The organism is Rhodopirellula sp. MGV, from assembly GCF_002251265.1.
Taxonomy (GTDB): Bacteria; Planctomycetota; Planctomycetia; order Pirellulales; family Pirellulaceae; genus Stieleria; species Stieleria baltica_A.
Window position 1 is genome coordinate 1 of the sequence record NZ_NPDI01000056.1, and the last position, 44,565, is coordinate 44,565.

Sequence of the window (44,565 nt, forward strand, 5' to 3'; positions counted from 1 at the left end):
TGGTTTTCTCCCCCTCCCCATCGATCGCATTTCGTCCGATGATGTCAGGGTTCCGTCCACTCCGCCCAACACTGATTCCACTCGGCATGTTAGACCTGTTTGACAAAATCGAAGAAGCGGCCCAAGCAATCACTGCCGTGTTCCCCGAACCACCCAAGGTGGCGATCATTTTGGGAACCGGGCTCGGCAACCTCGTCGAACAAATCGATGTGAAAGCTTCGATCGACTACGGCGATATTCCACACTTCCTTAAATCCACCGCGACCAGCCACCGTGGTCGCCTGGTATGTGGTTACTTAGCCGGCGTCCCGATCGTTGCGATGGAAGGACGCCACCACATGTACGAAGGCTATCCGCTGAAGCTGATCACGCTTCCCGTTCGCGTCTTCAAACGGTTGGGCGCAGAGCTGTTGATCGTCAGCAACGCTTGTGGCGGTTTGAACCCGTATTACAACTCGGGCGACATCATGGTGATCGACGACCAAATCAACTTGATGGGCGATAATCCGTTGATCGGAATTAACGACGATCGTCTCGGCCCCCGCTTTCCCGACATGTCGGCTCCTTATGATCCGGCCTGGATCGACCGCACGATCGCGATCGGTCGCCGCGCCGATATCCACCTGCATCGTGGCGTATTCGTCGCCGTCGCTGGCCCCAACCTCGAAACTCGCGCCGAGTACCGCTTCCTTCGCACGATCGGTGCGGACGTCGTTGGAATGAGCACGGTGCCGGAAACGATTGTTGCCAACCACTGCGGACTAAAGACGCTGGGGCTGAGCGTGATCACCGACATGTGCCTACCCGATTCGCTGAAAGAAGCCAACGTGGAAGAAATCATTGCGATCGCCAATGACGCGGCACCGCGGTTGCAGCGGATCGTCTCGGACGTCGTCCAAGAGGCTGGCCAAACGAGGATCGCATGAGCGAACGAACCGAGCACCACAATCAACTCGCTCAAGCCGTCGCATTTGTTCAGCATCGTTGTCCCGACTTCGCGACGTCGCCAAACGCTGACCTGACCGGCATCGTACTGGGAAGCGGCTTGGGCGCGCTGGCAGACAAGATCGAATCCACCGTGGCAATTCCGTTTGCGGAAATTCCCGGATTCGGAAAGTCCACTGCCAGTGGTCACCGCGGACAATTGATCCTCGGAAATCTGGATGGCTCAGCGGTTGTCGCCATGGCCGGTCGACTTCATCGATACGAAGGCTGGTCCAATGAACAGGTCGCCTTCCCGATCGAAGTGATGGTGGCTCTCGGGATCAAACGCTTTATCGCAAGCAACGCGGCCGGCGGTGTTAATCCCAAATTATCAGTCGGTGATGTCGTCATCATCACAGATCACATCGATTGGCTGCATGACCGACAGCAAAAAGCATTGGCCAATCGCAGAACCAATTCGGACGCTGGGCAAGAGTTTCTTGGACGAGCACCACAACCTTACTCGTCCGAACTAGCCGAGATCGCACTGGCCGCGTCACGCGAACACGCGTTTTGTGCCGTCAAAGGAACCTATTTGGCAACGCTTGGACCGACCTATGAAACTCGGGCCGAGTACCGAATGATGCGGAAAATTGGTGCTGATGTGGTGGGCATGAGCACAGTGCCGGAGGTTTTGGTCGCGGCAAAAGCAGGAATTCCTGTACTTGCCCTATCAATTGTCAGCAATGTAGCGGATCCAGATCGGGCGATTGTGGCCGATCACAGCGAAGTATTGCAGGCAGGGGACGCGGCAGCGGTTAAACTGGAGCACATTGTTCGCAGAGTGACCCATGCCGCACGTACCAAAACCATCAGGCCCAAGGCCGCCGATTAGCTCCGTTCTGGATTCGGAAACCGAAATCAAGAGCGATACCGAAGCCGTTTTTGATAGCGAGTCGCGTGACTTGTTGTCATCGGAAGGCTTGCGCTTTTCGATGCAACGATTGACCGACGCTGAGCTGCGGACCGCGATTCACTCGATCCCGACGAACGATCGCGATGAGAAACTCGCGAGAATCGAAATCGACGACGCCACCGGCCAGCACGCCGCACTGATGCGTTTGGATCACCCGATCAAATTGCGTATCAACGGGTCGCTCGGTGACTATGCGTTCGCACATCACCGTCAAGTCGTCGTCAAAGTGTTCGGCAATGTTGGTCACGGTGTCGGCGAAGGCATGGCCAGCGGATCGGTTCGAATCCGCGGAAACGCTGGCCATGGTGCCGGCACCGCGATGACCGGCGGTACTTTGGCCGTTTATGGTTCTGCCGGTGACCGCGCCGGAGCGGCGATGCGTGGCGGTGGGCTGTTTGTCCGCGGCAATGCAGGGAACGAAGTCGGACTGGGCGCGATCGGCGGTACGATTGTGATCGGTGGTGATGCGGGCGAAAACATCGGCGACCCGCTCAGTGATGTCGCGGTCTTTATCCGCGGCAATGCGGCCAGCCTTGCCGAAGGTGTCACACAAACGAAACTGCGTAAAAAACAAGAAGTCCAACTTGGACTGCTGTTGATCAGCGCCGGAATCCGTGGCGACGCATCCGATTTCCAACGCATCATCCCCATTGCAAAACTGGACGCCGAACGTTCCGCTCGCGGCGAAGTCGTCCCCAACTGGCGGTAACGCCATCAACTACGTCGAGGATACCAATGGGCGCGGATCGCTTTGCCGGGCTTCATCTTTTGCCACCCAAATGCACCGAAGTTTGGACCAGCAGCCACCTGGCATCGCCCAAACGAGTGATTCGTCGTGTCGATGATACGAACGTTTCGATTGCCTTGCCGCTGTTCTGGTATGACCCGCCCTGGATCGATCTGCCACCGATCATCGCCGCCAGGCTTGCGGCATCGGTCGCAAACATGGATGTCACCGTTTCAGCATTGCACCGTGACCTCACTGACGACGACGATCAAACGGGCGAATTGTTCCAACCGATCGAAGGCGATGATCCGCTGACGGCTTCGGCACCGCCCCGCTATCTGCCACGGATGACGCCCTACCGAATCGAACGCTACGGGTTCGTCTCGCAAGATTTCGATCATGCCCAAGTGATCGACGTCAGACTGTCGCCATCACGTGACAGCTCGGGACGTTTTGCATATTCGCCCGGCCAAATGCAACGCTGGGAACGATCCCCCGCTGACTCACCGATCTCCGGCGGTGGCTATGTCGCCGCATCGACCTTCCCTGCGGACATTATCACTGTCGAACAGGCGAAAACAAAACTCGAACAGCTCCGCCGGCTTGCGCCAACTGCAGCCGTGTTTATTTCGATCACGTCGTATCGCTTGGAAGAAGAGCTATCCGCCGCCATTGCCGCGCATCCCGATGGGCTGATCCTTCGACTGGACGAAACCGAATTCGAAGGCCTTCAACTAGCCGGAATCGTCTCCGGAACTCGTGAATTCTTGCGTCGAAAAAAACTCAGCCATCTTCCGCTGTGGGTCGTCCCCGGTGAAATCACCGTCGATGACGTTTCGAAATTGATCGCGTTGGGGGCCAGCGCAGTTGCGATTGATTCATGGTGTGCGCCGCTACTTGATGTGATCCAAGAAGAACTCCAACACGCCCATTCGTACGAACCCGTGCTCCGCGAAATCCCGACTATGGTTTCGCATCACTTGTGGAGCGACATCGACCGTGTTGTCGGTTTGTGCTCGTCAATCGACCTCGACAAACCGACCCAAGAACGCCTTGGGACATACCACGCGAAATGGGCCAAAGCTTGTAATGCGACGATGCTTGCATAGTCTCTTTGATCCCGTTTCGACGCTTCGTTGGACTTGGCGAAAAGCCCCCACGTCATAAGAGCTACAATAAAGCAAACCGGCGGCGTCCCCATCAACTCGCGCCCCTCCCCAACGCTCAATCAGGTATTCCAAATGTGGAAATCGATCCGGCGGCATTCCGTCGTCACTGGCGTCGTCTTGACCACCTGCTTTGCCGCCAACAGCCCCGCTGACGCGCAGGAACTTGTGGTACCAAATGTGGAAGCCCGCGACGAACCTGCTGACCACGAACTTCATCCACCATCAGTCGTTTCGCCACCGTCGTTGCAATTCGAGGGCAACCGGCCGAGCAACTTGTTTCGAGACTACCAGCCTGATTTCGAAGGCCCCCCGAACAACACGCGGCGTCCTCAACAAACCATCCAGCGCCGGATGCCCGAACCGCAACACATGCCCGACGCCGTCCGCGAGGCGATCGAACGGTCTCGCCAAGGGTCTGAACGTCAACGGGAACAGGTCGAACGCTTGGCGATGGAAGTCCGCGAACTAGAGGTCCGTCGCGAAGAACTGCGCCGTGAAATCGAACGCCTCGAACGCGAACGAATCCACCTCAACGAAACCCGCGTGCACGAACAGCATGTGCGAGCCGAGCGTGAGCGAGAAATGCACGCCGAGCGTGAACGAGAAATGCATGCCGAGCGTGAACGGGAAATGCATGCCGAGCGTGAACGAGAAATGCACGCCGAGCGTGAACGGGAAATGCATGCCGAGCGCGAACGGGAAATGAGAGCTGAGCATGAACGACAGCAGCAAGCCGAGCGAGAACAACAGGACAACGAACGACGCTTGCATTCCGCGTTCGAAGCCTTAGAAATCGCGGGCAAGCTTCCCAGCGATGTCGTACTCGAGGTGCTAACCAAAACTGTCGGCGAGATCAAACATCCCGAGGTCCGACAGCGAGTCCGACAAGCAATTCTTAGGATCGCCGTCGAATCAGGCGACGTTGATCGTGCGACCGACCAACTGCGAAGTCTGCTCATCGAACCTTAAACGAAAGGCCTCATTTTGTGAGCGGCCATCGCGCCGACGTCACAATGCCCTGCACGTCTGACAATTCGATCACGCGGCTGACGTTCAACAGATCAGGCGCGTCGCGGTTAGAGCGAGGCAAGTCAACGCTCCCAAAATAAGCGACCTCTTCCGACATCAGCGATGCATAGGCGGCCAACACCGCCGCATCTCCCTCACCACTTAACGTGATTGAACCGGTATGTAGCGAGGGGAATTGCCGTAGAGCTTCGACGCCTCGGCAAAGATCATAGATTTGCATCCCCGCCAATGTCTGCCCCAACAGCATGTACCTCCGTCGCAAATGCGTCCGCGACTTCACGACCTCCGTCGCCCGTGTCGGCCCGACATCACGCGGCATCAAAAACGCTTGGTTACACGAGCAGGATTCGTCGATGATCGAAGCGACCAATGACGGATCCGGGATGACGTTCGTGAACTGCTCTGGAAACAAATGGGCAAGTGCGGGAGCATACGCTCGATAGCTTGCTTGATCTAACACGACCACTTCGGTAGGCGCCATTCGATCTTTTGCCCTGCAAATCGTCAGTGCTGTCAAGCGATACGGTGACTGAGTGGTGTATTCGAACACGTGACAATCGGCACCGGCTTTCGGGCCTGTCACGTCCTCGATCTCAAGTGCCTCGTGATCAGTGGGCCAACCGTGGAACGTCATCGCGTGAAGCTTGTCGATGATCAACCGGATCTCTTCCGGTGACTCAAACGGCGTGCCTGGATCGACCGTTTTCGTAAAGCTCTCTTGGATCGTGGTGACATGCTCGTCTTCGGGAATCGTATCGAAGACCTTCAAGTCTCGCTGCGGAAACATCGCGGTTGCGGCGTCTTCGATCAAGTCCTCCGTTCCGCGAAGGTGTCGATTCATAAACCGAAACTCTCCCATCCGCAACTCTTGCGTGTCCTGGTGCGGGCCTTGCGTCAGATGCAACCCAAGTTGCTCATCAGCATCGTACAACTGGTAGATTTTTCGCACGTTGCGATGCAGGTCGATCACGCCATCAAGTGGAAAAATACTGTCGCGGTCACTGTTGCTGATCAACAAGGGCCGGGGTGCAATCAATGCCGCAACCTTGTCAAAGTCCCAACGGAATCGATTCACCATGTACATGCAATCGCAATGACCTTCGACGCAACCGTCGACGACATGATTCTTCAGATTCGTGATTCCGGCCACAGGCACAGCCGCACGAATTCGATCGTCGATCGCGGCTACCCACCAGGAATACGCCCCACCACCGCTGCGGCCACTGATGCCGATCCGATTCACGTCGACTTCTTGACGTCGTTCCAAATAATCGAGAGCTCGCACACCATTAAAGGCCTCCACACCGGCAGGCGTATAGCCGCGGTTATTCCACCACCACATTCCTTCGCGATACGTTCCGTGGTGAATGCCTTCGATTTCCCCAAGCTGGATGGTGTCGATTACCAAGCAAACAAAACCGTTCCTCGCATACCAAGCACCATGGTGTTGGTAGTGCGTTTTGTTGCCAAGACTCACGCCGTTTTCGACAACCCGCCCATGCCCACAGACATACAAGATTGCCGGCAACGGTTTCGACTGCGTGGCTGGTCGATAAAAGTTGGCCGTCACGTAGAGCCCTGGCAACGATTGAAAGTACACATTCTCGACAATCACTCCCTCGGACTCATGACTGCCCGTGATCGTTGCCTTGAGGTTGCCGCGGGGCGGAAACGGGTTCAACCCAAGCATCTCCAGCAGTTCGCCTTTCAGCTTGTCACGAGCGTTTGTCCAGTCCTCCAGCGCTTCTATACCGGCCAACGACTTTTGGCTCAGCAACTCTGACTCGCGGTGAAAGTACTCTGCGACCAATGCATCTCCGTCAGACGTCTCTTCCTGCGACTGCAGTGTTCCCTTTTCCTGCGACTGGAGGGGCCCAGCTCGAAAGCAAAACACGCCAAGAAAGATTGCGAAAATCAAGACGACAAACGGCGGGCGATCAATACGGCAAGCCATGGCGGGACCTAGTCACAATAGAATGTTGGGCGGGTGGCAGCGTCGCAGAATACGCATCATGATAAACTGTCCCTCGCACCCCGGTTGCCTCGCTGCCTTCCTAACCTCCTGTTGATTTTCGAGTGTCACCTTTTACTCAGCGAGAGTAACGTTCTCTGCCGCTGGTTTTGCGGAACAGAACACGACAGAGGGACAGGGTAACTCTGAATATCAACAGGCCGCTAATACCTCTCCCCGCCTCGAATGGTTCGATTCAATTTCATCATGCCAAACATTAATCGACTGCTTGCTGTCGCGTTGCTCGTCTTCGCCCCCCACTGCGGACTCCGCCTGGCAAATGCGGAAACGCTGGCTTACTTCGGCACCTACACTTTGGGCGGCTCAACGAGTGAAGGAATCTATGTTTGCTCGATTGATGAACAGACAGGCGAGCTATCGTCACCACGCCTAGCGGCCAAAGCGTTGAACCCATCCTTTGTCGCGATCTCCCCAAACGGAAAATCGTTGTACGCCGCATCCGAAGCTTGGTCGGCGACGGATGCCGGTCCCGCGAAAACGGTCGGAGTCATCGCGTTTTCCATCAAAGCGGACGGCACACTCGAAAAGTTATCGGAAGCCGCGACAGGCGGTCTTGGCGCTTGCCATGTTTCCGTTGACCCGACCGGGCAATGCGTTGGCGTCGCCAACTACACGGGCGGAAGCTGTGCCTTGTTCAAAATCAATCCAGACGGATCACTCGTCTCGCCCGGCGATTTCCATCAGCATCACGGAAGCAGCGTCAATTCCAGTCGTCAAGAATCGCCACACGCACACTCCATCAATTTCAACGCAACAGGAACTCAAGCGATCGTCGCGGATCTCGGCACCGATCAGCTTCTTGAGTATGACGTGAACTTGGGATCGGCCGTGATGTCGCCTTCGAAACAAACCGCGTTGGAACTGCCACCGAGCGGTGGCCCGCGGCACTTTAATTTCGCACCTTCGGGCAAGCTCGCGCTCACCAACCTCGAACTGACTTCCCAAGTCGCGTTGCTGGGGTACTCGGCTGAGAAGAAAACGCTTTCACTCGGCACCGTGATTTCCACGCTGCCTGCCGGTGCAAGTGCCAAAGGAAACTCAACCGCCGAATGTTTGTTTCACCCCAACGGCCAGTTCGCCTACGTTTCCAACCGCGGGCACAACTCATTGGCCGTCATTCGTGTCGATGCGGAAAATCAATCGATCGAGTTGCTTGAAAACGTTTCCAGCGGCGGCGAAATTCCGCGTGGATTTGGGATCACGCCTGATGGGAGATTTCTGGTCGTTGCAAACCAACAAACGGGAAACGTGATCTCACTGCGAATTGACCCTAAGTCGGGATCGTTGACGCCAACCGGAAGTGAAATCAACATCGGTGCCCCGGTCAACGTGCGTTTTCTCCAACGAAACTAGACTCGTCCATCACCCACCTTCAACCAACCCTCAATGGTGACACGTATCATGCCTCGTCTCCTATTCTTTGCACTTCTATCGATGTCGCTCCTGTCGACGAACGTTTTTGCCCAACGTCTAAAATCACCCGAGGTCAATGCCAACGGCACGATCACGTTTCGCGCGGATTTCAGCGACGCACAATCGGTCGAAGTCCAGTTCAATCGAGTTGCAGAAGACTTGGCGAAAGTGATCCTGGAAAAAAACGACGCCGGTAAATGGGAAGGCACGTCGAAGCCGATGGAACCTGGGATCTACGAATACACGATGCAAGTTGACGGCATCAAGCAACTCGATATTCGCAACCGCTGGGTCAAGAAGTGGTACACGCTCGAAAACTTGGTCGAAGTCCCCGGCCAACCACCCTTGGTAACCGAACGCCAACCCGGGCCACACGGTACCCGGCACTTACATGTTTATCATTCGCCCGTGACCGAGTCCCTGCGTGACGTCGTTGTTTATACGCCGCCAGGGTACTCAGAAAACCCCGAGGGCAGTTACCCTGTGCTGTTTCTGCTGCACGGTTTCGGTGATGACCAAACCGCTTGGACAGAAATTGGACGTGCTCATGCGATTGCCGACAACTTGATCGCAAGCGGTAAAGCACGGCCGATGTTAATCGTCATGCCATACGGGCATCCCGTTGAACTGCCGCACGGAAACCGAACTCGCGAACAAGGCAGTCAATACAATGTGGATAACAATCGCCTGATGCAGCGCGATCTGGACGAGGTCCTGATGCCGTGGGTCGCGAAAAACTATCGTGTGATTGATCGGCTAGATGCTCGCGCCATCGCCGGACTTTCGATGGGTGGCGGACACTCGATTCGCACGGCATTGGGTACAAACGATTTCGCCTACGTCGGTGCCTTCAGTGCGGCCGCCCCTGGCGTTGATGCACTCAGCGAAATCGCGGTCGACTTGGACCAATTCAAGAAGCAAACCCGTCTGTTCTGGATCGCGTGCGGCAACGAAGATTTTTTGTTGCAGCAAAATCACCGCTTCATCAAACAGCTTGAAGAAGAATCGGTCGATCACCAATACGTTGAAGGCGAAGGCGGACACAATTGGGACGTTTGGCGAGATGACTATTTACCGACGTTTCTGCCGATGCTATTCCAAGGCGACGTAGACTCGGGCAAGTAATTGCCATCAAGCAATGAGGAAGTGATTGAGGGAATGGACATTGAATCGCTGCCCATCGATGATTGCTTGGGCGATTTAGTTTCGGCTTTAACCGCCAGCAAACCGGTTATTCTGCGCGCCCCACCTGGCGCTGGCAAAACGACCGGCGTACCACCAGCGATTCTCGATTCCGAACTCGGCGATCTTGGCCAAGTCCTGATGCTCCAGCCGCGGCGTCTGGCCGCGCGCGCCGCGGCGATTCGGCTCAGCCGGCTCGTCGGTGAAAAGCCAGGCCAAACGTACGGGTACCACGTCCGTTTCGATCGCAAGGTCTCGTCATCGACCAAATTTGTCTCGATGACCTCGGGAATTCTGTTTCGACAACTCTCGTCCGACCCGCTCCTCGAAAACGTCGGATGTGTCATCATCGACGAATTCCACGAGCGTTCCATCGAAGTCGACTTGGTGCTGGGAATGCTTCAGCGGATCCGATCCACCCTCCGGCCAGAGCTCCGCTTGGTTGTGATGAGCGCGACATTGGATACCGAACCGATTGAAAAATTAATCCCGGATGCCACGATCATTCAAAGTGACGGACGCGCGTTTGATGTCGATATTCGCTACGACAAATCGTTAACGCCTGTCCGGCAAACGGCCAGGGATTTGGCCGATAAGGTGTCGCAGGTTTTGCCCACCGCAGTGCGTGAAAGCGATGGCGACATCCTGGTCTTTTTGCCTGGCATCGGCGAAATCGTCCATACGGCGACCCAAATCGAATCGCTCGCAAAAAAACACTCGATCGATATCTTTCCACTTTACGGTGACTTGCCGGCCGAACGCCAAGACGACGTGCTGACCCCATCGGAACGCCGCAAAATTGTCTTGGCGACCAACGTTGCCGAAACCTCAATCACCATCCCTGGGGTCAAGTGTGTCATCGATACAGGGCTGGCACGCCAAGCGGAATTTGATCCCAGCATCGGGCTGTCCAAGCTACAGATGCGTCCGATTTCAAAAGCGTCTGCGGACCAACGTGCGGGACGCGCCGGCCGTACCGCACCGGGAATCTGTTTTCGACTTTGGCCGCAAGCGTCACATCGCAGCCGCTTGGACCACACCCCTCCCGAAGTCTTGCGGTCCGATTTGTCGACCGCGATCTTGCATTTGACTGGCTGGGGTGAGCGTAACCCGTTCGACTTTCCCTGGGTCACGATGCCAACCGAAGATTCGGTACAGCTCGCCCATCGTCAGTTGCATTTGCTCGGCGCGATCGATGACGACAACCGTCTGACTTCGCTCGGCCAGCAACTGATTGCGTTGCCCGTCCACCCACGGCTCGGTCGACTGATCCTTTCCGCTGTCGAACAAGACTGTGTCGAACACGCTGCAATTGCCGCCGCATTGCTCTCGGAACGTGATCCGTTTCGGCGTCAAACGGGGCGTTCAAGTCGCGAATCAGAAATCGAAAGCGACTTGATCGATCGCGTCTTGCGGTTGGAACGCTTCTTCAAAGGCGTCCCCGACGACCAGATCAAACGCGTGTCAGCACACCATGTCGAAAACGTCGCCCGCCAGCTCTGTAAGTTAGTCCCCGAGGACCTCGCCATCGATCCAGCGGCTTCCCAGCGTACCTTCGAAGAACGCGTGTCCCGCACACTGCTTGCCGCGTTTCCCGACCGGCTCGCCCGACGCCGAAATCCTGGTTCACCCAAAGGCGTGATGGTCGGTTCACGCGGTGTGCAACTGGACCGCGATAGCGCCGTACGCACCAGCGAGTTTTTCCTGTGCCTCAACGTTGACGGCCGCGGCGCCGACGCGAACGTGCGCATGGCGTCAGCGATCGAACAAGCATGGCTGCCCAATGAATGGGTTGATGAACGGCAAGAGAAATTCTTTCACCCGTCAATGAAGGCCGTCGTCGCACGACAACGCAGCTACATTCTTGACTTGATGATCAATGAGAATCCCGCGACAGCGATTGCTGATGAAGAATCAGCAGCGTTGTTGTACCAGCAAGCACACGTGCGGCTGGGGGACGTTTTGCCAGACGATCAAGCACTCGCCGGATACCTTGCCCGCTGGAGATTCCTGGATCAGTATCGCGACGAAACCCTCGGCCCCGATTCACTGCCCATCACGTCAGAAGACGCACTCGATCAAGTGCTGACGCAGCTTTGTCAAAGCAGCTTGTCGTTCAAAGACTTGCAAAAGGCGCCGTGGCTGGACCATCTACGTGGCCTGCTAAGCTACCAACAACAACAGTGGCTGGACGCCCAAGCTCCCGAAGCGATCGAAGTCCCGAGCGGAAATCGAATTCGACTCACCTACGAACTCGGCAAGCGGCCCATCTTGGCCGTTCGCATCCAAGAGATCTTCGGTTGGAAAACGACACCGAAATTGGCAGGCGGATCGACGACAATCCAACTGCACCTGCTCGGCCCCAACTATCGTCCACAGCAGATCACCGATGACTTGGAGAGCTTCTGGAAGTCCACTTATCACGAAGTCAAAAAGGAACTGAAGCGTCGCTACCCAAAACATTTCTGGCCCGATGACCCAGCCTCCGCATCGGCAACACGTAATGGGCTGAAGCCGCGATAAAAAAGCATCCTATTTTGCTATTGGTACGATTACGCAAATGGCATAAACTTTTCGCGTAGTCGAAATCAGATGTTCTTTTTGAGCCCCAACTGGTCCAGGACGACAACGATGCATGCAGCCTCACCACCGGCAAGAATTGTATCGAACGACGCGGACGCGGGCCCGCAATCGCACATGAAGTCACGTCTTGCCGAACTGGCTCGCCGTGTCGACCAACAAGGCAAACGTGTCGCCGCTGCCAGCGGCTATGCGAAACGGTATTCGATCGCACGAGGCGATCAAAACGGATTGCAGGATGCGATCCGATCGGATGGATCCGTTTGACCAGGATGTCGCTCTTATTGCTCCCCAGCGGTCCGCTTGGACCGCTGGGGATGCGATTCTTTTTACAGGGTCAACCTGAACCCTGAATGTTCACCGGCTGTCTTGCCGATGAAATGAAACTCGCGAGTCAAAAAACGGTCGCGTAGAATCGATTGCTTGGTGCGTTCAGACTGCTGTGCAAACAGACGTCGTGTCGCTAAAACTATTGCCAGACGCAATCACCATTCAATCAAGAAACGCCCGGGTGGTGGAATTGGCAGACACAGGGGATTTAAAATCCCCCGGCCATATACGGCTGTGCGGGTTCGAGTCCCGCCTCGGGCATTCTTTCTTTAAGACACGCTACGGAATCCAAACCTTCGTTTCGCTGTTGTCGCGTCGCCATGCTCCCCATGTTGTTCGTTCGAACGGAAGGTCACTGAGTGGCAACAACTTGCTGGTTTGCGCGTACAGCTCTCCATTAAGCTCCACCACCATTCGGTTATAGATATCCAAACCGCCAATGTTCATCGCGATGGAGTTGTCACTTTCGTCGGTGACCACACGGACACAATTTGCGAGGTCGCAATAAGTCACGGTCACCGGTTGGTCATCCAACATCATGTTGATGATGTGGTTCTCTGGCGCCGCCATCGGTTTGATTAGCAAGGCACACTCAACGCCCTCGACCTTGACGCCGATCACTTCGTCGCTGTCTTCAAGGTTCGCTTCGCTAGCGTCGACGAGGTGGGGATCTTTCAACCCATCGATGCTGATCAAGGCTTGCAGCGGAGGATGTTTTTCATTCCCCTCCATTGCCTGATCGATCTCCCGTTGTTCTGCCAGCTCCTGTGCACGCTGGGCTTTCGAAACGGGGCGCAACGCCAAATGACGTTGAGGCGAGAACGTATTGATCTGGTAGGCGCAGTAGGCCAGCGGAATCGAAGCGCAAATGATGACGCTAGCCAATACGCCACCGAGTATGTTTTTTCGAGTCGAGTTTGAAAGGAAGGAGCGGGGACGTGACATAGAAAATGAAAATCTCTTGGTGCAAAACGAGTCTCCACAACAGTGCTCGCTTATCGTTAACTAACACAGGATACGAGCGTGGCGACCGGCATTCCGATGAATTAAACAATCCAAATGCCGATTCATCCGGCGATCCCACAAGGTGCACCAATAGCCCGCTATCGCGACTTAATGCGCCTTCGCGTTCGCGTAATGCATGTCCAAATACATCCATTCCTGTGGGGGTTTTCGCGGCAACGTCGTCGATATCGCGAACGTGAAACGGGCGACTTCGATGCACCACCAGCCTCGACAATGCTGACCGCTACTGGGAACGGATCGAAGCATGATTACGGACCCTCTCATGGCCGTGCAGCTCACGAAAGCTAAGATATTGGGTCCTCGATTTCCCCCTTACGCTACTCAGTCAGGTCCTATGAAACTGGATTTCAAACATACAAGCTCGCTGTTGTCCGCAGCGTTGCTCTCGTTAGGGCTCTCCAGCGCGACGCCCCCGACTTCCCTTTACGCCCAAGAAATCTCTGACACCTGGAAATTCAGCCTCGAACGCCCTGCGGGTGATTGGACCGATACCGACTTCGCCGCAGAGGGTTGGAAAGACGCTCAAGCCGGCTTGGGTTCGCGCGGTACCCCCGGCGCTCGTCTTGGAATGGAATGGACGACCAACGATGTTTGGTTGCGCAAAACCTTCACCCTTGAAAGCGTTCCGGCCAGACCTGCGATCCTGATTCACCATGATGAAGAGGCCGAGATTTATATCAACGGCGAATTGGCCGTTAAAGTTGACGGTTACACAACCAAGTACGAACTGGTCACGATCCCGGAATCCAAACGCAGTTTGCTGAAGACCGGCGAGAACCTTCTTGCGGTTCACTGCCACCAAGAGCGTGGCGGACAATACATCGACGCGCACGTGGTAGACGCTGAGAATGTTCCCGAACTGCCTCCGCCACCTCGCGTCACGAAACCCTACGAATCGGACCTGATCACCAAATGGGGTGAAGCACTGACAGCCGATGACGCCTGGACCGAGTACCCGCGCCCCCAAATGGAACGTGCGTCATGGACGTGCCTGAACGGGAACTGGGACTATGCGATCACCGAAGCCGACCAAAACGACGTGCCAAGCGATTGGCAAGGCGAGATCTTGGTTCCATTCTGCTTGGAATCCAAACTTGGCGGTGTCCACCGACTGCTTCACGAAAGCGAGGCCCTCTGGTATCACCGCACGTTCAACGTCGAATCGGTCAGCGACCAACGCACCTTGCTGAACTTTGAAGCGGTCGACTATCGCTGTGAAGTATTCGTCAACGGAAAATCTGTTGGAACTCACATCGGTGGCAACACGCCCTTCGCCCTGGACGCATCCGACGCGATCAAAGTCGGTGAAAACGAACTGGTCGTCCGTGTCGAAGACGACACCGAGGCATGGCAATTGCGTGGCAAGCAAGTCCTAAACGCAAACGGCATTTGGTACACGCAAGTTTCGGGGATCTGGCAAACCGTTTGGCTGGAACAGGTCGCGCAAAACTACATCGAAGAACTGGAAATCAGCACCGATGCCGACAAAGGCACCATCACGGTGGAACCAGAACTGGTCGGTAGCGGCGCAATCAAAGTCGTTGTGAAAGATGGCGACAAAGTTGTTAACGAAGCGTCGGGCAACGGCAGCCTCACACTGCAAATCGCCAACGCAAAACTGTGGTCTCCCAACTCGCCACATTTGTATGGCCTGGAAGTCCACTTGCTCGATGCCAGTGGCAACGTTGTTGACCAAGTCAATTCTTACGCCGGAATTCGTAGCGTCGGCAAAACCAAAGACGAGGACGGCAATTGGCGATTCACCCTCAACGGCGATGTGATCTTTCACTGGGGACCACTCGACCAAGGCTGGTGGCCAGACGGATTGCTGACGCCGCCTTCCGACGAAGCGATGTTGTTTGACATCGAATGGCTCAAGAACGCTGGGTTCAACATGATCCGTAAGCACATCAAGGTCGAACCGCGACGCTATTACTATCACTGCGATCGACTGGGCATGATGGTTTGGCAGGACCAAGTTAGCGGTGGTCAGAATTGGCCCGCATGGACTCGACTGCAACCGAACCCCGTCGATGGTGAATGGCCGGATGAACATCACCAACAGTACATGGATGAACTGGAATGGATGATCGACTCGCTCGAAAACCACCCCTCAATCGTTTGCTGGGTTCCATTCAACGAAGCTTGGGGCCAACACCGCACTGTCGAAGTCGGCAAGTGGACGGCCAAACGCGACCCAAGCCGTTTGGTCAATATTGCGAGCGGCGGCAACTTCTGGCCCGCCGGTGACATCGTCGACGCGCATGCCTATCCGCACCCGAACTTCCCCTACAACCAAGGCCAAAACGGTCGCTTCGATGACTTCATCAAAGTCATGGGCGAATTCGGCGGACACGGCTACGCTGTACGTGATCACCTCTGGGAAGAAAATCGCGGCAACTGGGGTTACGGCGGATTGCCGGAGTCCAAAGAAGAATACGAGGAACGCTACGCGACCTCGCTGGAAAAACTGAATGAGCTTCGCAAAGGCGGCATCGCAGCGGGCGTCTACACCCAAACGACCGACGTCGAAGGCGAAATCAACGGCTTGATGACTTACGATCGAAAGGTCATCAAAATCCCAGCGGAAAGCCTCAACAAGATGCACCAAGTATTGTTTAACAACTAACAAGTTGTCGAATCAATGAATCTTTCGAAATGGCCGGTCGTGAAAGCGACCGGCCATTTTTTTGCGCTATGAGCATCTGCCGCGGGATTCCTCAGCCGCAACGTGATCGCCTGCGATAGGGTGCCGCTTGGTGTTTGGGTTTGTTTTGGCAGGCGGGAGCCTGCGAAACATTTGCGTGCGAGGCAGAGCCTCCGCACGAGTCACGTTGGCGAGTTCACGTTGTCGGGGACGGCACCCACCACTCGCGGTACAATCGCGATTCCTCGTCTCGATCGCGATGCGGTGTTGCCATTGCGATCGGTGATCCTCCGCCCCACACCGGAATCTCAAATGAAAACCTCTCTCGCCAAACCGTTGTTATCAATCGTTGCGGCAACTGTCGGATGCTTTGCGTTTTCCACCAACGCTGCGGTTTCGCAAGACAGCTTTAACGTCAACGTTGAAGTGGACGCGGCTGAAACGATCGGGGAACTCAAACCGATCTGGCGGTTCTTTGGCGCTGACGAACCGAACTATGCAACGATGAAAGACGGCCAAACGTTGCTCGAAGACCTTGGCGAGCTTCGTCCGCAACAAGTCTATTTCCGAGCCCACAACCTGCTGACAACCGGCGATGGGACTCCAGCCCTGAAATGGGGTTCGACTGATATTTATCGCGAAAATGAAAACGGAGATCCGATCTACAACTGGCGTATCGTTGACGGAATCTTCGATTCGTACCTCAAGCGTGGCGTTCGGCCATACGCACAAATCGGCTTCATGCCTCAAGCCCTTTCGACGCATCCCGAACCGTATCGACACCATTGGCGTCCCGGCATGCCGTACCAACAGGTCTACACCGGCTGGAGCTATCCGCCAAAGGACTACGACAAATGGGGCGAACTGGTTTACCAATGGGTCAACCACTGTGTCGAACGCTACGGACGGGAGGAAGTCGAAACCTGGTATTGGCAGACGTGGAACGAGGCCAACATCGGATACTTCCGCGGTACCGATGAAGAGTTTCGCAAGCTCCATGACTATGCGATCGCCGGCGTACGACGCGCCCTTCCAAACGCGCGTGTTGGCGGCCCCGACTCGGCTGGCGACGGTGGAAACTGGACGCGAAAATTCCTCGACCACTGCTTGCACGGAACCAATTACGCGACGGGGGAAAAAGGCACGCCCATCGACTTTGTTTCCTTCCATGCCAAGGGAGCCCCGCGGTTCATCGACGGTCACATCCAGATGGGAATCGCCAACCAACTCCGCACGATTGACGACGGATTTCGCATCGTCGCTTCCTTCCCCGAACTCAAATCGACTCCGATTGTGATCGGCGAATCCGACCCCGAAGCTGCGCCGCCTGCCAAGGCCCAATGTTTTCATACCGAAATGGCACCGTCTACTCGAGCTACACGGCGGCGAGCTTCGCGCGCAAACATGACCTCGCCGATCGCCATGGCGTGAACCTGGAAGGCGCCCTGTCATGGTCCTTTACCTTTGAAGACCAACCGTACTTCGCAGGCTTTCGACAGATGGCAAGCAACGGATTGCCACTGCCCGTCTTCAACGTCATGCGAATGTTCAGCCGGATGGGCGAGCAACGCGTCGCAGCATCCAGCGACCATGCGATCCCCCTGGATAAGATCCTGAAAGACGGCGTGCGTGGCGAACCCGATGTCGGCGTACTGGCGAGCAAAAGCGATCAAACAAACCAGCTGACCATGATGGTATGGCACTACCACGATGACGACGTTGCCGGTTCCGACGCGAACGTGTCGCTTCGGTTGGCGGGGTTACCCACCAACGTCACGACGGCGAACCTCAAACATTTCCGCGTCGATCGTTCTCACAGCAACGTGTACACCAGATGGTTGACCATGGGTTCGCCCGTCGCACCGAACACGATCGAGTATCGGCAGCTGCAACAAGCATCTCAATTGACCGAAGTCGCGACTGCCCCCAAGCAAATCGAACTGAGCGACGGCAATGCAGAGCTGGAATTCACACTGCCACGCCAAGGCGTTTCGCTGATCGTTCTCAACTGGTAACGCAAACGGGCGATGGCAACACGAAAGAAGCCGACCGTGGGATCCATGGTCGGCTTCTGAATTATTGTCGGCTTTTGTTTTTTGAGTTCGTCAGGTCGTCGCTTAAGCGAAATGATCGACCGTGGTGACGACTGCGGCGCTCGGGCGGGCCGAAATCGTTCGCCAATGATCGGGAGCCCAACGGCTGTATTCGATGAACATCGCGATCACCGCAATCAACATGAACAACATGCTCATCACCAGCATGACGGTGTAAACGCTCGGCGGCTGCTTGGCGTTATCATTCGATGGAAGTGTCGACACGGTCACCCTCCAGGATAAATCCTTCGCTGTAGTCTTTCATGATTTCGGCAACGGCGCGATCGGGTTCAGTTTTTACCACTCGCAGCCGTCCGATGTAACGATCATCACGGGTCACGTCCAGTTGATGTCCGGCGCGAATGCCGTCGTCTTGTCCGATCGAAACTTCGACCAACCCCTTGTTGCGGGTCACGACCAAAACGTTTCCGTTGCGATCCGGTGGGGCACCGTCAAGCGGAGCTTTGGGGTCGATGCCCATATGATCCGCTACTTCACGGAAGCGGGTCAGCTCAGCAGCCAAGTTCTTGTTACGTTCGTCCAACTCCATTCGCACGCCTTGTGCTTCGCTGAGCTTGTCTTGCAAGACCAGCGTTTGTGCGAACAGGTCGTCACGATTCTTTTGCTCTTGAGTGACTTGTTCACGAAGACGTTTGTTGGCGTCTGTCAGCTCTTGCAGTTGCTCAGCCTGAATCTTGTCGGTCTCCGTCAGGTTGGCCAACTTTTCATCCAGCTTTTGAATGCGGCCAATACGGTCCGCCAAGTCGTCGTTCAGTTGGTCAAGCTGCGTTTGCAGTGCGGCAAGCGAAGTCCGACGTGCGACCTGCTCGCGAGCCAACGATGCCTGGGCACGCTGCTGCGCGTCCTGAAGTTGTTCGTTCTGTTGGGCATAGGCTTCAATCTGTGCCTTGTACCCGGATGGACCGAGAACCACGTCCCGCCAGTTCCTGTGAGAGGCGTTGACCGCGAGCGCTAATCCCATAAACAGAATACTGAGTAGGAGAATAACGACGGTAAACGCTTTACCAAGTAACGTCATCTTAGAAGCTTTCCTGTTGCAGAAGCATTCCGGGCCAATGTTTGGTCGGGCAAATGGTCGGACGGACGGTTAACGAAGCGGCAGCAGAGCGCCGGATTTGAGTGGGACGAAAAGCCTGGTATGCCCACGCCAAAACTTTTGCAAAACTCGCTCTCGGAATCGGAGCTCACGTTTTCGCACTGCCGGAAGTATAGTTACCGCAATTTTCAACTGTCAACGAAATCGGAATGAAAAGCCCCAAAGCCACAGTTTCCCTATTTGGGTCAAACGAAAAGACCGGATTGCAATGAACTTGAGACGAGTTTTCCGATCGTAGGGATATCCCACGGGTACTCCCGCAGAGTGGAACGACCCTCATGCTTGGTCCATCAAGCGCATTTACGCCAAGGTTGGGATCAGCCCCATCGAAAACACACAACCGCTCGCTAGTGCGAATGCGGCTCGTTGCTCTGCTCCCCATCGGTCGCTTCGCGATCGCGTGCGGTTAAATGGCGACAACTCTCCCCATTCATTCGCGACGACGGATAGCGAACTCCCCAGCGGCAACACACCCCCGCTCGCTTGTGTGAATGCGGCTCATCGCGTTGCCGGTGGGATCTGTCTAAACCGCCCGGTTTGCGATTCATTCATTTCATCGTGACCGATTCACGATGTCAGATGTTATCCTGTGTGACAGAAGCGGCTGAACGTCGCGTCAACCCTCATCATCTTTGTCCCCCCAAAACCAAGCATTTCGATATGGGCCAAGCGATCCAAGACTTCACCGACCTGCTGCTCCGAAATGGCGTCATCAGCTTGGACCAGCTCTCCGAAGCCGAGCAGGTTGCCAAAGACACTTCGTCCGAAGTCGGCGCGATTCTGATTCAGATGGAATACGCCACGCCCGAAGAAGTCGCACAGGCGATGGCCAAATTCCACAAGATCCCCTATGTCGACCTTCGCGAAACGCGGGTCGCTGACGAGGTGATCGAATTGGTCCCCGAATCGGTCGCCCGGGAAAACATGGTCCTGCCCTACGCCGAAGAAGACGGCGCGCTGCGAATCCTGATCGCCGACCCGTTCGACTTGGAAACCATCGAAAAGCTGCGTTTTATCCTGAACCGCAAAATCGAGACCGCCCTCGCCCCTAAGGAAGCCATCCAAGGGGCGATCAACCAATACTACGGGCAGGTCGAAGGTGAATCGGCTGACTCGATGCTGCAGGAATTCACCGACACGGCGATCGACTTCACCGAAACCGACTCCGGCGAAGTCTCCGAGACCAAGGACGATGGCGACGAAAGTAGCGCCCCGGTCATCCGGTTGGTCAACTTGATGATCCAAGAGGCCGTCCAGCTGCGGGCCAGCGATATTCACGTCGAGCCCTTCGAAGAACGCGTCCGCATCCGCTATCGAATTGACGGCGTTTGCGTCGAACGCGAATCCGCCCCCCGCCGGATGCTCTCGGCACTTATCGCCCGCATCAAGATTCTCTCCAAGATCGACATCTCCGAAAAGCGGCGACCGACCGACGGCCGGATCAAGATCACGGTGGGTGACAAACAGCTCGATTTGCGGGTCAGCATCATCCCGACCAACCACGGTCAATCCTGCGTGATGCGTCTGCTCGACAAGGACAACATCAAAGTCGGTGTCCGTCAGCTCGGCCTGTCACAACGCGATTACCGAACCTTCAACTCGCTGATCCGCCGCCCCAACGGCATCATCCTGGTCACCGGGCCAACCGGTTCCGGAAAGACAACGACACTGTACGCGGCACTGAACGCACTCAACCGCCCCGACCGCAAGATCATCACCGCAGAGGACCCGGTCGAGTACTACTTGCCCGGCATCAACCAGGTCGAAGTCCGGCACAGCATCGGACTCGACTTCGCCCGCATCATTCGCTCGATGCTGCGGCAGGCACCCAACATCATCCTGGTCGGCGAAATGCGTGACCATGAGACAGCATCGATGGGCATCCAGGCCTCACTGACTGGACACCTGGTTTTCAGTACCCTGCACACGAACGATGCGCCCAGTGCCATCAGCCGTATGGTGGACATCGGAGTCCCATCCTACATGGTGGCTAGTTCCGTCATCGCCGTCCTCGCACAGCGTCTGGTGCGAACACTCTGCCCCCGCTGCAAGGTTCGCTACCAGCCGTCCGAATCGGTGATCGCCGACAGCATGCTGCCGCCTGAGATGATCGCCCAAGCGGAGTTCGCACGCGGCAAAGGCTGCCCGTACTGCGGACGGAGTGGCTACCGTGGACGAATCGGTATCTATGAACTGATGGTCATCAACTCGAAATTACGCGAGATGATGTTCAAGGGCGCCGACACCAAAACCATCCGCGTAGAAGCCATAAAGAACGGTATGTCAACGCTTTACGCCGACGGCATGCTCAAGGTGACACGCGGAATCACGACCTTCGAAGAGGTCTACCGGGTCGCCAAGCAGACCGAACAAGAAGGCCTGGCGCTCAACCACTTGGTGGAAGATCTCGACTCACTGTAGGCCTTTACTGGCGGGCACATCGCCGCTGACAAGGCCCCTGGCCGGGTGTGTTTTCACGGCATGGCGACCGTGAAAACACGGCCATCCCAAGCGGCTTTCCCAGTCCCGATCGCTACCACGGTGCTAGTCTGCACTACCAACTGTTTCTCAGATGGCTGGTTAGGTGTAGCGAACACACACGTCGGTCCTCCGCGTGACGCTCTGTTGGGGGGATGCACGTGAAGTTTCACGGTTTCATGCCATCAATTTTTGAAGTTTCGCGGTCCCGCGAACATAATGACGCCAGTTCGGGCATTCGCTGTTCTACTCCTCGCCATCTAACACACCGCCCGATAGCTCGCCAACTTGGCGTCCCGCTGCCAGCTAAAACCCTGGCGCCGCCAATTTGCCGAGACGAGCAACCGATCGATCACGCTCACGAAGGATTCAAACGATGGCAACTGTACTGATTGACAAGCTTCTGCAAGCCGCCGTGAAACAAGGCGTCAGCGACATTCACATCGTCGTCGGCCAGCCGCCAGTGTTTCGTCTGCACGGCCGGATGCGGAAACTGGAAACCAAAACGCTTGAGGCCGAAGACTCCGTCGCGCTGATGAAGTCGATCACGCCGGAACGCTGCCAACGCGAACTCCAAGAAACGGGTAGCACTGACTTTGGTTTCGCGTTCGGCGAACTGGCGCGCTTCCGGGTTTCGGTATTTAAGCAGCGTGGCTTCATCTCGATGGTGCTCCGCCAGATCCCCAACGACAAACTGACGCCGGAACAATTGGGCCTGCCCGAAGCGGTCGTCAAAATGGTCCACCGCCCACGCGGTTTGTTCCTGGTCACGGGGCCAACGGGGTCTGGTAAATCGACAACACTCGCCAGCTTGATCAACCTGCTGAACGAGACCGTCGACCACCACATCATCACGATCGAAGACCCGATCGAGTTTTATCACGATCACAAAATGAGCACGATCAACCAACGTGAAGTTGGCGTCGACGTGCCCAGTTTCTCTGAAGCGATTCGCCGCGCGTTGCGTCAAGACCCTGACGTGATCCTGGTCGGCGAGCTTCGTGACTTGGAAACGATCGAGGCGGCGATCAGTGCGGCCGAAACCGGTCACGTGGTTTTCGGCACGCTGCACACCAACAGTGCACAGGGCACCGTCAACCGGATCATCGACGCGTTCCCCGGAAACTTGCAGGACCAGATTCGGACGCAGCTGGCCAGTACCCTGATCGGTGTTGTCGCCCAAACCCTGTTGCCCAAAGTCGGCGGCGGACGCTGTGCGGCCTACGAAGTGTTGGTCGTCACCCCCGGCGTCGCCAACCTGATCCGTGAAAACAAAACCTTCCGGATCAGCAGCTCGATGCAGACCGGTGCCAAGTTCGGCATGCAATTGATGGACGACGCGCTGTTCCAACACTGGAAAGCCGAGCGGGTCAGCGTCGAAGACGTCCTTGCCAAGGCACACCGCCCGGACGACTTGGCAAAACGGATCGTGCAAGCCCGCCGTGGCCTGGACGATTCCCCCGTGCCAATCGGTGAAGACGAAAACTAGGACTGATCCGACTTTCGAAACCGACACAACCGCCGCCGAACACGCGGCATGCCGGCCGCCCGCCGGCGAACTGACTCACACGTTTCACTGAACCTTTCAATCGCAAGATCGCTTCCATGGCCCCACGTCGCATCGGACAGATCCTCGTTGACCTTGGCTTCCTCACCGACGAGCAACGCGACATCGTGCTCGAGGAGCAGGAGCAGCAACCGGGTGCGCTGTTCGGTAAAGTCGCCGAGGACATGCAGCTGATCACCGAGGAGCAGCTCGTTCAGGCCCTCGCCGAGCAGATGGGGATGCAAACGATCTCGCTGGAAGAGATCCAACTGGCACCCGAGCTGACCGAAAAGATCACCGAAACGATGGCTCAGCTCTATCGTGTGGTCCCGATCCGTTTCGAAGGCAACACCCTGACGGTTGCTACCTGTGACCCGCAAAACCTGAGCGTCCAAGACGAACTGCGGACGTTCCTCGGTTACGACATCGAAGTCCTGGTCTCCACCGAACGGGACATCAACCAAACCATCGGCCGCTACTACGACAGCGAGTCCGAGAGCGTCGAAAAACTCGTCGCCGAACTGGCCGAAGACGAAGAACTGAAAGCGGCGGTGTCCGCCCTCGATAGCGAAAAGTTCAACATCACCGACGCCGAAGCTCTCGCCGACTCGGCACCGGTCCGCAAGCTGCTCAACATGGTGCTGCTGCTGGCGATCAAAGACCACGCCAGCGACATTCACTTGGAACCATTCGAAGACGAGTTCCGCATTCGGATCAAAGCCGAAGGCGTGCTTTACGAAATGGTCCCGCCGCCACGTCACTTGGCATTCGCGATCACCACGCGGATCAAGGTGATGGCGAACCTGGACATCGCCGAACGACGCTTGCCACAGGACGGCCGGATCGAACTGATGGTCGGTGGCCACCCCGTCGACTTGCGGGTCAGCGTCCTGCCGACGATCTTTGGCGAAAGCGTCGTCATGCGGGTTCTTGACCGCTCAGTCGTTAACCTGTCGCTCGAAAACGTCGGCATGGACGAAGCGACGATGAAGACGTTCCGCGAAGCGATCGACCGCCCCAACGGCATCGTCCTGGTGACGGGCCCAACGGGTTCCGGCAAAACCACAACGCTGTATTCGTCCTTGTCGGAAATGAACGACATCAAGGACAAACTGATCACCACCGAGGACCCCGTCGAATATGACATCGACGGCATCATCCAAATCCCGATCGATCATGACGTCGGCGTGACCTTCGCCAGCTGCTTGCGTGCGATCTTGCGGCAAGACCCGGACATCATCCTGGTCGGCGAAATCCGTGACTTGGAAACCGCCGAGATCGCCATCCAAGCCGCACTGACGGGCCACCTGGTATTCAGCACACTGCACACCAACAGCGCCCCCGCGACGATCACCCGCTTGAAGGACATGGGCATCCCTGCCTTTATGACCTGCGCGACCGTGGAAGCGATTCTTGCACAGCGACTCGTCCGCCGGATCTGTACCAAGTGCCGCGAAGAAACCAAGGTCAACAAAGACCTGCTGTTCGAACTGGGCATGAAACTGGAAGACGTCGCCGGCAAAAAGTTCTTCAAAGGGATCGGCTGCGACCAGTGCAACAACACCGGGTACAAGGGACGGATCGCGTTGTTCGAACTGATGATCATGAACGACAAGATCCGCGAGATGGTCATGGCCAACTCGTCGACCGACGAGCTGCGTGAAGAAGCCGAACGCAACGGGATGACGGCACTCCGTGATGCCGGATTGGCGATGGCGTATGACGGCGTCACCACCTTGGACGAAGTCGTCCGCGAGTCACAAAATTCGACAAGCGGAACGGAATGATGAGAGTGGTACAACCGACAATCGCTGGCGACCGAAACCGGTGGCAGATCAGATTCACGAAGCGTCCCAGCGAAGGCTTCACGCTCGTCGAGCTCCTAGTCGTGATCGCCATCATCGGAGCCATCGCCGCCATCGCCATCCCGGCGGTCGGCATCGTGATGCGTACCGCTCGCTCAGCTGCCATGCGAGCTGAGCTTGGGAACATGCAATCAGGGATCGACAACTACCTCACCAAATACGGTGACTATCCCCCAGACTTCTCAAGCTGGAATGTTGTTAAACGCCACTACCTTAAAATTTTTCCAGATATCGCCGACAGCGAACTTCGCCTGCTCTATCGCCTTTGTGACGGCTATGCAGATAACGATGCCAATCAAATGACCCAAATGCCCAGTGCCGCAGGATTCGATCCCACGGCGTTGGATAGAGCTGAAGCATTGGTCTGGTCGCTAGGCGGATTTAGTGCGGACAAGCAATTCCCGTTCACTGGCGCGGGCGGTCCATTAGTCGTCATTGACGAGACAATCACCGGTGCTCGTGAAAATCCTGCGAACGTCGAATACAACCCAACGCGAAATGCACCTGAGGTTGACTTTTCACCCGATCGTCTTTCGATCAAGCCAGTTGGCCCCGGAGCACGGACTTATACCAACCGCGTATTAAGCGCCGATGCCGATGGAACGAACAACCCGAACGATGTCTTCCCAACCTATTCCCTGAAGGCTGGATCAAGTCCGATCGTTTACTTTGACTCGCGCACTTATGCGTACAACCACGGCACCGCTGCGGCGCCGATTATGAATGGCTACTCACGTGTCACCAATGACAGTGCCACTGGCTATGACGGCGTTCGCCCGGTCTTTAGCACAACACGTGGACAAGATCCGACAGGTGCCAACTACGGATCCATCGAAGCCGCTTTGACTGGCTGGCAATTTGAAAAGCCACAGAGCTACCAACTGCTTTCTCCCGGTCTTGATGGCTTGTATGGGGAAGTCGTCGATGACGTCCCCAGCAATGATCCGACCGCTGATACGCCCGTCTATTTTCGCACAGATGGTCGCATGATTCGCCCTGACGCCAACGCCGCGACGCCAGATGCGTTGGTTTGGGGTGTCCAGCGTTTTGACGTGACGGGAATCGTTAGCCGCTCTTTGAATCCATTCCTAGACAACACAGCTAACTTCATCGACGGCGCATTTGGCGATTCGCTGGAATAGAAAATTAAGGCGAAGGCAACTAAGTACGGAAGTCAATCATGGTTCAGCAAAATCCTTATTGCGATGCGAAGCGGAGCGGTTTCACGCTCGTTGAGTTGCTTGTCGTAATCACCGTTATGGTGACGCTTGGCGGAATGCTGACCTATGCGCTGGCTTCCGCGGAAACTGACGCACGTGTGAAGCGTACCGAAGCGGATGTCGTGACGATCGGTCAAGTCTTGCAGCGACACGTCAACGATGTTGCGCTGTCCAAGATGAATTTGGTTTACGGTGCCCCCAGCAGTGTCACGGCAAACGCAACCGGCCCAGGTAGTCCGGCCACGGCGAACTATCCCTTGAGCCGAGCGGCTGCCGTTCCTTTCATCCTCTTCGAGTCTGCCGAGAAAGCGAGGCTGATCCTTGCCGCCCGCCGCGACATGCTTCGCATGGTCTTACCTGAATGCCAAGCAGACTTGCTGTACCCACCTGCGAGTCTGCAATTTCGAACCCGGGCGGAACCACCCATTGGCAGCAGTGGGGCAAGCGTCCAATACCATCCAAACGTAGCGCAACTGAGAGCCCCCAATCAATGGAACCAAATGCGAACACTGCTTGGGTTGCTCTCTGCCGACACAATCGACACCCGATGGCGCACCAGCAATCCAGGGTTCAATCCCGCTTCTGATCCGAAAGTCGACGCGATTCAATTGGCCGGCAACGCGACTTTTGAAGCACTGCTTCGCCAGAAGACAGACGGCACTGCGATGACCTGGACTCGTGAGCACGAGTCTGCCGAGTGCCTGTATCTCATTCTCGCGACGACGGAACTATTTAACGGCAAAGCAATTGATCAAATCCCGTCGTCGCGAATCGTCGACACCGATGGCGACCAAGTACCGGAGATCGTTGATGCGTGGGGGCAGCCTTACGTTTTCATCCGGCAACCAATCTCTCTTGAAACTCCTGTCATCAAGAATTTCAACTCCACAGCTGCAGCGACAGAACAATATCGAATCGATCCAGATCCGTTGGGTTTGCTCAATAGCGACTTTCGGTATCTCGCCTCTGTAAGAGATGCGACGTTGTCAGTTCCAGACTCTGCTTACCAACCAATCTACTTACCCCCGGTTGTCATCAGCAGTGGCATCGACAAGGAATTCGGGATTCGCACCTCGTTCGTGGATACGGACAGAGATGGAACTCCTGAAGAAGGCGTTTCAAGGTCTTACAGTTCATCGGTTGTTCAGCTGCCACAACCAATTGGGCCAACATATTCATACACTGACCCACGGACGAACGTTTCGTATTCAGTACCCGTGTGGAGATACCCGGACCCCTACTTCAATGTTTCAAGCGTACCAGCGAACACGACGGGGGCACACGTGCTGCAAGCAGGTGGAATCGTCAAGGCCAAGGGGTTTGTAAACTCATCCAGCGTAGTCGAATACCAAGGGTTAGGTGCAACTCTTGATAAAGAGACAGCTGCCGACAATATCACCTCACTCGATGCGGGATTCTAATGCGACGTCGTTACAGCAAATCGAAACGCAGCGTCGCCTTCACGCTTGTGGAGTTGTTGATTGCGTTGACCATCGCATCAATCTTGACGTTGATCGCGTTACCGACGCTGAAAGACAGCATGCGACAAAACTCACTTAGCCGAGCGGCTTCGCTGGTTAAGGGTGCATTCATCAACGCGCGAGCTCAAGCCATCCAGACGGGCAGACCGTTTGGAGTTGTTCTTGAACGTCGCCGCAATCGAATTGGCGATGGTACTGCAAACAACCTGGACTTTACCGCAGCGAATTACGCGACACGATTGTATTACGTGCAATCGCCAATCGAGTACCGCGGAGATACCGTTGATGCCAAGTGCTATCCAGTGTTCAACACAAACCCGGGCAGTAACGCGAATTACCCGACATCGCAGTTCCCACAAATCCCACGCCTATTCTTTCCACAGAGTGCGGCCGGAATTCTTTATGCATCCGCCGTTAATAACACGGCAGCCTTGAACTTGATTCGTGTGGGGACCCGCTTTTCTCTCGATGGCTCTGGTTACGTTTTTGAAATCACAGGACTAACTCAAGTCACTACCTATTCGTCCTCCGTAGTCACCCCTGCGTTCACCATCTCTGAACCAGGGACGTTGGTGGATTTCAATGTAGTCGGTTTTTCACCGGAATCGTCCCAACGCCCCGCCGAGCTCTGGAACATCAACCCAGCTGCGTATCTGTCAACATTCCAGCAGTTGAAGTTCCCAATGGAGCTGGAACCGTTTGCACCAATCGAATTCCGATTTCGCACCTCACCAATCCCGGCTCCACTTGCTCCTGTTGCGTTGATGGGCAAAACGGTTGTTGACCTTTCGATTTCAGGAACGGCGACGGAACCGATGAAGTACGGCGCGCAAAGCATCGTCGACTACGATCAAACGCAAGGGATTCCTTCGCTCGCTGCGGATGCGCTTCTGCATAACGTTGCGGTTATGTTCGCCCCCGATGGCAGTGTCGAAGGTGTGTACAGCGACCAACGCACACCCTTGTATCCACCTGGCAGCGACCCAATCGCTGGATTCACGATTATTCGGGATACGCCAGCGTCCACGATCAGCTTCAATGTTGGGTACGTGGACGGGATCTTAGACAACATCGACGACGGTGCGAGATACACGGGTGACATCACGGGAACCGTGTACCGAACGGGCGCCAATGACCCAGCACACTTGCGGCCGCTGCCTCCGGCAACGCTTGACGAAACGAATCTAAAAAAGACGCCGAATTTTGCAAACGCTGACTGCGCCTGGATCTCAATTCAGCCACAAAGCGGAACGATCTCACTTGATTCAGTTGCAACGCAGCCATTGCTTGGACATCTGCAAACCTACTACTCGGATTTGGTTAGTGGCAGCCAAAGCGCACGTGACGTGATGGCAATTCGAGTTCGGCAATCTCGGCGACTCGGAACAGCGGGAACAGTGCAATGAGCCATACAGCGAAGCTAATTCATCGCGATCAATCATCCGTTTTGAAGCGTTCCGGTCTGTCGATCATGGAGGTGCTCTTTGCGATTGGCGTTTTAACAATCGGATTGATGGGCGTCGCATTTATGCTTCCCGTCGCGACCAACAACGCGTCATCCTCGCTCCGAGATGATCGTACCGCAGAAGAATTAAACAACGCGATTGCGAAAGAGATCGCGAGTCTCGGCAAGGGAATCACTCACTTGGTTGGAGCGGAGAATTCTAAGAATACTCCCGCATTCTTCACCGCCTCGCCACGGCCAACCGATGCCGGGTTTGACACGACCGGACAACGTTTTTTTGACATCCCAGTCAGTCAACTGCCTTCTGCGTTCTGCATTGACCCTTGGTTTCTGAACGCAGCCAACTGCCTGCGAAACAACGTTTCCTCCGCAGCTGTAAACGGATATGACCGTACGTTCTTTCCGTGCTATGACCGAAATTATGTACCATCGGTCAGCCCCGCAGATCCAATTGCGAACTCCCTAGCCGGAGCGATGGAATGGACGTGGAAAGGTCGGAACCTGAAATGGAACACCCCAAGATTCACTCGTGTCGCGTTGCCTGCGGATATGCCAAATGCGACTTCAGGGTTGGCCATGTCACGCAGTACTGCGACAAGCGACGATGACTTCTCAGTCGTTGTGAACAAGGATTCGACCGTTGGCGCGGGGCTGTTTCTACAACGGAGTGGGCATAGCGAACTGACTCGTATGCGGTCGCTCACCCGCCCAACTGAGACAGGACGTTTCTCGTCGATGGTAATGATGAGTCGTGCGGGGGCACAAAGCAGTGTTTACAACGCCGCTGTTGTCACCATGCAAGACCGTGATGTTGTCATTCTTCCGAGAGAAGGCGTGTCTGCAACGGGTGACGACATGAAACACCAGCTTGCACCCTATGCTCACACCACAGCTGGACCGAACGGTGGGAGAATACTCGACGAGCATCGTTTGTATGATGCCGAGGTGATGGGGTATGTGACCTATGCCCCAAGACCGTTCGTCCGCAGCAACGGCGGTGAGTTCATTTTCCGAACTTCACAATTCACCAAACCAGACGTCAAAGAGGGCGGGTGGGTTTGCCTGATTCGGCAGGAATATCCGATGGACTCCTATCCGGCCAGTCCACCGAGTACCGAGTATCGGAGCGAATTACTGACACCGACAGGTCGCTATCCAGTATTCGACAGTGCTCCACGGGGCCAACTTCACTTCAATTGGTATCGGATCACCGCCGTCGTAAGCGGCCCCAACCTTGATACAAACCTTGGCGTGTACGACACACAAATCGCGGTGAGAGGCCCTGATTGGGTTTTCCACCCAAGTCAGACGCAAGTTCCCAGCGGTGGTGGAGGCACTATGTATGGTCCACCGTACCCAGCCGCAGGAGTCACACCGACGGTGTCAGCAGCAGACCCGTTGGTTTACGACTTCTCCGGAACCGGGCACCCTGACTTTGGAACGATTGTCGTCGTGATGCCAGACGTCATAAGTGTTTCGCAATTCCTATTCGAATTTGAATAGCCCCGATTCCAAACAACTGCATTAAGCGTTGGTCGAACATTGCCTGCGTCACTAAGAAAGTGATGTGGCACCCTTTATCAAGTTGACTGTTGAGGAGCGAAAAGGCCTTTTCTTCACGCCTTTCGCATAAAGCAAAATGTCTATGAACCCACACAACAAACGATCCGGAATTGTATTGCTGATTGTCCTCGGCATGCTCTCTCTGTTCACCGTGTTAGTGGTTAGCTTTGTTGTCTTCAGCTCACAGATGGCGAGAACATCAGCTGTCAACAAACTGCAGAAGGAATCTGAGATCCCGATTGACGAAGCGATGACGTCAATCATTACCAAAGTTATCTCGGGGACGACGAACCCTCGCTCAGCATTGCTTGGCGAAAGCTTGCTTGAAGACCTGTACGGAATCGATGGCTTGCAACTCCGCGTTGGGCACCGCCGCGGAGCCGTCACTCGAACGAACCTTCCCCTCACACCAACGATCCCAGGCGGAATGCTGCTCTTGCCGCGTTCCGCAAGCGGGATTCCAGAAACGACACTCTTCAAGTTCCCAACCAATCTGGTTCAGTGGTTCGATGATGGAGCCACGGTTCTCGCCGCATCTCCTGGTGCTCAAGAACTATCACCTGTCAGCACTGACCAATTTCATGTTCAAGTGCGTCCCGATTTAGATGACGTATTTGCTGGTCGATTGGTCACCTTTGATGCAGGACCGCTAGCAGGTGTTACTTTTCGAGTGATTCGATCGTTCGGAAATCGAATGGGTGAACCGCCAACAGCGCGGGACGCGAATCCTGAACCTAGGATCTTCAATACTCCTGCATTTCAACTCCCAGCTCTGACTCATGCAGACTACAACAATGCCTCGCTCTACACAGTCGAGGAATATAACCTTTCCGGTTGCTTAGTCGTTGACCTTTCCGAACTCGAAAGCGAAACCGTTGTCGTTGATTCTCGCAGCAGATCAGTTTATGAGATCGCTGACTTGTATCCGAATGCGTTGCTGTACTCCCCCGGCCCCGACGGTCTGCCAGGCGTTGCCTATGTGGATGACGATGGGGACGGAGTCGTAGACAATGCAAGTGAATATGGGTGGCCTAGCTCAGATGACTATGGCTATCGGTTCAAGGTTAACGGTGTGCCATTCAACGGGCGTGGCAAAAACCCGACAGCATTGACCGGGCTGCTAGCAGCGAATCCACTCGGAGCTCCCGTTCAAGTCGATCTTGCCGCCGACGCAGAATTGACGCTCAATCCATCCTTAGTCCCACCGACAACCCGTGCTGGTAACGCTGGCGGAATCGGATTCTTGCCTGAGCCCGATGAACAGTGGGATGGTGCCGGACTCGAAAACCTCTGGCTTGCCTGGCAACCGAGTGACCACCGCCGAGTTTACAACTCCACGATTTATGGTGGTGCCAATGCGGCAGATCTGAACCGCAATCTTGGCTCGAATGTCATCCCGTCATTCCACCGGCCATCAGTCGTCAACTACCTGATGAATGCGCCGATCTACCTACCCGGTGAAGACCCGACAACGGCCCCAACGCGAACGTTCTTTACGATCAGGAACAGCCCGGTTTTCAGTACGCCGGAAGAGGACCATCGGCGTCTTGCGTATCTGGTGCAGCGTCTTCGCCGCGCAGTTCCGCGTCCCCTAAACTTTTCTCATTTTGCTTTCACAAATACAAACAGTGACCTGAACGGGGACGGAATCCCATTTGATGGCGCGCCGGGGTTCAGTGGATCCAACAATGTTCCGATTTTAAACCTGCCGATCGATCTATCACGTGACATCAGTACGGCTGCCGGCTTTCAAGCTGTCGCCAATGACATCGAACGTCTCGCAGTTTGGCTTGTGAACGGCCCATGGGATGTCGACAACGACGGCGATGGTTTACCGGACAGCATTTGGATTGACCCCGGACTCTCCAACGTCAAAGCTCCCGATGGAACGCTGATCCGGCCCTTGGTCGCTTTGCTGATCGAGGACATGGATGGGAAAGTCAACCTCAACTATCATGGGAGCTACTCACATCTCGCAGAGTTAACCCTAGTCGACGGTCCTATCGATACAGACGGCACGGGAACACCAACTGCACGACGACTTTACAACGGCGCGAATTCATTCTTGTCGGCAGCGACAGCGCTCGACTCGTTCGGTTTCGGAGGTGGTATCGGGCCTGCAGAGGTCAACTTCCTACATCTCTTCTCAGGAATTGACCCGACTGCCAACCTGCCTGGCTCCTACCCCAACACCTACAACGGCGCACTGAATGTCAGCCAGATCGCGCTGAGCCAGCAGAGACGCCAGCAGCTGTCGCTAGCCTTTACCGCACGTCCCATTCCTTGGATGTCTTTTGACAACGTGTTTACCCAACGGCCAGCAGATGGCACGATGGGTGTACTGCGTTCTACCTATGGAAACGTGCTGAACCTACGGTATGGCGGAAAACTATACGACTTCCTAGGAAATCAAGTCGCGTCCTATCCGGCAGCATCTGAAACCAAATTCCCTGCTGCTGGTGACTACAACGCAGCCGGTACTCTGACTAGCTTGATGTCCAGGATTCCGTTCCCATCACGAACTCCAATCGGAGTGGTTGGGACGCCAACGGTACCAACCGTTCCCTACACGAATCCAGGCGATGCGTTCAATCAATACTCACCTGCCGGACGTCCGATGGATATGGCAGGTGTAAGCAAGACTCGCAAGAGCTTTAGTGGTCATCAACAGTTTTCGAACCCGATCGTCTCAAACGATGTTGCCAATCAGCCCTACGAATTTGGCTCGACGGAGGCATACGACGACGACGCCCCATTCACAGCCGCTGAGTATATCGACTTCATCGAAAAGGGGCCGCTTAATGGTCGACTCTCAGAACTTCTCAGCGATGCAGTCACGCGCAACAAAGCTATCCGCAATCTGATTGCGACAGAAAGCCGAAGCCTCGAATCCCCAGAACTGCCAGGCGAATCGAGCTTCCTTCAACTTCTGGGATCGAAATTAGTTTTGCCTGGAGCTTCGTCTCAAATCCAGCTCGGCTTTCAACAGTCACATATCGATCGCATGGTGGCCGTGGAACTGAGAAAGGGGCAAAAGCTAAACCTCAATCGTCAGCTCGGAAACGGGCAAAACGATAACCCATCGAACACAAATATCTCGATGCGTTATCCCGCGCTGAACCAGACTGATGACTATCTAGAAACCGAAGTTCAACAAATTGCCGGAACCGCAAACGCCACGCCAAACAACCGTCGTTCCAACGAACGCGCTTTCCCACAAGTCGGCGTCGCGAACTCCGATGCGGCCGCTTACAACGCGAACTACAGTCCCCAACACTATCAACAAGCCAATTACGGCTCGACGGACTTTGACGGCCTCGATACCGATGGCGACGGGATCCTTGATTTCGGTACTCAATTTGACCTCGACAATGACGGAAATCCTGACGAGTACCTAAAGATCGCAACTGGCGAAGAACTATTAGCACGACATCTGTATGTGCTGATGTTTACGCTAATCATGGATGCCAATCCAACCTATGACTCAGCAACTCCATACGACATCACAAGTACCGAGTTTGTCCCAAACTTCCCCTACCCGAGTCCTGGGCAATTCACAAACATCGAAGCACGCAATCGGTATGTCGCTAGGAAGCTGGCACAGTGGGCGGTCAACACAGTCGACTATCGTGATACGAATGTTGCCTGCACACGACTGAGATATGATCCCAATCCGTTCGATGGTTTCGATCCCGTCGTTGCCGCGCGGAATACCGTCTGGGGAATGGAACGCCCCGAGCTGGAACTCACAGAAGCCATCGCGTTTCATGACAAACGTCTAAAACGCAATCTCCAAGAAACCGGGACAGAAGCAGATCAAATCGCGAATGATGAAGATAGTAACCCAAGCGATGCGCTCGAACCTGACTTCGATATGGACCAGTTCCGCATCCCGTTGGCATCTGGGTACATCGAACTGCACTCGTTGCGCGACCCTGTTAGCGGTGGTTACCTAACGGCAAACCCTCCATACATCCCAGCGAATACCCGATCCGGCACCGCTCAGGAAAGTCTTCCGCGAGAGCTCTATACCAACGGACGGCTTGATCTCGGACGGATTGCCGGCGGGATCGTGACCGTGGGCGGAACGAACATCGACCTACGTTCGCCAGTCTGGCGAATCGCGGTTAGCGAACCGACTGGCAACGACCACGAGAAAAGCACCCGCTGGCTCTTCGACGCGGAACGCATCCATCATCTGGGTACTTCCGCTGGTTCAGGCCGAGGCCAAATCGAGGAAGTACGGTACCTACGGTCGCTAAACCCAGGTGATTGGACAAGTCCGGCAGACATCGACACAGCACTGACGGACGCCAGAGATCTATGGCGAGAAGGCCAAAAGTACAGCGCTGAGATTTCGAATGTGCCACGACCAGCAATCGCCGGTACCGAAGTCGTTCGGTTGGCAGACGGAAACTTCGATCCAGACGTTTCTGGCGGAGCAAACCTCCACGACGTGCAACTCGAACGCTTTGTTTGGTTTGCACAGCTTGCTCCCAACGACAACTCCGCGCCAAACGGATTGGAAATCCTCCGCAACATTCGCGGTGGTGGGATGCGGCTAAACAATGTGTACTTCAATCGGCTAGACCGCCAAGCACCAAACGATACCACGCTTGCGATCAACGCAACGCCACAATTGGCGCCGGGCGGATATGCGGTCGTGGGGCCCCGTGCATCAACGATCCTCGGGCAAACATCGGACTCGAATATCCTTTCTTCGCCGATGTACGAGTACCACCCGGTGAACCAGCGTTTCGAGTTTGCATTAATGGGTGCTGGTCAATTTCGACTGAACTACTTCGGGTTAAACGGCACAAACCCGCTGACGCCACGCTACATCGCTGACAACGCCAACGCGTACCATGTGAAGCATGTCCTGCCGCTCATTTGCGAGTCTTTGATGCCTCATGAAACAGGTGCAACGGGAACAATTGCGGCGGGTTGGAATACGTACCTTTCCAACAACGCCGGACGCACCGTTGACATGGGATTCAACATCAGCGCCCCGCTGCCTGGACCGCTGTATTACCCAGCACCTACCGAGTCGATTTTGCCGACCTACCCGCTTACCGATGGCTACGCGGACTACGACGGGACAATGGGAGCAGATCCTGCACCACCGCCAACGAATGGGAGCCATCCAGATGTCCCGTTCGACCACACAGGTGTTGATCTCGATGGTAATGGTTCAATCACCATCGACGAAATGCGTCCGATGCGAAGCAACACCTATGACATCGAGGACACCGCTGGCAACACGCGAACAGTGTTCTGGAACTCGATCGGAACTCACCAAGAAGTTCGCACCGTGTTCCTGCAACGCTTGGCGGATCCAACCAAGCCGTGGCATGCAATCGACAACCCGTATTTGACGGAAGACTTCATACCGATCGACCTCACCACCTACAACGGCGAAGCCGACCCGACGGAGCAAGTTGATCGTGACGGCAATGGAATGCTAGATGACAACTTCGTCGCTGATCAGGGGCGGGTTGTTGCAGGTGGACTTGTCAACGGGACGCTTTTCGATGGAACCGATTTCACGCCACGATTGGCTTTCGATTCTCGCAGGAAAATTCCAGCGGTACAAAAAGATCGTGTTTCAACCCAACTGGTTCGCTCCGTTGGAGCAGCGGACGCGTTGGGGAATTACTCGCGATTCGAGATGGTGCAACGCTCTCCGTATAGTTCCACCTTCAGCGTGCTTCGATCGCAGGCAGTCGTTCCTGGCACTGCGTATTGGAAGTACCAAATCGGCTCGATGTGGCCGGATCAGAACTTCACGGAAACGGGCGAAAAAACGGCCCGTTCAATTGACACGACCTTTGACCTCAGTGATCCAGGTAGCACAGGATTTCCCAATCTAACATTCGACAATCCGACAAGCCAATTTCGCCAGACTCTAGGATTTGTGAACCGCGAATACGGTTACCCGATTCGTTCGGATGGACAGTTCATCTCTGTAACCCAGTCGGGTGTGCCGCTAATTGATCCGGCGTATCTCAGCACCGATATCAACGGAGCATTCGATTTCCAGGTTGGGCAACCTCAAGGAGTTATCTCAAGCTCACTGCCTTGGCTGAACAGAGAGTTCCAGTCTCCGATGGAACTGATGAATGTGCCCGCGACTTCGCGGACGGGGCTGCTGCCAACGTTCACACTTGGCACGCGTTACATTCCGGCACAGACTCGCGAACTTCCAGACAACTTCGGACACTTGCTTGGGTTTGACCGTGGATTTAACTTCCCCGGTCCAGACGCAAACGGCAACAGCATCGACGATGATGCCGAAACCAGCAGCGGCCCACGATATCTCTTGGGAACCAGCCAGGACCAAGACAACTACCGGTTCGAATCGGACGTCGCAAAGTTCTCGGGACGGACCGCAGGCTTCGAACAGATCTTTGACTTTGTTGATACTGGTCCGGTTTATTTCGATAGCCAGCGATGGATCGATCCTAAGAAGGTCATTCACCGGACTGATGCGCAGATCACTGGTGGGTCAGCAGTTTTCCAGACTCGCGCGAGCTACTTCAATCGTGTCGTGACTACACTGCAGCCACCCTATAACTACATCAGCAAGCATCGCTCTCCCGGCAAGGTGAACCTCAACACCACACCGGACTATGTGAGCAAAGGCCCTGGCTTTACGATCCCCAATTCATTCCTTGACCAGGGAGAGTCGCCTGAGCAGCCTCAAAATGCCCCCGCGGCACCTGTCTATCTGTCGTTCAATCCAAATAACGACAATGTCGATGAGGATGGCTTCACGTTGGAATTCCGCAACTCGAATTTGTACGCGAACGGATCCGTCTACCGAGCATTGAATTGGGGAAGTTCAACTCCGTACGAACTTGATACCTATTACGGATCACCCTCGACCTTAGGCGAAAACAACGAGTACGAGCGATCGGTCGATACGAGTTTCGGCCATTCCTTTAAAGCATTCATTGAAAGCCGTCGCGGTTATTCAAACTCCGCACGCGGGACTACCGAACTAGGGAACATCAACCTCGATTGGAGATATCCGACCAGGTTCGCAGGTGTCTTTGCACCAGCGCGTTCCGCAACTCTTGGTAGCGTCCAGCGATTCATGCGGCAAGAAGATGAAACAGGACGTGGCGTTCATCGCCGAACTCAGGATATGGGACTACTACGTCCACACCCTGACTTTAACATGCGTCTGATCACAAATGCGAACCGCACCCTTCACCAAGACGAGACAGCCGGAGCGACGACGCCGTACCAACTGCTCGTAGAAACGGACGCAACCGAGGCTGCGATCAACAACAGCGATGGTAGTGTAAACCTTGCTGATCCGGCGTCCTTCGCAGAGGCGAATGCCGACGCTAGCGTTGGTACGCTTTCCATGTCGATGCTTCGAAGTCGATTGTTCGAGCGTCCGCAAGCGGAACTGCACGAAAGCTATCGTGGCTTGGACCGCGATTCTTACTTCAAGTATCAGGAAGCCTCACGGCTTGCCAACCTAACCTCTTCACACAGCAATGTATTTGTCGTGCGAATGACGGCTAGCTATTTCGTTGTTGACCCAACAACAGGTGCACTCAATGAGGAGTACACCAATAGCACTGGCGAACCACTTCGGCGTAAGAATACCTACGTGATTGATCGTTCGATCCCAGTCGGATTCCTCCCTGGTCGGCCGTCTAACTCATTGAACACCATTATCTATTCGGAGGTGCAGCAATGAGAAAGCGACACCTAGGCTTTACGATTATCGAAGTTCTGATCGCGTTGGCGGCCGCTCTGTTGCTAATGCTCGGATTGACAAAGGCCTACAGCTTGCTTGGCAATCGTATTACGCAACGTCAAGCACAGCTAGATTTGTCAAGTCGACTTCGTGATGTTGCGGTACGTCTTCGGAATGAACTCGAACTGGCAACCTGTCGAATGAAGCCCCCGGCACGCGCTGCCGATGGAGAAGGCTATTTTGTTTATCACGAAGGGCCCTTTACCTCTGCAACGACGGCGCTCGGAAGCACCTCAAACCCGCCACCGCGAGACCCCGAGTTTTTTCGCGATTCCTTCGTTGGCGACATCGACGACTACCTAGCTTTCACGACCCGTGCGAAAAAGGGTAGTCCGTTCGTCGGCTTCATCCCCCGCGGGGTTCTTGAAGCACACCGCTTTGCGTCCAATCCTCCAGGGTATGTAAGGACTGGTGTGAACCACCGACAAGCAACCGAATTAGTACCGTTCTATTCAGAGGTTGCGGAAATCGCGTATTGGCTATCCCCGAGATATCGTCGAGATACAGATGGGACATTGACATACAACTCGGACACCGCTTCGACGGGTCAACCGAATATGATTGACCGGAACGAAGATTTGTTACCGGATCGGATGGACCTGCACCGGAGAGTGCTTTTGGTGCGTCCAGATCTAAACATGACACCCAATGAGATGTTCACTGCGAACGTCGTCAGCGGGTCTGGTGTGAACTTTACGTTAGAAGCTAGCGTCGCAGATGTTCCAACGATCCCATTCCTCACACGTAACAGCAATGGTGACGTACTTATTGTTCCGTTGACACAATTGGCTGGTAACTTCAGTTTTTACCCAAGCTTTAGTGCCAACGCTCCAGTGAGCGGGAATGGGAATATCATCGCGCCCGGAAACTGGTGGGACACCACAGATACCAATGCGGGCAATTACGATTCTCCAGCATGGCTGACTGGACTCGCTCGCGTTCAACAGGTAATGGACCTATCGATTCGACGCGTAACAAATGATTGGAGCACAGCAGCAGGAAGCCGAACCACGGCAATGGCTGGGGCAAACCATTTTGGAATGCCGAGTGCGATCATCGCAGCCAACTCACTCGGAGAACTGACTCGGCCTGAAAACCGATTTGGCTTCGTCCGAATCCCAGCCCCCATTTACAGTGGTCTACCGGGATCATCAATGGCTCAATTGGCGTTGTGCCCACCGCATCGCTATCTGATCAATCATTTTACGTCGACACCGATGCCTCCAACAGGCGTAACAGCAACGGACTATTTCAACGGACCACCCTGGCCGGTGACCTATCCAGCGCAAGCCGATGACGCCAGGCTCGATGGGACGACCACGACGGCTAATTTCGAAAATCCGTTCGGAAAGTTCACTCTGTCTACGTTTCTTCGTCCAGAGTTCGCACTCGCGGACCGAATCGCTGACCATCGTGCTTGGGTAAGTGCTGCTCCGATCTTGCCGACGACTTCACTTCCACGTGCCTCCATCAACCGTGGCGGTTCCGACATTGTGGCGACGGATGTTGTCGGGTTTGATGTTCGCGCTTTCGACCCTTACGCCCCACAGATGGTTTGGGAAGGCCTGGACCAACAACCCGGTATTGCGGGTGACGACGATGGAGATGGTGCCTCTCCCGATGCGGCTCGCCCAGCTACGAGTGGTGTGATCGAGGTCGACGAATTAGGAGCCCCAGGATCCGATGACGAAGTTGCGAACGTCGACAGCTTCCGGATCGCGGAAGCCTTGGTCGATAATGGAACTCGACTTGTCGACGGAAGTTATGATTTCGGAGCCAACGCACGGTCACGATTTGGAGTGGTAAGCCGCGGTAATTTCGTTGACTTAAATTACCTCCGGCTCGCTGGAGGACCGATGCAGGGACTAATTCAATTTAGTACCGGAAACACGGCCGCTCTATCACTCGATAACTTGGGGCAGTTTGAAAGTCCTTTCAGTGGAGTCCAAATCCGGACGCCCATGCCCGCCTTTGTGCCGTTTCCTGACACATGGCAATCGAGCGGACGGTTCATTTTGAACTCTAGTGGTGCGGCTGTGATCTCATCCTTTTACCAACCTGTCTATGACACCTGGACTGACTCCTACTCGTCGGACCTGTTCGACCAAGAGGGGTTTGTGGGAATCGGATCGTTCACTCAGGAACCGTTAAATGCTGGCGGAGCGATCGCCGGGGCGTTCACTGAACGGCGCGTGCCACAAATGAACGTTTCTCAGCAACCCTCAACGGCCAATATGGCATCGAGTAGCAACGTCTTGGCTTCGCGGCGGTGGACGACTCAAAGTAGTTCAGTCTTGCGAACCGGCGACTTTGATGCCGTTGCCGAAGGACGCCATACATTGTCGCCAACGAGTAGCCACCCTTTCGATCTTGATCCACCTATTTCAGTTCCTCTGCGGGCCATTCAAGTGACTATCCGCTTGAACGACTTCTCTGCCGAGACGATCCGGCAGCAGACGGTGATTCAGGAATTTTAGGACGGGTGTTAGTTGCGAGGAACCTCCGATGACGGTACCAAATCCTACGTCGATGCGCTGGATTCTTGCCACCTCCGCGCTGGTCCTACTCGGTACCCTCGCCCGAGCATCCCAGTTCTCTTACTTCTCGTTTCCGCTCGCCCCACGCGAGTTGCGGCCCGATGCCTTGCCGCTTCCCGAAGACGCGCAGCCGTTTTGTTTTGACCCTCAAGCCGCGGTCCTGCTAACCACCGGCCCCGACCTCGCCCCCGGCCGCGCCGGTGAAGACGACGATCTCAACGGCATCGTCGACGACCGAGCCGAAATGGGCGCCGTCCCCAGCGATGATCAATGCATCGCCCCAGCCGACCCCGGCTATCGAGACGCCGCCAAGCAACCGCAGTCGATGACCGTCTCCCGAGGCGCGTTCGTCCCCTGCAACGACAACGCCCAACGCTGGCTGACAACCAACGGCTGGCGAATCGGTGAGTTGCAAGCCACGGAGTAAAAGCAACAAGCCACAGCGAATGAGATGAGCCGCATTCGCGATCGCGAGCGGTTGGGTGTTTTGCCGGAGGTTCGGTTGATGGAGGTGCTGGCTTGGATTGCAAATTGCAAAGTGAACATTGCAAATTGAGAATTGGGGCGAGGATCCAGTAGGCGTCATATCAGCCGCTTTCGCGATAGCGAGCGGTTAGGTGTTTTCGCGAGGGTTCGAGCGTCGCCGTCGTTCGCGGAGCAAGGTGACTGCAGGGGAACCGACGCTAGCGCGTTGCGGCTAATAGCATCCACCAGAGCCGATACGCGCTAGCGTCGGTTTCGTGCCGTCGACAACAAAATCAGCCGCATTCGCGATCGCGAGCGGTTAGGTAAGGTCGCGATGTTCCGAACGTTGCCGTCGTCCCGGAGCAAGGTGACTGCAGGGGAACCGACGCTAGCGCGTTCCGGCTAATGAGGAGCAATCTCTCGTGATTCGTAGTGGACGAAGCGATGAGTCCCTGGACGCTGGAATCGGCACCAACACCACCACAGCGAATGACATCAGCCGCATTCGCGATAGCGAGCGGTTGTGTGTTTTCGAGGGTTTCCGAACGTTGCCGTCGTCCCGGTACAGGGTGACTGCTGGGGAACCGACGCTAGCGCGTTGCGGCTAATGAAGAGCAATCTCTCGTGATTCGTAGTGGACGAAGCGATGAGTCCCTGGACGCTGGAATCGGCACCAACACCAACACAGCGAATTACATCAGCCGCATCCGCGATAGCGAGCGGTTGGGTGTTTTCGCGAGGTTCAGAGCGTTGCCGTCGCTCACGGAACAGAGTGACTAATGGGAAACCGACGCTAGCGCGTTTCGGCTAATGGGAACCTGGGACCCTACGTCGTGGGCGTTGCGATGAGCCCATGGAAAGTGGAGCCACTAAAAAACAATCCAACGCTTTCACATCGCTTGCAGCTGACGCAGTGGCCTGATTGTTTGTCAGGCCGGCAGAATCGGGATCGCCTAAAGGCTAGACTCCAGCGTGCTAGCTTCCGTTGTTGCTTCGGCACGCCGCGGGGGCGAGGCTAGGCTTCGCAGAGACGACTCGGCTCTTGACCTGACGTGAAGCTTTTTCAGGGCAGACCGGAGGCGACATTCCCAGATCTTTCAACAACAGCTTTGTGGTGATCCGGCTGGATTCATAGATCACCGGCAGCCCACTGCCAGGGTGCGTTCCTCCACCGACCAAGTACATCCCGCCGATTTCTTCAAAGCGGTTTCGAGGCCGATTGTGCAACATCTGCCCTAGGTTATGAGCCAAGTTGAACGTCGCCCCGCGATAGATCGCATAGTCACTCTCCCAACTTTGCGGCGTGATCATTCGCTCGGTCACAATTCGATCGCGCACGTCACCCAATCCGATCTGGCCGAGTCGATCGAGCGTCAACTCTCGGAACGCGGGCGCTTGCTCGGTCCAATCGATCGAACCGGTTTGATGAGTCACCGGCACCAACACATACAACGTGCTCTGGCCACGAGGAGCGAGCGTCCGATCGGTCACGCAAGCGTTTTGGACGTAGAACGACGGGTCGTCGCTTAACGAGTGCGTCTGTTCGATTTCGCGTAAGTTGCGTTCGTAGTCGCGGCTGATATGGATGCTGTGGTGCGGCAGATTTTCATAAATGCCGTCGATCCCCAAATAAAGCATGAAGGTGCTGCATGAGAAACGTTTCTTGGCGATCGACTGATCGGACCAACGCTTCCGAGCTTGGTTTGGAATCGTACGGGTGACCCAGTTGGCGAAGTCTGCGTTGACCACGAACGCATCGGCCGTGTACGTCGCCTGGTCGGTGGTCAATGCCTTTAGTTTGCGACCGTCCAATTCGGCGGACTGAACCGATTCGTCGTACCGGAACTTGACTCCCATGTCACGCGCGATCTCTGCCATCCGTTCGCTGACGCGGGCACAACCGCCGATCGGATGCCAAACACCATGCTCGTATTCCAAAAACGACAGAATGCTAAACAAACTGGGACAGTTAAACGGACTCATCCCCAGGTACTTCGACTGGAACGCGAACGCGATGACCAAACGTGGGTCATGAAAGTAGCGTCCCAGTTCGGTACCGAGAGAGCGAAACGGGTGCAGGTGCGGGGCCGCTTCTAACAAACTGGGTTTGACGAAATCGGCTAGGGAGCAAAACGGTGACTCCAAAATCGGACGGAACTTTTCCAGCTTGACCCGATTATCGTTCATGTATCGCCGCAGCGCCCCCACATCGCGAGGCGAGAACTTGGCGATTTGCTGATCCATCGCATCCATGTCGGGCGTGCAATCGAGTTGTCCTCCACCACCAAAGGTCAATCGGTACTGTGGGTCCAGCCGGCGCATCGGGACTTCACGCATCAGGTCAAAACCGACCGAACGGAAGATTTCCTGGAGCACACGTGGGTACAGAAAGAAGGTTGGACCGCAGTCGAACCGGAAACCGTCTTGCTCGATTGCCGAAGTCCGGCCGCCGGGGCGGTCACGTCGTTCCAGCACGGTCACATCGCACCCGGCATGGGCAAGCTGCATGGCGGACGCCAACCCGCCAGGTCCGGCACCGACGATGACGATCTTGCGTTGTTTCACAGTAGACAGGCTCCATGAACCGGTGGAAGTCACCGGAATCGCAGGGTGGGGACACAATGGAAGGCTATAGCATGAGTGCTGGGAGAATTTAGAGGAAGGTCAAGTTGTCCCCGGAGGATGACATCAGCCGCAATCGCGATAGCGAGCGGTTGCGTGTTTTCGCGGGGGTTCGAGCGTCGTCGTCGTCCCGGAGCAAGGTGACTGCTGGGGAACCGACGCTAGTGCGTTCCGGCTAATAGCAGCCACCTGAGCCGATACGCGCTAGCGTCGGTTGCGTGCCATCGACAACAAAATCAGCCGCATTCGCGATAGCGAGCGGTTGGGTGGTTTCGAGGGTTCGAGCGCCGTCGTCGTCCCGGAG

Annotated in this window: 27 protein-coding genes and 1 tRNA gene; 23 read left to right on the forward strand and 5 right to left on the reverse strand. The window is 55.5% G+C overall.

From position 1 onward, the window contains the following. Window positions 1-86: 86 nt before the first annotated feature. The 5 genes from CGZ80_RS20380 to CGZ80_RS20400 all read left to right on the forward strand — a co-directional run bounded on the left by CGZ80_RS20380 (window position 87) and on the right by CGZ80_RS20400 (window position 4,765). Window positions 87-926 carry a purine-nucleoside phosphorylase gene (locus CGZ80_RS20380; protein WP_094417534.1) on the forward strand — a complete coding sequence of 280 codons (840 nt, stop codon included), beginning with the start codon at window positions 87-89 and terminating at the stop codon, window positions 924-926. Then, window positions 923-1,819, forward strand: coding sequence for a purine-nucleoside phosphorylase (locus CGZ80_RS20385; protein WP_094417535.1), 897 nt, complete (start codon window positions 923-925; stop codon window positions 1,817-1,819). The genes CGZ80_RS20380 and CGZ80_RS20385 overlap by 4 nt, the downstream gene beginning before the upstream one ends. Beyond that, a complete protein-coding gene (locus tag CGZ80_RS20390; RefSeq protein ID WP_233148551.1) occupies window positions 1,776-2,609 on the forward strand; it encodes a tributyrin esterase in 834 nt (277 codons plus the stop codon). Before CGZ80_RS20385 ends, CGZ80_RS20390 begins: the two co-directional genes overlap by 44 nt. Before the next feature lie 26 nt (window positions 2,610-2,635). Then, window positions 2,636-3,736 carry a hypothetical protein gene (locus CGZ80_RS20395; protein WP_094417536.1) on the forward strand — a complete coding sequence of 367 codons (1,101 nt, stop codon included), beginning with the start codon at window positions 2,636-2,638 and terminating at the stop codon, window positions 3,734-3,736. 132 nt (window positions 3,737-3,868) lie between these two features. Next, window positions 3,869-4,765, forward strand: coding sequence for a hypothetical protein (locus CGZ80_RS20400; protein WP_094417537.1), 897 nt, complete (start codon window positions 3,869-3,871; stop codon window positions 4,763-4,765). A 10-nt stretch (window positions 4,766-4,775) separates the two neighbouring features. Here the strand turns inward: CGZ80_RS20400 and CGZ80_RS20405 are convergent, their stop codons facing one another. Continuing rightward, complete coding sequence (locus CGZ80_RS20405; RefSeq protein WP_094417538.1) at window positions 4,776-6,779, reverse strand: CocE/NonD family hydrolase; 2,004 nt, start codon at window positions 6,777-6,779, stop codon at window positions 4,776-4,778. 264 nt (window positions 6,780-7,043) lie between these two features. Here CGZ80_RS20405 and CGZ80_RS20410 point away from each other — a divergent pair, with 264 nt between their 5' ends. The 5 genes from CGZ80_RS20410 to CGZ80_RS20430 all read left to right on the forward strand — a co-directional run bounded on the left by CGZ80_RS20410 (window position 7,044) and on the right by CGZ80_RS20430 (window position 12,623). Then, window positions 7,044-8,210, forward strand: coding sequence for a lactonase family protein (locus CGZ80_RS20410; protein WP_158222796.1), 1,167 nt, complete (start codon window positions 7,044-7,046; stop codon window positions 8,208-8,210). 48 nt (window positions 8,211-8,258) lie between these two features. Next, window positions 8,259-9,395 carry an alpha/beta hydrolase-fold protein gene (locus CGZ80_RS20415; protein WP_158222797.1) on the forward strand — a complete coding sequence of 379 codons (1,137 nt, stop codon included), beginning with the start codon at window positions 8,259-8,261 and terminating at the stop codon, window positions 9,393-9,395. 33 nt (window positions 9,396-9,428) lie between these two features. After that, on the forward strand, window positions 9,429-11,975 hold the full coding sequence (gene hrpB / locus CGZ80_RS20420; RefSeq protein WP_094417541.1) for an ATP-dependent helicase HrpB: 2,547 nt from the start codon (window positions 9,429-9,431) through the stop codon (window positions 11,973-11,975). A gap of 108 nt (window positions 11,976-12,083) precedes the next feature. Then, on the forward strand, window positions 12,084-12,299 hold the full coding sequence (locus tag CGZ80_RS28105) for a hypothetical protein (protein ID WP_094417542.1): 216 nt from the start codon (window positions 12,084-12,086) through the stop codon (window positions 12,297-12,299). Between the two features lie 238 nt (window positions 12,300-12,537). Next, window positions 12,538-12,623 (forward strand) — tRNA-Leu (locus tag CGZ80_RS20430). A gap of 18 nt (window positions 12,624-12,641) precedes the next feature. Here the strand turns inward: CGZ80_RS20430 and CGZ80_RS20435 are convergent. Continuing rightward, the gene (locus tag CGZ80_RS20435; protein ID WP_094417543.1) at window positions 12,642-13,307 is read right to left on the reverse strand and encodes a DUF3179 domain-containing (seleno)protein; all 666 of its coding nucleotides are present in this window, start codon (window positions 13,305-13,307) and stop codon (window positions 12,642-12,644) included. 415 nt (window positions 13,308-13,722) lie between these two features. On the opposite strand from CGZ80_RS20435, the gene CGZ80_RS20445 reads away from it, so the two are divergent. The 3 genes from CGZ80_RS20445 to CGZ80_RS29025 all read left to right on the forward strand — a co-directional run bounded on the left by CGZ80_RS20445 (window position 13,723) and on the right by CGZ80_RS29025 (window position 18,050). Further along, window positions 13,723-16,017: a glycoside hydrolase family 2 protein gene (locus CGZ80_RS20445; protein ID WP_094417545.1), complete on the forward strand. Its 2,295-nt coding sequence runs from the start codon at window positions 13,723-13,725 to the stop codon at window positions 16,015-16,017. Window positions 16,018-16,347: 330 nt separating this feature from the next. Next, window positions 16,348-17,466 (forward strand): GH39 family glycosyl hydrolase, encoded by a 1,119-nt coding sequence (locus CGZ80_RS20450; RefSeq protein WP_198953748.1) that lies wholly within the window; start codon window positions 16,348-16,350, stop codon window positions 17,464-17,466. Next, a complete protein-coding gene (locus CGZ80_RS29025) occupies window positions 17,463-18,050 on the forward strand; it encodes a GH39 family glycosyl hydrolase (protein WP_255407722.1) in 588 nt (195 codons plus the stop codon). Before CGZ80_RS20450 ends, CGZ80_RS29025 begins: the two co-directional genes overlap by 4 nt. 102 nt (window positions 18,051-18,152) lie before the next feature. On the opposite strand, the gene CGZ80_RS20455 is transcribed toward CGZ80_RS29025, so the two are convergent. Together CGZ80_RS20455 and CGZ80_RS20460 are read right to left on the reverse strand one after the other, a co-directional pair. Further along, on the reverse strand, window positions 18,153-18,353 hold the full coding sequence (locus CGZ80_RS20455; RefSeq protein ID WP_094417546.1) for a hypothetical protein: 201 nt from the start codon (window positions 18,351-18,353) through the stop codon (window positions 18,153-18,155). After that, window positions 18,331-19,167, reverse strand: coding sequence for a hypothetical protein (locus CGZ80_RS20460; protein WP_094417547.1), 837 nt, complete (start codon window positions 19,165-19,167; stop codon window positions 18,331-18,333). The genes CGZ80_RS20455 and CGZ80_RS20460 overlap by 23 nt, the downstream gene beginning before the upstream one ends. Before the next feature lie 738 nt (window positions 19,168-19,905). Between CGZ80_RS20460 and CGZ80_RS20465 the strand changes: the two genes are divergently transcribed. The 10 genes from CGZ80_RS20465 (at window position 19,906) to CGZ80_RS20510 (ending at window position 41,601) form a co-directional block, all read left to right on the forward strand. Beyond that, window positions 19,906-21,666 carry a GspE/PulE family protein gene (locus CGZ80_RS20465; protein WP_094417559.1) on the forward strand — a complete coding sequence of 587 codons (1,761 nt, stop codon included), beginning with the start codon at window positions 19,906-19,908 and terminating at the stop codon, window positions 21,664-21,666. Window positions 21,667-22,099: 433 nt separating this feature from the next. Next, window positions 22,100-23,212: a type IV pilus twitching motility protein PilT gene (locus tag CGZ80_RS20470; protein WP_094417548.1), complete on the forward strand. Its 1,113-nt coding sequence runs from the start codon at window positions 22,100-22,102 to the stop codon at window positions 23,210-23,212. A 116-nt stretch (window positions 23,213-23,328) separates the two neighbouring features. Continuing rightward, window positions 23,329-25,056 carry a GspE/PulE family protein gene (locus tag CGZ80_RS20475; protein ID WP_094417549.1) on the forward strand — a complete coding sequence of 576 codons (1,728 nt, stop codon included), beginning with the start codon at window positions 23,329-23,331 and terminating at the stop codon, window positions 25,054-25,056. Continuing rightward, entirely contained in the window at window positions 25,056-26,276 is a 1,221-nt protein-coding gene (locus CGZ80_RS20480; protein ID WP_198953750.1) for a prepilin-type N-terminal cleavage/methylation domain-containing protein, read from the forward strand. Before CGZ80_RS20475 ends, CGZ80_RS20480 begins: the two co-directional genes overlap by 1 nt. 38 nt (window positions 26,277-26,314) lie before the next feature. Further along, window positions 26,315-27,775, forward strand: coding sequence for a type II secretion system protein (locus tag CGZ80_RS20485; RefSeq protein WP_094417551.1), 1,461 nt, complete (start codon window positions 26,315-26,317; stop codon window positions 27,773-27,775). Next, window positions 27,775-29,241: a Tfp pilus assembly protein FimT/FimU gene (locus tag CGZ80_RS20490; RefSeq protein WP_094417552.1), complete on the forward strand. Its 1,467-nt coding sequence runs from the start codon at window positions 27,775-27,777 to the stop codon at window positions 29,239-29,241. The genes CGZ80_RS20485 and CGZ80_RS20490 overlap by 1 nt, the downstream gene beginning before the upstream one ends. Then, window positions 29,238-30,803 (forward strand): hypothetical protein, encoded by a 1,566-nt coding sequence (locus tag CGZ80_RS20495; RefSeq protein WP_094417553.1) that lies wholly within the window; start codon window positions 29,238-29,240, stop codon window positions 30,801-30,803. Before CGZ80_RS20490 ends, CGZ80_RS20495 begins: the two co-directional genes overlap by 4 nt. Before the next feature lie 136 nt (window positions 30,804-30,939). Next, a complete protein-coding gene (locus CGZ80_RS20500; protein WP_143544054.1) occupies window positions 30,940-38,577 on the forward strand; it encodes a hypothetical protein in 7,638 nt (2,545 codons plus the stop codon). Continuing rightward, window positions 38,574-41,114 (forward strand): prepilin-type N-terminal cleavage/methylation domain-containing protein, encoded by a 2,541-nt coding sequence (locus CGZ80_RS20505; protein WP_094417555.1) that lies wholly within the window; start codon window positions 38,574-38,576, stop codon window positions 41,112-41,114. The genes CGZ80_RS20500 and CGZ80_RS20505 overlap by 4 nt, the downstream gene beginning before the upstream one ends. Before the next feature lie 28 nt (window positions 41,115-41,142). Beyond that, on the forward strand, window positions 41,143-41,601 hold the full coding sequence (locus CGZ80_RS20510; RefSeq protein WP_094417556.1) for a hypothetical protein: 459 nt from the start codon (window positions 41,143-41,145) through the stop codon (window positions 41,599-41,601). A gap of 1,013 nt (window positions 41,602-42,614) precedes the next feature. Here CGZ80_RS20510 and CGZ80_RS20515 read toward each other — a convergent pair. Continuing rightward, on the reverse strand, window positions 42,615-44,237 hold the full coding sequence (locus CGZ80_RS20515; RefSeq protein WP_143544055.1) for a phytoene desaturase: 1,623 nt from the start codon (window positions 44,235-44,237) through the stop codon (window positions 42,615-42,617). Window positions 44,238-44,565: the final 328 nt, after the last annotated feature.

Bases quoted from the DNA above. Each gene is read 5' to 3' on its own strand.
- CGZ80_RS20485 (WP_094417551.1), top strand. From the start codon at position 26,315: ATGGTTCAGCAAAATCCTTATTGCGATGCGAAGCGGAGCGGTTTCACG.
- CGZ80_RS20400 (WP_094417537.1), top strand. From the start codon at position 3,869: ATGTGGAAATCGATCCGGCGGCATTCCGTCGTCACTGGCGTCGTCTTG.
- CGZ80_RS20450 (WP_198953748.1), top strand. From the start codon at position 16,348: ATGAAAACCTCTCTCGCCAAACCGTTGTTATCAATCGTTGCGGCAACT.
- CGZ80_RS20385 (WP_094417535.1), top strand. From the start codon at position 923: ATGAGCGAACGAACCGAGCACCACAATCAACTCGCTCAAGCCGTCGCA.
- CGZ80_RS28105 (WP_094417542.1), top strand. From the start codon at position 12,084: ATGCATGCAGCCTCACCACCGGCAAGAATTGTATCGAACGACGCGGAC.
- CGZ80_RS20480 (WP_198953750.1), top strand. From the start codon at position 25,056: ATGAGAGTGGTACAACCGACAATCGCTGGCGACCGAAACCGGTGGCAG.
- CGZ80_RS20505 (WP_094417555.1), top strand. From the start codon at position 38,574: ATGAGAAAGCGACACCTAGGCTTTACGATTATCGAAGTTCTGATCGCG.
- CGZ80_RS20405 (WP_094417538.1), bottom strand. From the start codon at position 6,779: ATGGCTTGCCGTATTGATCGCCCGCCGTTTGTCGTCTTGATTTTCGCA.
- CGZ80_RS20490 (WP_094417552.1), top strand. From the start codon at position 27,775: ATGCGACGTCGTTACAGCAAATCGAAACGCAGCGTCGCCTTCACGCTT.
- CGZ80_RS20500 (WP_143544054.1), top strand. From the start codon at position 30,940: ATGTCTATGAACCCACACAACAAACGATCCGGAATTGTATTGCTGATT.
- hrpB (WP_094417541.1), top strand. From the start codon at position 9,429: ATGGACATTGAATCGCTGCCCATCGATGATTGCTTGGGCGATTTAGTT.
- CGZ80_RS20465 (WP_094417559.1), top strand. From the start codon at position 19,906: ATGGGCCAAGCGATCCAAGACTTCACCGACCTGCTGCTCCGAAATGGC.
- CGZ80_RS20460 (WP_094417547.1), bottom strand. From the start codon at position 19,167: ATGACGTTACTTGGTAAAGCGTTTACCGTCGTTATTCTCCTACTCAGT.
- CGZ80_RS20435 (WP_094417543.1), bottom strand. From the start codon at position 13,307: ATGTCACGTCCCCGCTCCTTCCTTTCAAACTCGACTCGAAAAAACATA.
- CGZ80_RS20380 (WP_094417534.1), top strand. From the start codon at position 87: ATGTTAGACCTGTTTGACAAAATCGAAGAAGCGGCCCAAGCAATCACT.
- CGZ80_RS20390 (WP_233148551.1), top strand. From the start codon at position 1,776: ATGCCGCACGTACCAAAACCATCAGGCCCAAGGCCGCCGATTAGCTCC.
- CGZ80_RS20510 (WP_094417556.1), top strand. From the start codon at position 41,143: ATGACGGTACCAAATCCTACGTCGATGCGCTGGATTCTTGCCACCTCC.
- CGZ80_RS20410 (WP_158222796.1), top strand. From the start codon at position 7,044: ATGCCAAACATTAATCGACTGCTTGCTGTCGCGTTGCTCGTCTTCGCC.
- CGZ80_RS20415 (WP_158222797.1), top strand. From the start codon at position 8,259: ATGCCTCGTCTCCTATTCTTTGCACTTCTATCGATGTCGCTCCTGTCG.
- CGZ80_RS20475 (WP_094417549.1), top strand. From the start codon at position 23,329: ATGGCCCCACGTCGCATCGGACAGATCCTCGTTGACCTTGGCTTCCTC.
- CGZ80_RS20470 (WP_094417548.1), top strand. From the start codon at position 22,100: ATGGCAACTGTACTGATTGACAAGCTTCTGCAAGCCGCCGTGAAACAA.
- CGZ80_RS20495 (WP_094417553.1), top strand. From the start codon at position 29,238: ATGAGCCATACAGCGAAGCTAATTCATCGCGATCAATCATCCGTTTTG.
- CGZ80_RS20445 (WP_094417545.1), top strand. From the start codon at position 13,723: ATGAAACTGGATTTCAAACATACAAGCTCGCTGTTGTCCGCAGCGTTG.
- CGZ80_RS20395 (WP_094417536.1), top strand. From the start codon at position 2,636: ATGGGCGCGGATCGCTTTGCCGGGCTTCATCTTTTGCCACCCAAATGC.